The sequence below is a fragment of the Myxococcus virescens genome, assembly GCF_900101905.1.
Taxonomy (GTDB): domain Bacteria; phylum Myxococcota; class Myxococcia; order Myxococcales; family Myxococcaceae; genus Myxococcus; species Myxococcus virescens.
Map to the genome: position 1 here is coordinate 1 of NZ_FNAJ01000022.1, position 57,671 is coordinate 57,671.

Annotated in this window: 45 protein-coding genes (1 of these 45 running past the window's edge); 24 read left to right on the forward strand and 21 right to left on the reverse strand. The window is 70.1% G+C overall.

Features of this window, described 5'->3' with window-relative positions; translation table 11 throughout:
- Together BLU09_RS34445 and BLU09_RS34450 are read right to left on the reverse strand one after the other, a co-directional pair.
- Positions 1 to 271 (reverse strand): transposase (locus BLU09_RS34445; RefSeq protein ID WP_167371221.1); only part of this gene is annotated, 271 nt, incomplete at its 3' end.
- Between the two features lie 77 nt (positions 272 to 348).
- Positions 349 to 813, reverse strand: a complete 465-nt coding sequence (locus BLU09_RS34450; protein ID WP_090495242.1) for a DUF2267 domain-containing protein — start codon at positions 811 to 813, stop codon at positions 349 to 351.
- A 680-nt stretch (positions 814 to 1,493) separates the two neighbouring features.
- On the opposite strand from BLU09_RS34450, the gene BLU09_RS34455 reads away from it, so the two are divergent.
- Complete coding sequence (locus BLU09_RS34455; RefSeq protein WP_090495245.1) at positions 1,494 to 1,679, forward strand: hypothetical protein; 186 nt, start codon at positions 1,494 to 1,496, stop codon at positions 1,677 to 1,679.
- A gap of 74 nt (positions 1,680 to 1,753) precedes the next feature.
- On the opposite strand, the gene BLU09_RS34460 is transcribed toward BLU09_RS34455, so the two are convergent.
- From BLU09_RS34460 to BLU09_RS34470, 3 genes are read right to left on the reverse strand one after another with little or no spacing between them, the layout of a single operon-like run.
- A complete protein-coding gene (locus BLU09_RS34460; RefSeq protein WP_090495248.1) occupies positions 1,754 to 4,879 on the reverse strand; it encodes an efflux RND transporter permease subunit in 3,126 nt (1,041 codons plus the stop codon).
- Positions 4,876 to 6,063, reverse strand: a complete 1,188-nt coding sequence (locus BLU09_RS34465; protein WP_090495439.1) for an efflux RND transporter periplasmic adaptor subunit — start codon at positions 6,061 to 6,063, stop codon at positions 4,876 to 4,878. Before BLU09_RS34465 ends, BLU09_RS34460 begins: the two co-directional genes overlap by 4 nt.
- A gap of 5 nt (positions 6,064 to 6,068) precedes the next feature.
- Entirely contained in the window at positions 6,069 to 7,490 is a 1,422-nt protein-coding gene (locus BLU09_RS34470) for a TolC family protein (protein WP_090495250.1), read from the reverse strand.
- A gap of 392 nt (positions 7,491 to 7,882) precedes the next feature.
- Here BLU09_RS34470 and BLU09_RS34475 point away from each other — a divergent pair, with 392 nt between their 5' ends.
- From BLU09_RS34475 to BLU09_RS34505, 7 genes are all read left to right on the forward strand, one after another.
- Positions 7,883 to 9,649: a putative metal-binding motif-containing protein gene (locus BLU09_RS34475; protein ID WP_244172282.1), complete on the forward strand. Its 1,767-nt coding sequence runs from the start codon at positions 7,883 to 7,885 to the stop codon at positions 9,647 to 9,649.
- 21 nt (positions 9,650 to 9,670) lie between these two features.
- Positions 9,671 to 10,369, forward strand: coding sequence for an ABC transporter ATP-binding protein (locus BLU09_RS34480; protein WP_090495255.1), 699 nt, complete (start codon positions 9,671 to 9,673; stop codon positions 10,367 to 10,369).
- A gap of 100 nt (positions 10,370 to 10,469) precedes the next feature.
- On the forward strand, positions 10,470 to 11,243 hold the full coding sequence (locus BLU09_RS34485; protein WP_011553919.1) for an MlaE family ABC transporter permease: 774 nt from the start codon (positions 10,470 to 10,472) through the stop codon (positions 11,241 to 11,243).
- Positions 11,240 to 11,986 (forward strand): MlaE family ABC transporter permease, encoded by a 747-nt coding sequence (locus BLU09_RS34490; protein ID WP_090495258.1) that lies wholly within the window; start codon positions 11,240 to 11,242, stop codon positions 11,984 to 11,986. Before BLU09_RS34485 ends, BLU09_RS34490 begins: the two co-directional genes overlap by 4 nt.
- A 13-nt stretch (positions 11,987 to 11,999) precedes the next feature.
- The gene (locus BLU09_RS34495) at positions 12,000 to 12,749 is read left to right on the forward strand and encodes an ABC transporter ATP-binding protein (protein WP_090495261.1); all 750 of its coding nucleotides are present in this window, start codon (positions 12,000 to 12,002) and stop codon (positions 12,747 to 12,749) included.
- Positions 12,742 to 13,752 (forward strand): MlaD family protein, encoded by a 1,011-nt coding sequence (locus BLU09_RS34500; protein ID WP_090495264.1) that lies wholly within the window; start codon positions 12,742 to 12,744, stop codon positions 13,750 to 13,752. The genes BLU09_RS34495 and BLU09_RS34500 overlap by 8 nt, the downstream gene beginning before the upstream one ends.
- A gap of 129 nt (positions 13,753 to 13,881) precedes the next feature.
- Positions 13,882 to 15,594 carry a DEAD/DEAH box helicase gene (locus BLU09_RS34505; RefSeq protein ID WP_225887708.1) on the forward strand — a complete coding sequence of 571 codons (1,713 nt, stop codon included), beginning with the start codon at positions 13,882 to 13,884 and terminating at the stop codon, positions 15,592 to 15,594.
- A gap of 86 nt (positions 15,595 to 15,680) precedes the next feature.
- Here the strand turns inward: BLU09_RS34505 and BLU09_RS34510 are convergent, their stop codons facing one another.
- From BLU09_RS34510 to BLU09_RS34520, 3 genes are all read right to left on the reverse strand, one after another.
- Positions 15,681 to 16,946, reverse strand: a complete 1,266-nt coding sequence (locus BLU09_RS34510; protein ID WP_090495270.1) for a PepSY-associated TM helix domain-containing protein — start codon at positions 16,944 to 16,946, stop codon at positions 15,681 to 15,683.
- Between the two features lie 73 nt (positions 16,947 to 17,019).
- The gene (locus tag BLU09_RS34515; protein WP_244172283.1) at positions 17,020 to 17,913 is read right to left on the reverse strand and encodes a TonB family protein; all 894 of its coding nucleotides are present in this window, start codon (positions 17,911 to 17,913) and stop codon (positions 17,020 to 17,022) included.
- A 137-nt stretch (positions 17,914 to 18,050) separates the two neighbouring features.
- Positions 18,051 to 18,539, reverse strand: a complete 489-nt coding sequence (locus tag BLU09_RS34520; protein WP_090495441.1) for an NUDIX hydrolase — start codon at positions 18,537 to 18,539, stop codon at positions 18,051 to 18,053.
- 236 nt (positions 18,540 to 18,775) lie between these two features.
- Between BLU09_RS34520 and gltB the strand changes: the two genes are divergently transcribed.
- The 3 genes from gltB (at position 18,776) to rnk (ending at position 25,332) form a co-directional block, all read left to right on the forward strand.
- Positions 18,776 to 23,341 carry a glutamate synthase large subunit gene (gene gltB / locus BLU09_RS34525; protein WP_090495275.1) on the forward strand — a complete coding sequence of 1,522 codons (4,566 nt, stop codon included), beginning with the start codon at positions 18,776 to 18,778 and terminating at the stop codon, positions 23,339 to 23,341.
- Between the two features lie 3 nt (positions 23,342 to 23,344).
- The gene (locus tag BLU09_RS34530) at positions 23,345 to 24,805 is read left to right on the forward strand and encodes a glutamate synthase subunit beta (RefSeq protein ID WP_090495278.1); all 1,461 of its coding nucleotides are present in this window, start codon (positions 23,345 to 23,347) and stop codon (positions 24,803 to 24,805) included.
- Positions 24,806 to 24,915: 110 nt separating this feature from the next.
- Positions 24,916 to 25,332 (forward strand): nucleoside diphosphate kinase regulator, encoded by a 417-nt coding sequence (rnk, locus tag BLU09_RS34535; protein ID WP_090495281.1) that lies wholly within the window; start codon positions 24,916 to 24,918, stop codon positions 25,330 to 25,332.
- Between the two features lie 58 nt (positions 25,333 to 25,390).
- Here the strand turns inward: rnk and BLU09_RS34540 are convergent, their stop codons facing one another.
- From BLU09_RS34540 to BLU09_RS34560, 5 genes are all read right to left on the reverse strand, one after another.
- A complete protein-coding gene (locus BLU09_RS34540) occupies positions 25,391 to 26,152 on the reverse strand; it encodes a ParA family protein (protein WP_090495283.1) in 762 nt (253 codons plus the stop codon).
- 64 nt (positions 26,153 to 26,216) lie between these two features.
- Positions 26,217 to 27,299, reverse strand: coding sequence for a leucine-rich repeat domain-containing protein (locus BLU09_RS39105; protein ID WP_186817929.1), 1,083 nt, complete (start codon positions 27,297 to 27,299; stop codon positions 26,217 to 26,219).
- A gap of 51 nt (positions 27,300 to 27,350) precedes the next feature.
- Positions 27,351 to 27,659, reverse strand: coding sequence for a c-type cytochrome (locus BLU09_RS34550; protein ID WP_090495286.1), 309 nt, complete (start codon positions 27,657 to 27,659; stop codon positions 27,351 to 27,353).
- A gap of 78 nt (positions 27,660 to 27,737) precedes the next feature.
- Positions 27,738 to 28,901 carry an efflux RND transporter periplasmic adaptor subunit gene (locus BLU09_RS34555; protein ID WP_090495288.1) on the reverse strand — a complete coding sequence of 388 codons (1,164 nt, stop codon included), beginning with the start codon at positions 28,899 to 28,901 and terminating at the stop codon, positions 27,738 to 27,740.
- Positions 28,898 to 32,086: an efflux RND transporter permease subunit gene (locus BLU09_RS34560; protein ID WP_244172284.1), complete on the reverse strand. Its 3,189-nt coding sequence runs from the start codon at positions 32,084 to 32,086 to the stop codon at positions 28,898 to 28,900. Before BLU09_RS34560 ends, BLU09_RS34555 begins: the two co-directional genes overlap by 4 nt.
- Positions 32,087 to 32,174: 88 nt before the next feature.
- Between BLU09_RS34560 and BLU09_RS34565 the strand changes: the two genes are divergently transcribed.
- Positions 32,175 to 32,729 carry a hypothetical protein gene (locus BLU09_RS34565; protein ID WP_244172285.1) on the forward strand — a complete coding sequence of 185 codons (555 nt, stop codon included), beginning with the start codon at positions 32,175 to 32,177 and terminating at the stop codon, positions 32,727 to 32,729.
- A gap of 31 nt (positions 32,730 to 32,760) precedes the next feature.
- A complete protein-coding gene (locus BLU09_RS34570) occupies positions 32,761 to 34,332 on the forward strand; it encodes a GMC family oxidoreductase N-terminal domain-containing protein (protein WP_090495293.1) in 1,572 nt (523 codons plus the stop codon).
- On the opposite strand, the gene BLU09_RS34575 is transcribed toward BLU09_RS34570, so the two are convergent.
- The 4 genes from BLU09_RS34575 to BLU09_RS34590 form a co-directional block, all read right to left on the reverse strand.
- Entirely contained in the window at positions 34,316 to 35,200 is an 885-nt protein-coding gene (locus BLU09_RS34575; RefSeq protein WP_090495296.1) for a hypothetical protein, read from the reverse strand. The genes BLU09_RS34570 and BLU09_RS34575 overlap by 17 nt on opposite strands.
- A complete protein-coding gene (locus tag BLU09_RS34580) occupies positions 35,176 to 35,694 on the reverse strand; it encodes an NUDIX hydrolase (RefSeq protein ID WP_090495299.1) in 519 nt (172 codons plus the stop codon). Before BLU09_RS34580 ends, BLU09_RS34575 begins: the two co-directional genes overlap by 25 nt.
- Before the next feature lie 12 nt (positions 35,695 to 35,706).
- Positions 35,707 to 36,705: a radical SAM protein gene (locus BLU09_RS34585; protein ID WP_090495302.1), complete on the reverse strand. Its 999-nt coding sequence runs from the start codon at positions 36,703 to 36,705 to the stop codon at positions 35,707 to 35,709.
- Positions 36,706 to 37,218: 513 nt separating this feature from the next.
- Positions 37,219 to 37,800, reverse strand: a complete 582-nt coding sequence (locus tag BLU09_RS34590; RefSeq protein ID WP_090495304.1) for a tRNA-uridine aminocarboxypropyltransferase — start codon at positions 37,798 to 37,800, stop codon at positions 37,219 to 37,221.
- A gap of 116 nt (positions 37,801 to 37,916) precedes the next feature.
- Between BLU09_RS34590 and BLU09_RS34595 the strand changes: the two genes are divergently transcribed.
- The 5 genes from BLU09_RS34595 to BLU09_RS34615 all read left to right on the forward strand — a co-directional run bounded on the left by BLU09_RS34595 (position 37,917) and on the right by BLU09_RS34615 (position 44,440).
- Positions 37,917 to 38,588: a hypothetical protein gene (locus BLU09_RS34595; RefSeq protein ID WP_090495307.1), complete on the forward strand. Its 672-nt coding sequence runs from the start codon at positions 37,917 to 37,919 to the stop codon at positions 38,586 to 38,588.
- Positions 38,589 to 38,686: 98 nt separating this feature from the next.
- On the forward strand, positions 38,687 to 39,214 hold the full coding sequence (gene lspA / locus BLU09_RS34600; RefSeq protein ID WP_090495310.1) for a signal peptidase II: 528 nt from the start codon (positions 38,687 to 38,689) through the stop codon (positions 39,212 to 39,214).
- Positions 39,215 to 39,479: 265 nt separating this feature from the next.
- Positions 39,480 to 40,313, forward strand: coding sequence for an MBL fold metallo-hydrolase (locus BLU09_RS34605; protein WP_090495313.1), 834 nt, complete (start codon positions 39,480 to 39,482; stop codon positions 40,311 to 40,313).
- A gap of 13 nt (positions 40,314 to 40,326) precedes the next feature.
- Complete coding sequence (locus BLU09_RS34610) at positions 40,327 to 41,916, forward strand: sigma-54-dependent Fis family transcriptional regulator (RefSeq protein WP_090495316.1); 1,590 nt, start codon at positions 40,327 to 40,329, stop codon at positions 41,914 to 41,916.
- Positions 41,917 to 42,073: 157 nt separating this feature from the next.
- The gene (locus BLU09_RS34615; protein WP_244172286.1) at positions 42,074 to 44,440 is read left to right on the forward strand and encodes a hypothetical protein; all 2,367 of its coding nucleotides are present in this window, start codon (positions 42,074 to 42,076) and stop codon (positions 44,438 to 44,440) included.
- A 94-nt stretch (positions 44,441 to 44,534) separates the two neighbouring features.
- On the opposite strand, the gene BLU09_RS34620 is transcribed toward BLU09_RS34615, so the two are convergent.
- The 4 genes from BLU09_RS34620 to BLU09_RS34635 form a co-directional block, all read right to left on the reverse strand.
- The gene (locus BLU09_RS34620; RefSeq protein WP_090495322.1) at positions 44,535 to 45,428 is read right to left on the reverse strand and encodes a hypothetical protein; all 894 of its coding nucleotides are present in this window, start codon (positions 45,426 to 45,428) and stop codon (positions 44,535 to 44,537) included.
- 104 nt (positions 45,429 to 45,532) lie between these two features.
- Positions 45,533 to 47,782, reverse strand: coding sequence for a serine/threonine-protein kinase (locus BLU09_RS34625; protein WP_090495324.1), 2,250 nt, complete (start codon positions 47,780 to 47,782; stop codon positions 45,533 to 45,535).
- Positions 47,779 to 49,443 carry an adenylate/guanylate cyclase domain-containing protein gene (locus BLU09_RS34630; protein WP_186817928.1) on the reverse strand — a complete coding sequence of 555 codons (1,665 nt, stop codon included), beginning with the start codon at positions 49,441 to 49,443 and terminating at the stop codon, positions 47,779 to 47,781. Before BLU09_RS34630 ends, BLU09_RS34625 begins: the two co-directional genes overlap by 4 nt.
- Before the next feature lie 107 nt (positions 49,444 to 49,550).
- Entirely contained in the window at positions 49,551 to 50,462 is a 912-nt protein-coding gene (locus BLU09_RS34635; protein WP_090495330.1) for a hypothetical protein, read from the reverse strand.
- A 70-nt stretch (positions 50,463 to 50,532) separates the two neighbouring features.
- Here BLU09_RS34635 and truD point away from each other — a divergent pair, with 70 nt between their 5' ends.
- The 6 genes from truD to BLU09_RS34665 all read left to right on the forward strand — a co-directional run.
- Positions 50,533 to 52,170, forward strand: coding sequence for a tRNA pseudouridine(13) synthase TruD (gene truD / locus BLU09_RS34640; RefSeq protein ID WP_090495333.1), 1,638 nt, complete (start codon positions 50,533 to 50,535; stop codon positions 52,168 to 52,170).
- 111 nt (positions 52,171 to 52,281) lie between these two features.
- Complete coding sequence (locus tag BLU09_RS34645; protein ID WP_225889004.1) at positions 52,282 to 52,851, forward strand: RNA polymerase sigma factor; 570 nt, start codon at positions 52,282 to 52,284, stop codon at positions 52,849 to 52,851.
- Positions 52,848 to 53,351, forward strand: coding sequence for a hypothetical protein (locus BLU09_RS34650; protein WP_090495339.1), 504 nt, complete (start codon positions 52,848 to 52,850; stop codon positions 53,349 to 53,351). Before BLU09_RS34645 ends, BLU09_RS34650 begins: the two co-directional genes overlap by 4 nt.
- 7 nt (positions 53,352 to 53,358) lie before the next feature.
- Complete coding sequence (locus BLU09_RS34655; RefSeq protein ID WP_186817927.1) at positions 53,359 to 54,813, forward strand: DUF8173 domain-containing protein; 1,455 nt, start codon at positions 53,359 to 53,361, stop codon at positions 54,811 to 54,813.
- A 232-nt stretch (positions 54,814 to 55,045) separates the two neighbouring features.
- Positions 55,046 to 56,392: a 2Fe-2S iron-sulfur cluster-binding protein gene (locus BLU09_RS34660; protein WP_167371222.1), complete on the forward strand. Its 1,347-nt coding sequence runs from the start codon at positions 55,046 to 55,048 to the stop codon at positions 56,390 to 56,392.
- Positions 56,389 to 57,671, forward strand: partial view of an FAD-dependent oxidoreductase gene (locus BLU09_RS34665; protein ID WP_090495347.1) — the 5' portion only. It continues 235 nt past the right edge of the window; only the first 1,283 of its 1,518 coding nucleotides appear in the window; its start codon is at positions 56,389 to 56,391; its stop codon lies beyond the right edge, outside the window. Before BLU09_RS34660 ends, BLU09_RS34665 begins: the two co-directional genes overlap by 4 nt.

The window sequence follows — 57,671 nt, forward strand, 5'->3', positions numbered from 1 at the left end:
GGAAGAGGAGGTTGTAGTCGAGTTGCTCGCAGAAGAGCCGCTCGCTTCTCACCGAGTAGAACGCCATCAGGAGACAGGACTTCAGCAAATGCTCCGGCGGAATGCTCGGCCGCCCGGTGCCGCTGTACATCTCATCGAACGTCGGCGAGAGCGCCGCCAGCGCGGCGTCCGCCATGTCCTTCACCCTGCGCAGCGGATGGCCTGCGGGCACCCGGTCTCCCGGCGTCCGCAGGCTGAACAGCGTCGTCTGTTGCTTGGGCCGTCCGCGCATCACTGCCTCCGATGAGCGGAGGACACCACGTCACGCGGCGGGGTGTCGATCCCTCGGAGGGGTTTCTCAACAGCCTGCTAGACGGGCCGGCGCCACAGGTCGGCGAGGTCCGCCGGGAGCTGCGAGGCCACGGCCGCCACCTCGTCGTCTGGAATCCGGTCCCGGATGGCGGTGAACACCACCGACAGGACGCGCAGCGCCTGGTCCCCGGGGATGCGCAGGTGGTCCGCCACGTCGGTGATGAACTCCGCGCGGCCCATGCGCTTCGCGTGGGACGGGCCCCGGTGGATGTTGCACGTCCCGAGGATGGTGCCAATGCCGCCCTTCCCCAGTGACCAGAGCAGCTTGAGGTCCTCGCCATCGGACAGGCGCCGCGCGAGCGTGCAGAACACCGCCTCCGCGCCCTTCCGGGCGTCCACGCCATTCACCTGGAACTCGCGGCTGTTGCCGAGCTCGTCCAGGAAGCCTTGGAGGTCCTGGGGTTCGTCGCGCTCCTTGACCGGCGTGGCGTTGTCGATAGGGGGTTCGGTGTACTCAGCCATGGGGTTGCCTCCTTGAATGCCAGTGCGGCCCGGCCGTGCCGCGCGCCTGTCATGGTGGCCACGGTGGGTGCACGCTTCAGCCGGAGCACGCCGCGCGCCCTGGCCCGTCTCCCCAGGGGCGGGGGCCCGAAAGGGTGCTCCCCGCGCCGCCCGCCTGGGTGAAGAAGCCAGCCAAACCCACGAGCAAGCCAAACTGCACGCCAAGGCGAAGAACACCGTGAGTCACGCCTGAGTCATCGCGCGGGCGGCACGTCCCACAAATGGAGCCGCGGAGAGCAAGGACGGCCAATCGCTGTGGCAGATGGCGCTGCTCGAACTCGGGCGCGCCGCATCATGGCTCCGTTCCTTCCAGCGCCATCGCCGGCCGAACAGCCATGCCCCGGCAGCCTTTGCTCCCTGGCAGGAGGGGCTGCAGGCTATTTCCCGCCCCCGGCATGAGTCTTCCGTGGATGGACAATGCCATCTCCGGGGGAATCAACATGAGGAAGCTTGGATATGGACTACTCGTTTCCACGGGGCTCCTTATCGGCACGCTTGCTGGAGCTCAGGGGACGCCCCAGCCACCGTCCGTGGGACGCCAAGCGGACGACTCGACACGGCCACAGCCGGGCTGCGCCTGTGGGATGACAGGCAGCGGCATGATGGGCCACGGAATGGGCGGTGCGGGAATGAACTGTCCCATGCGCGGAATGGCGGACGTGCAGATGGAGCAGACGCAAGAAGGGGCCACTCTGCACTTCACCGCGAAGAACCCCAGCCAGGTCGAGGACGTTCAGCGCATGGTGGAAGGGATGCAGCGCTGCATGAGCGGAAGCGGCGCCTCGCAGCAGGGTCACCCGGCCTCGCCTCGTCAGCAACAACGCTGAGCCTGGGGGAGGCCACCGCGGCGTCACGAAGACGTCCGCGATGGCCTTGTCACCCAAGCGGTCAGACGCCCCGCTCACCCATGTGCCGCCGGGCGCGGCGCATCGCCATGCTCCGGATGCTGCGGCGGCTCGTGGGTCTCATCGTCCTTCTTGCCGAACCGCTCGCCCAGCCGCGTCTTCATGCGGTCCGCCACGACATAGAAGGCGGGCACCACCAGCAGGCTGAGCACCGTGGACACGGACAGTCCACCGAGCACGGCGATGGACATGGGCGCGCGCGTCTCCGAGCCCGCCCCCAGCGCCAGCGCCGCCGGCACCGCCGCCATCATGGTCGCGGTGGACGTCATGAGGATGGGCCGCAGCCGCACCGGCCCCGCGCGCAGCATGGCCTGCAGCGCGTCCGCACCACGCTCCCGCTCTTGCAGCGCGTAGTCCACCAGGATGATGGAGTTCTTCTTCACGATGCCCATCAGCAGCAACAGGCCAATCATGCTGAAGATGTTCAGCGTGGTGCCCGTGGCGAACAGGGCGAAGGCCGCGCCCGCCACCGACAGCGGCAGAATCGTGAGCACCGTCACCGGGTGCAGGAACGAATTGAACTGCGCGCCCAGCACCATGTACGCCACGCCAATCCCGAGGAAGAGCGCGAAGAACAGGCTGCTCATCGAGTCGCGGAAGGCCACGCTGGCGCCACCCGCCACCACGCGCACACCGCCAGGCAGCTCCTTCGCCAGCCGCTCCACCGTCGCCAGGGCTTCTTCCTGGTTCGAGCTCGGCGCCACGTTCGCGTAGACGCTGATGGCGCGCTCACGGTCCCGCCGGGTGATGGCCTGCAGCGCGGGCCGCTCCTCCTGCGTCACCAGCGACGACAACGGCACCAGCGCGCCGCTGGCCGTCCGGACCTTCAGCGTGGACAGGTCCTCCGGCCTGGAGCGCTGGTCCGCCAGGAGCCGCATGCGCACGTCGATGCGCCGGCCGCCCGTGCTGTACTTGCCTACGCGCACGCCGCCCACCAGCGCGTTGATGGTGGTAGCCACCGACTGGATGGGCACGCCCAGGTCCGCCGCGCGGCCCCGGTCCGGGGTGATGCGCAGCTCCGGCATGCCCAACTGGTAGTCCGTGTCCACGTCCACCACCTTGCCGCTGGCCTGGAGCTTCTCCCGCATCTCCTGGCTGGCCTCCACCAGCTGCTCCCACTCCGAGCCGCGCACGCTGAACTCCACCGGGAAGCCGCGCTGCGCCGTGAAGCCGCTCTGGGACTGGTCCTGCACCACCGCGCGCAGGCCCGGGTAGCTGTTGAACTCCTTGCGGAGGATCTGCTGGAACTCCGCCTGCGGCATGCGCTCGTCGGGCGGCTTCAAGCTGACGAACATCATGCCGGTGTTGACCGCGCCGCTGCCGAAACCGCCGACGACGGAGAAGACGCGCGTCACCTCGGGCCGGCTGCTGGCGAACTCCTCCGCGCGCAGGAACAGGCGGTTCGTCTCTTCGATGTTGCTGCCCACCGCCGTCTGCATGCGCACCAGCAGGCGGCTCTGGTCCTGGGACGGCACGAACTCACCCGGCAGCGCACGGAAGACGAAGACGCTGGAGGCCGTCAGCACCACCGCCGCGCCCAGCACCCACCACGGCCGCTTCAGGCCCCAGGCCAGGGTGCGCGCGTAGACGCGCTCCAGCTTCTCGAAGCCCCGGTCCACCCAGACGCCAATCCGGCTGCGGCCCTCACGCGACGTCTTGAGCAACTGGGCGCAGCGCGCGGGGGCCAGGGTGATGGCCTCCACGTAGGACAGCAGCACCGCCACGCACAGCGTCACGCCGAACTGGAGGAAGTACTTGCCGATGACGCCGCTCATGAAGACGACGGGCAGGAAGATGGCCACCACCGCCGCCGTCGCCGCCAGCGCGGCGAAGGTGATCTCCGCGGTGCCCTCGCGCGCGGCGCGCACCCGGTCCTTCCCCTCTTCGGAGTGCCGGTAGATGTTCTCCAGCACCATGATGGCGTCGTCCACGACGATGCCCACCGCCAGCGCCAGGCCCAGCAACGTGAAGGTGTTGAGCGTGAAGCCCAGGAAGTAGATGACCGCCACCGTCCCCAGCAGCGACATGGGGATGGCCAGCACCACGTTCATCGTGCTGGAGAGCGAGCCCAGGAACACCCAGCACACGAAGGCGGTGAGGATGCACGCGAGCATCAGCTCGAACTCGATTTCGTGGACGCTCTCCTCGATGAACTGCGTCGAGTCGAAGTTGATGCCCAGCTGCATCCCCTCCGGCAGGTCCTTCTGCATCTTGTCCAGCTCGGCCCGGATGCCCTGGGCCACCGCCACGGCGTTGGCGCCGCGCTGCTTCTTGATGCCCAGGCCCTGCGCTGGCTCGCCGTTGATGCGCGCCATGCGGCGCACGTCCTCGAAGCCGTCCTCCACCAGCGCCACGTCCTTCAGGTAGACGGGGAAGCCGCCCTGCTCGCGCACGATGATGCGCCGCAGCGTCTCCAGGTCCAGCGCCTCGCCCATGACGCGGACGTTGACCTCACGGCCCTGCGTCTCGATGCGGCCGGCGGGCAGTTCCACGTGCTCGCGCTGGAGCGCCGCGGACACGTCCGTCACCGTGAGGCCCAGCGCGTCCAGCTTCTGCGCGTCCACCCAGATGCGGACGTTGCGCTCCAGCATGCCGCCCAGCTGAACCTCGCCCACGCCCGGAATCGTCTGGAGCTTCTCCTTCACGCGATAGCGGGCGTAGTCACTCACCACCTGCTGGCTGAAGGGCCCGGACACGCCGACCCAGAGGATGGGTTGGTCCTCCGGGTTGGACTTGGAGATGATGGGCGGATCGATGTCCAGCGGCAGCCGGCGCTGCACCTGGCTCACCTTGGTCTGCACGTCCTGGAGCGCCAGGTCCACGTTGCGCGACAGGTCCAGCTCGACGGTGATGTTGCCGCCGCCCTGGCGCGCGGTGGAGTTGATGGCCGTGACGCCCTCCACCTGCGTCACCGCTTCCTCGATGAACTCGAGGACGTCGCTCTCCACCGCCTCCGGGTTGGCGCCTTCCCACGTGACGGAGATGTTGATGGTGGGGAAGTCGACGTCCGGGAACTGGCTGATGCCAATACGCTGCGCGGCCACCAGTCCGAAGACGATGGTGGCCGCCATGATCATCCACGCCAGGACGGGCTTCTTGATGCACGCCTCGGTGATGTTCATGGCCGGGCGCCTCCGCCGCCGCTGGCGGCCTCCGGCTCCAGCCGGGGCTCACCCGTGAAGGTGGGCTTGGGTCCCTCCGCCACGCGCACGCTGGCCCCGTCGCGCAGGGCCTCACCGCCGCGAATCACCAGCAGCTCACCGGGCTTCACGCCGTCACGGACCTCCACGCGGCCATCCGCGGTGCGCAGGCCCAGCTCCAGCACGCGCTCACGCGCCTTGTTGTCCTCCACCACGTAGGCCAGGAAGCCGCGCTCGCTGGCGCGCACCGCCGTCTGCGGAATCACCGGACTGCCGCCGCGCGTGTCCACGGGCACCGCCACCGTGGCGAAGGCGCCCGGCCGGAGCCGCTCGGCGTCCTCACCGGTGACTTCCGCCGTCACCGGCACCATGCGGCTGGCATCATCCGCGGCGGCGGCCACGTGTGTGATCTTCGCCGTGAAAGCGCCACCCTCCGCGGCCCGGACGGAGAAGCGCGCCGTCATGCCGGGCTGGATGCGGGACACGTCCGCCGCCGGAACCGTGAAGCGCAGCAGCAACGGCTCGCGCCGCAGCAGCGTGGCCAACACGACGCCGGGCTGCACATACTGCCCCGTCTGCACGGTGCGCGTCTGGAGCACGCCGTCCATGGGCGCGCGCACATAGGCGTCACGCTGGTTGAGTTGCGCCTGGTCCAGCAGCGCCTTCGCCGCCGCCACGTCCGCCTCCGCCGTGCGCGCGCGCGCCTCGAAGGTCTCCAACTGCTCGGCGGGCAGAAGACCGGGGCTGGCCTGGTTCACCGCGGTGCGGCGCTTCGCACCGGCCTCCGCCTCCACCAGCGTGGCGCGGGCTCGCGCCAGCGCGGCCTCCGCGGACCGCACGGCGATGGCGTAGCGGGCGGGCTCGATCTCCGCAAGCACCGCGCCCTTCTTCACCGACTGCCCTTCCGCGAAGAGCACCCGCTCCACGGCCCCCGGCACGCGGGCGGTGATCTGCACCCGCTCGAAGGCCTCCACGGAGCCCACCGCGTCCACCACGTACTCCACGTCCCGCGACTCCACCGGAGCCACCTCGACGGGGAACTGGATGGCGGCTCGGCCGCGACCCGCCGGCGCTGCTCCGCCTGGGGTGCTTTGCGCGTCCTTCTTGCAGCCAGCCCCCAGGGCCAGCGCGGCCACGGCCAGACCCAACGTTCCTGCGCGTCGCATTTCCTTCACGGTTCCTTCCCCAATGGGTCGAGTCCGACTGCCGCCCGCAGCCCCAGCAGCGCCACGCCCAGCGCGAACCGGCTCTGGGCATACGCCACCTCCGCCTCGAACTGCCGCAGCGAGGCGTCCGCCACCGTCAGCGCCGTGGACAAGCCCTGACGGTAGAGAATCCCCTGCTCCTCCGCGTTCTGCCGGGCCGTGCGGACCGCCAGGTCGCTCTGTGCCAGGGCGGCCTGGGCATTCTCCAGCGCCACCCTCGCCTGCTCGATGTCCACGTCCACCCGGCGCGTGGTGGCCTGGACCTGGAGCTCCGCCGCCCTCGCCAGGGCCACGCGCTCCCGGCGTTCGGCATAGCGCTCGCCGCCGTCGAAGAAGTTCCAGATGAGGTTGACGCCCAGGAAGCCGTCACCCGTGCGGCCCGCGAGTCCGGCCTCGTTCGTGAGGCGGTAGGTGGCGGATGCGCCCAGCGTGGGCAGCAGCCGGGCGAGCGGCTCCTTGGCGCTCTCCTCCAGCGCGTCCACCCGCAGCCGCGCGGCCAGGATGTCCGGCCGGCGGTCCAGGGCCCCATCCGCCAGGGAGGCGTGGGCCTGTAGCGGCCGGCTGGCGTCCGACAGCAGCGCGTCCGGTGAGGCCAGGGTGCCCTTGACCGAAGACACCAGCAGGAAGCCCAGCTCCAGGCGCGTGGTCTGCGCGGCGTTGCGCGCGTTGGACATCTGCACCTCGGCGCTGGCCGCCTCTAGCTCCGCGCGCGTCACATCGTTGCTGCTGGCCAGACCCGCCTTGGCGCGGGCCGACGCGTCCTGAAGTGACTGGCGTGCGAACGCGAGGCGCTGCTCGGCGGCGCGGTACACCTGCTCCTGGGCCAGGGTCGCGAGGAAGGCGTTGGCGGCCTCGAAGCCAATCTGCCGGCGCGCCTCCACGGCCTCCAGTTCCGCCGCGTCGCCGTCCCTCCGCGCCGCGCGGTACAGGAAGATGCCGCGCGCGTCGAACAGCGGCAGGGAGGCGACGAAGTTGGCGTTGAAGGCGTTGTTGCGCTGGATGACCACCGTCTGGCCACCCACTTCGCGCGTCACCTCGTTCAGACGCCGGGTGTAGGTGCCCGTTCCCGTCAGCTCTGGAAAGAAGAAGGCCCGGGCCCGAGCCAGCCGGGCCCGGGCGGCCTCCGACTGCTGCTCGGCGGCCAGCGCCACCTCGTTACGCTTCGCGGCAAGTTGCACCGCCTGTTCCAGCGTCAGCGGACCACCTTCCGTGGACAGGGCTTCCGCGGGCGGAGGCTGGGACGAAGGACTTGCGGGGGCACCCTTCGTGGATTCGGAGGCGACAGGTGCGCCCTCCTCGGTCGCGGGCTGCTGCCCCGAAGCACTGGACGCGGTCAGGGCGAGCCAGGCGCAGAGGGGCACGGTGATGGCGTGACGGGGTCTATGCATGAACGGGCGGGGAAGGCTCGGGCGTCGGGGGGCGGGCCGGCGCGCCATCTAAACGGAGGTGGAGAGAAGGGGCCATGACGATTCGGCGTCTGGACGCTGGCCTGTGCGACGGATTATGGGTGGCGTTGGGTTCTCCTGGGTTCCGTAGCTCAATGTAGAAAGATTGCGGGCGCCACCAAGCGCCTGGGAATGCTCGGCCGATGCGTTTATTCCTGATGGGTTGTGTTCTTGCGGTGGTGGTCCCCTTTTCCGGTTGCCGGAAGCAGGAAGACCCACCCAATGCCGGGGCCATCCGCGTAAGCGTCTCGTATGCGACGTTTCGTCCGGGCTGTCTCACGCTGACCGTCACGGACGTGGACGAACCCAGCCGCACCGAGACCGCCAACGTCCGGATGGATCCTTCTGCCCGCAGCGACACGCGGACGGTGGCCATCCTGGGCCGGGAGGGCTGGAGCCGGAACCTGCGGCTCACCGCGACCGCCAACGAGCGCTCCTGCAACGGCCCCGTGGTGGCACAGCACGAGGTCACCGCGCAGGTGCCCACCGTGGGCACCACGACCGTGGCTCTCGACCTGCGCGCCCTGGACCTGGATGACGATGACTACGTCACCAGCGAGGGCGCCTTCCCTGGCTCGGATTGCGACGACGACGACCCGGACATCCACCCCGGCGCGACGGAGCTGTGCGACGGCGTGGACAACAACTGCGTCAACGGCGAAGCGGATGCCCCCGGCGGCGCGACCTACTACCGCGACGCGGACGGTGATGGTTTCGGCGACCCGCACGCCCTGCCCAACCTCTCCTGCACGCCTCCCGCGGGCTATGTCCTGGAGGCCGGTGACTGCAACGATCAGGACCCCAACATCCGCCCTAGACAGGTCGAGCTGGTCTGCGACGGCAAGGACGACAACTGCGATGGGAAAATCGACAACGACCCGTTCGATGTGAGCGCGCCGTGCCTGACCGAGCAGAACTGCGCCGGCGCCATGCAGTGCGCGAGCACCTCGCTGACGACCTGCGTCAGCAGCGAGACGCCGCGGGAGTGGTTCGTGGACGAGGACGGTGACGGCCAGGCGGGAACCTCCGTGGGGCTCTGGTGCGCCAACCCACCGCAGGACGCCGTGGAGCACAACACGGACTGTGATGACAGCTCGCGCTTCGTGTCGAACACGGCCACCGAGGTGTGCGACCGGCTGGACAACGACTGCGACGGACAGGTGGACGAAGACCTGGCGGGCTGCGACGCCGTGGCCTGGACGACGACGAACGCGACGCCCTCCTCGATTGTCTGGGAGACGGTGGCTGCGTACCCCGGCAACAAGGGCTGGCTCGCGGGACGCGACGACCGCGTCGCCCACGTCGATGGCGGGACGATCACCCCCGTGGCGAACTGCCCGGGCCAGTGGAAGTCCTCCTGGGTGACGAACAGCGGCCGCGTGTTCCTGGGCAACAGCGCGGGCAAGTTCACCACCCGGCTGCCGACCGACACTGGCGCGTGTGTCAACGTGAATGGCCCCGGGAACGCCAGCATCAACGGGATGGTGGGCTTCGAAAGCGGCAACCGCGTGGCGCTGTACGCGGTGGACAGCCAGGGCCGCATCCTCCTCTGGAACTACGAGGAGGGCGCCCCCACCCAGACGGCCCCCGAGGAGCTCACGCGGCTCAACGACAACCTCAAGTCCATTGACGGTACCAGCCCGCGGACGCTGTTCGCCGCGGGCGCCGAGGCCCAGGGCGGCACCAACCGCCCCGTGGTCTGGCGCGGCCCCACGGAGGACGGCGGCACGTGGCAGAAGGAAGCCCTGGGCAACGTCGGGGCGACCGAATTCCTCTTCGGCATCCAGGTGCTCTCACCGAACCATGTCTACGCCGTGGGTGACAAAGGCCTCTTCCTGGAGCGCGCGGGCACGACGTGGAGCGTGAAGCCCGCCATCACCCTGCCAACCTCGGCCCCGGCGGACATCCGCGGACTGGTGGCCTTCGGCAGCAAGGCCATCTACGCCGTGAGCTCCGGAACGAACAACGTCCACTTCTTCAACGGCACGACCTGGAGCACCGCCTTCACGCCGTCCAGCCCCATGAACGCGCTGAGCGGAACCGGCCCGGCCGACATCTGGGTGGCGGGCCACAGCGGCGCGCTCGCGCGCTGGCGGCCCTGAGGCGGCGGGCGGGCGGACACCATGGACCTGCGCGCGGACGGCCTCACGGTGCGGTACGGAGCGAGGCAGGTCCTGTCCGGCGTGAGCTGCGCGCTGCCGCCCGGGACGCAGGCACTGGTCCTGGGGCGCTCGGGCGCGGGGAAGACGACGCTGGTGAAGGCCCTGGCCGGCCTGGTGCGGCCCACGGAGGGCCGCGTGCTGTGGAATGGGCAGGATGCGGCGCGTCTGACGGCCGCCGAGCGGCGCGAGCAGCAGGCGTCGTTCGGCATGGTGTTCCAGACGGACGCACTGTTCGACTCGATGACGGTGCTGGAGAACGTCATGGCGCCACTCACCCGGCGCCACGTCCCGGAGGCCGAGGCCCGGGCCCGCGCCAGTGACGTGCTGCGGGCGGTAGGGCTTTCGGACGCGGCGGATACGCTGCCAGAGCGCCTGTCTGGCGGCATGAAGAAGCGCGCGGGAATCGCGCGGGCCCTGGCGGCGCGTCCGTCGGTGGTGCTGGCGGATGACCCGTTCGCGGGGTTGGATCCGGGCACGGCGCGGCAGGTGGCCCGGGTGCTGCTGGACGTATCCCAGGGAGGCACGCTGCTGGTCGTGGCGACGGAGGCCCCGATGGACCTGCCCCTGCCCCGCTGGCTGTACCTGCGGAGTGGCCGGCTGGTTCATGACGGGCTCCCCGCGCCCGAGTGGGAGGATGCACCGGACGAGGTGCCGGCATGACGCGAAGTGCGCGAGCACATCCAGGCGCCATGTCGCGCCACCCGGAAGGCGCGGCCACAGCCGCGCCGCCGCCGAGTCTGCCCCGGGATGAGATGCCGCCATGGCGCTCCTGACGAGGCTCGGACGAACGGCGCTGGACGCGCTCCGCGGAACCGGCGCGCTGGGCCTGGTCGTGGGCCGCACGGTGCTGGCGCTGCCGAAACTGGAGCGCCGCGAGCTGGGCCGTGCGCTGGTGCAATTCGGCTACGGCTCGCTGCCGCTCGCCCTGGCCACGGCGGCGCTGGCCGGCATCATCGTGGTGCTGCAGTCGGGCATCTACGTCCAGCGCTTCGGCGCGAGGGCCTTCCTCGGCTGGGCGGCGGGTTATGGCGTGCTGTGGGAGTTCGGCCCGCTGCTGCTGGGCCTCATCATGTCGGCGCGGCTCGGCGCGAGAAACGCGGCGGAGCTGGCGCTGATGCAGGTGGGCGGACAGATTGAAGGGCTGAGGGGCATCGGCCTGGACCCCTTCGCCATCCTCGTCGCGCCTCGCGTGGTGGCCATGGAGGTCAGCATGCTGGCGCTCAGCGGCGTCACCTTCGCGGTGGCCATCCTCTTCGAGTCCGTGGCCGCCCTGCTCGCCCTGGGCCTTCCGGTGCGCGTCTTCTTCGGCACCTTCTCCCAGCTTCTGGGTCCGCTCGACCTCCTAGGCGGCGTGGTGAAGACGGGCATCTTCGGACTGGCCATCGCCCTGCTGTCCACCACCGTGGGCCTGTCCGCTCGAGGCGGCGCACACGCCGTGGGCCAGGCGGCGGCCAACGCGGTGGTGCGCAGCTGCGCGGCCATCTTCGTCCTCGACTTCGCCCTCACGTCCTTGCTCGCGGGGTGGATGGGATGAGCGGCGTGCGGTCCTTCTTCGGAGCGCCGGTGGTGATGCTGGCCCGCACGGTGCGGGCCTCCACCCGGGACGGCGTGCCCTGGCGCGAGTCCCTGGCGCAGCTCCACGAGCTGGGCGGGCGCAGCGTGTGGCTGGTGATGTCCGGCATGGCCTTCTTCGGCGCGGTGCTTGTCACCATCGCCAACAGCCAGGCACGGCGCTTCGTGGGCAACGTGGCGGTGCTGGGGCCCGCGTACTTCGAGCTGCTCATTCGAGAGCTGGGCCCGGCGGTGTCCGCGCTGCTCACAGCCTCACGCGCGGGCGCTGCTCACGCGGCCGAGCTGTCCACCATGAGCGTCAACGAACAGGTGGAGGCCCTGGAGATGTCCGCGGGCGACCCCTACGCGGACCTCGTCGCGCCCCGGGTGTTCGCGGGCGTGGTGGGCGTGCCCCTGCTGTGTACTCTGGGCACCATCGCGGCCACGCTGTCCGCGGCGGCGGTGGCGCAGTTCGCCTTCGGCGTGGACGGGCGGGCCTTCATGGACCCGCGCTACGTGGACGGATGGGACTTGCTGGCCGCGTTCCTGAAGGCCGCGGGCTGCGGGCTTTACATTCCGCTGGCGGCGGCGGTGGCGGGCCTCAAGGCGCGCGGCGGCGCCGAGGCCGTGGGCGAGGCCACCACCGACGGCGTGGTGGCGGCGAGCCTGGGGTGCCTGCTCATTGACCTCGCCGTGTCGCTGGCCTTCCAGCTGCTGCGCCTGTGAGCGAGCCCCGCGCATGACGCCCCTTCCCGACAGCGAGGCCCTGCGATTCCGGGACGTGCACGTCGCGTTCGACGAGGGACGCCGGCGCGTGCTCGCGGGGCTCACGGCGGAGGTGTCCACGAAGGAGCTGACGTTCATCGCGGGCGCCAGTGGCACCGGGAAGAGCGTGCTGTGCCGGCTGGCGGTGGGACTGCTGCGCCCGGACGCGGGCGAAGTGGTGCTGTGGGGGGAGCGCGTGGACTCCAGACCCGAGCGCGAGCTGGTGCCACTGCGCCGACAGGCGCCCTACCTGGTGCAGGGCCCGGCGCTGTTGGACTGGCGCACGCTCCGGCAGAACGTATGGCTGGCGGACCCGGCGGCGTCCGTGGACGACGTGGACGCCGCGCTGGCGCAGGTGGGGCTGCTGGATTGGGCGGACCGGCTGCCACCGGAGCTGGGGCCCGGAGCGAAGAAACGGACGGCCATCGCCCGGGCGTTGGTGCTCAAGCCGCGCTATCTCCTCTTCGACGAGCCGACGACGGGCCTGGACCGGAAGGCGGCGGGCCAGGTGGAGGAGGTGCTCGCGTCGCTGAAGGCGCGGGGCCTTGGGGGGATGGTGGTGTCCCACGATTATCGGCAGCTGAAGGCGCTGGCGGACCGGGTGCTGGTGGTGGCGAACAAGCAATGTGCCTACCTGGGCACGCCGAAGGGCTTCCTGGAGTCCTCCGCGCCCGAGCTGCGAGTACTGACAGCGCCATTCATGGAGGGCGCGACGGATGGATGAGCGACGGCTGGAGCTGAAGGTGGGCGCCCTGGTGCTGGCCGCCATCGTGGGCGTGCTGGTGTTGCTGTGGCTGATGGGCGAATTGAAGCTGGGCTCGGAGACGGGGCTGGCGGTGGACTTCGGCCACACGGGGAACGTGGTGGAGGGCGCCCCCGTGAAGCTGGGCGGCGTGCAGGTGGGCCGCGTGCAGGACATCCAGCTCCAGCCCGAGCGGCGGGACGCCCAGGGACGCCCGCTGCCCGTGCGGATGGAGCTCGCGGTGGCGCCGGAGGCCGTGGGCGCGCTGCGCCAGGACGCGCGCGTGACGGTGGCCACGGTGGGCATCCTGGGAGAGCCCTATCTGGAGCTGAACCCGGGCTCGGCGCCGGAGCGGCTGCCCGCGGGCACGGCCGTGCGGGGAACGGACGCGCCCCGGCTGGACGTCCTTGCCGAGCAGCTCACCCGCTTCGTGGACCTGCTGTCCCAGATGCTGGAGGAGGACCCGGAGGCCATCCGCGGCCTCGCGGCGAACGTCTCCCGGCTGGCGCGGACGCTGGACCAGTTGCTGACGGAGAACCGGGGCGACGTGAAGGTGCTGGCGTCCGAGCTGGCGGCGGCCTCGAAGGACTTGCGCCAGCTCGCGGGCCTGGCGCGCGAGGCCTTCCAGCCTGGAGGCAAGGGCGCGCGGTTGTTGGACGATGCCTCGGCGGCGGCGGCCATCGTTCGTCGCGACCTGCCGGGGCTGACGAAGTCCGCCGGGACGACGTTGGACGGACTGGCGGCCGTGACGGGCCCGCTGGGGCCCGAGGACGGCGCGCGGGTCAAGGTCGCGCTGGAGCGCCTCACCTCGGCCTCGGGCCAACTGGAGAGCATCGCGGCCCGAGCGGACCGGGTGCTGGCGAAGCTCGAGGCCGGCGAGGGCACCGTGGGCGCGGCGCTCCAGGACGGCACGCTCTACGAGGAGCTGCGCATGCTGGTGACAGACCTCCGCAAGCACCCGTGGAAGGTGCTTTGGAAGGACTGAGGCCCGGGCGTCGGGCACCTATCAGGACGCAGCGTGAAGGCCTGCAAACACGGGCCCAACTGTTCAGGGTGTGGCCTCCCCCCATTCTGGGAGCGCACCAAACCATTGCTGGTGGTACAAGCCCGGGCCGTGAAAGCCCCCCAGCCCCCCGCCCCCGTTGAGGCCACCTTCGATTCCCTGGGCTTGAAGCCCGCGCTCGTCGAGGCGCTCAGTGCGCTCGGCTACGAGGAGCCCACCCCCATCCAGGCCGCCGCCCTCCCGCCACTGCTCGCGGGGAAGGACCTGCTCGGCATCGCCGCCACCGGCACCGGAAAGACGGCCGCCTTCGCCCTGCCCCTGCTCAACCACGTGGAGCCCGGCGCGTGCCGGCCCAACACCACGTCCGCGTTGGTGCTGGTCCCCACGCGAGAGCTGGCCATGCAGGTCTCCGAGGCCATCCACCGCTACGGCCAGAAGCTCGGCATCTCCGTGCTGCCCCTGTACGGCGGCCAGGTCATTGGCCAGCAGCTCCGCGTCCTCAAGCGCGGCGTGGACGTCGTCGTCGCCACGCCGGGCCGCGCGCTGGACCACCTCCGCCGTGGCACGTTGCAGCTCGATGACGTGCGCGTCGTCGTGCTCGACGAGGCCGACGAGATGCTCGACATGGGCTTCGCCGAGGACCTGGAGGCCATCCTCTCCGGCACGCCCGAGGACCGGCAGACGGCCCTCTTCTCCGCCACGCTCCCTCCGCGCATCGCCAGCATCGCCGAGCGTCACCTGCACGAGCCCGTGCGCGTGAAGATTGCCCGCGAGAAGGTGGAACAGGGGGAGATTCCCCGCGTCCGGCAGACGGCCTACGTCGTGCCGCGCGCCTTCAAGATCGCCACCCTGGGCCGCCTGCTCGACGTGGAGTCGCCCACCGCGGCCATCATCTTCTGCCGCACGCGCACGGAGGTGGACGACCTCACCGTCTCCCTCAACGGCCGTGGCTGGCGTGCCCACGCCCTGCATGGCGGCATGACGCAGGAGCAGCGAGACCGCGTCATCAAGCAGCTCAAGTCCCAGGGCACCGACCTGCTGGTGGCCACCGACGTCGCGGCGCGCGGCCTGGACATCCCCCGCCTGTCCCACGTGGTGAACTTCGACGTCCCCAACGCGCCCGAGGCCTACGTGCACCGCATCGGCCGCACGGGCCGCGCCGGCCGCGAGGGCGTGGCCATCACCCTGGTGGAGCCCCGCGAGCACCGGCTGCTGCGCAACATCGAGCGCGTCACCGGCCAGCGCATCGAAGTGGCCACCGTGCCCACCGTCGCGGACATGCGCGAGAAGCGGCAGGAGATGCTGCGCGCATCCCTGCGCGAGACGCTGGTGACCGGTGAGTACGACTCCCTCCGCAACGTGGTGGAGAGCCTGGCCAGCGAGTTCGACGCCATGGACATCGCCGCCGCCGCCGTGAAGCTCCTCCATGAGGCCCAGGACGAGGGCCGCGACACGGAGGAGACGGAGATCCCCGTCGTCGCGCCGCCGCAGGAGCGCCGTGAGCGCACGGGCAAGTTCGGAGCGCCCTCGGGGCGTCCAGGCCGTCCGGAGCGCGGCCCGAAGGCCCGCGGTGGCCCGCCGACGTGGGACGTCACCCGCCTGTGGATTGGCGCCGGCCGTCACGCCGGCGTGCGCCCCGCCGACCTGGTGGGCGCCATCGCCGGGGAAGCGGGCGTCGAGTCCTCCAAGATTGGCGCCATCCAGATTGGCGACGCCTTCTCCCTGGTGGAGGTGCCGGAGTCCGAGGCCAACCGCATCATCGCCGCGCTGAAGAACGCCACCCTGCGCGGCAAGAAGGTGCTCGTCCGCAAGGACCGGAGCTGACCTTCCGACTCAAAGGGAAGTGCCCGCCTCGTGAGTGGGAGGATGACGAGCAAACCCGTCACGCTCACGAGGAGGGCTGAAATCCGTCAGGCCACCGGCTCGACCTGCGCGGCGGCTTCTTCCCGAGGCTCGGTGTTCGTCCGGCGCCGGGAGAAGAACCGGCGCCACGACAGCGCGAAGCCCGTGTAGACGAGGAACACGCCGCCCAGCGACGCGATGGCGGCGACCAACTGGCCCAGGAGCCCCAGCGCCTCGCCGGTGTGCAGGAAGCGCAGCCAGGTGCGCAGCTTCCGGCCGCTGTTGTAGTCCGCGTACGTCTCCTGCTTCGCCACCTCGCCCGAAAAGGGGTTGAGGGACACCTGCTTGGAGGAGAACGGCGGCCACGCATCCGCCTCGCGGAGGCTGACTGTCACCGCGTCCACGCCGTCCGCGCCCCCCTTCCCGCCCCGCTCGCCCTTCGCCTCCGGACCACGGCCACCCTGCGCGGGAGCCCCGCCCGGACGCGCTCCGCCGCCCAGGCGCACCGTGGCGGACGACCAGGTGGGCGACGTCTTCTGCGCTTCGGCGATGAGGGCATCCATCGGCTTGCGCGGCGTCTCCACGTCGGGCGCGGGCACCTTCACCGACGCCGAGCCCGGCGGCCCCTGCCTCGCCGGAGCCTCGTGGCCCATCGCGGTGTAGACGAGGTCGGAGGCCCACTTGTACGAGATGACCATGCCCGACGCCGTGAGCACGATGAGCACCGGCAGCGACCAGAAGCCGATGACGTTGTGCCAGTTCCAGTCGCGCGCCTTGCCCTTCAGCCCACGCCGGAACCACAGCGACGGCCGCATGGCGCGCAGCGTCCACTTGCGCGGCCACCACAGGTACAGGCCGGAGATGGCCAGGAAGAGGAACACCGCGTTGCTCGCGCCGGTGATCGCCTTGCCCACCGCGCGGTTGTCGCCGCCGGCGGCCAGCCACCGGTGGAGCTCCACGTTCCATTGGAGGAAGCCGCGCAGGCCCGTCGCGCCATTCCCCAGCACCTCGCCGGTGAAGGGGTTGACGTAGGTCACAGAGCCCCGGCCGACGCTCACGAGCACCGAGGACGTCGGCTCCGGATACACCGTCACGCCGGAGGGCTGTCCGTCCGTCCGCACAGCGCGGACGCGCTCGACCAACGCCTCCACGGGGAGCCGGGGCGCGTCTGGAGACGGCGGCTGCACCGTCCGGACATCCCGCTCCGCCCATTCGATGAGCTGCTTCTCGAAGGCGATGACCACGCCCGTGAAGGACATGATCGCAATCACCAGCCCGGTGGCGATTCCGGCGATGAGATGAATCCAGAAGATGATGTTTCGGAAGGTGCGCATGAAACGGCTCCAGCGCGGGCCGGAGCCCACGCGAGGAGAACTGGAGCGGACCCGGCGCGACACCGCGCCAGACTCACTTCAGGGAGAAGTTCACCGGAATGTCGATCATGACTCGCGCCAGCCGCCCCGAACGGCCCAGCGCGGGCGTGAAGTGCCACTGATTCACGGCGGCAATCGCCGCGGCGTCCAGGGCGGGCACGGAGCGCATCACCCGGGTGTGCGCCTGCTCCACCCGGCCGTCCGTGCCAACGATGACCCGCACCACCACCACGCCCTGGATGTTCCGCTGCTTCGCCAGCCGGGGGTAGTCCGGCCTGACCTGCTTGAGGACCGTGGGGGGCCGCATCACCTGCTTCAGCGTCAGCGCGTCGCCCGTGCCGCCAATGGCCGTCGACCCGACGATGCCGCCCTGCGTTCCACCCACGACGCCACCGACCACGCCACCCACCACCCCGCCCACCGCGGACGCCTCGCTGCTCGCGGACGCCGGCTCCGCCTTCGCCACCGTGGGTTCGGGAGCAGGCTCAGGCTCCACCACGGGCTCCGGCTCAGGGGGCGTCTCCGGCTTCACCTCCGCCACCGGCTCGGGCCGGGGAACGGGGGTCGGCATCACCCGCTGCGCCGGCTTGGGACGCGCCTGGCGCTGCACTTCCTTCTTCGCGGCCGGCTGCGCCCCGCCACCACCCGCGGGCGGCGGGGGCGGAGGCGCGGCGAACGCCAGCAACACCAGCTCCGGCTCCTCCCGCACCACCTGCTTCGGCGACGCCGGGGACACGGACAGTCCCGCCGCGACGACGACCGCGTGGAGCACGACCGCCACGACAACGGCCCCGCTCCAGCGGCTCCAGAAACCCTCCACCCCGGCGGCATCCCCCATGCGGAAGAGCGCCCCAGTGGGCTGTGCCAACACCGAGGATGCTGCATCCGCGGCGGGCTCCGGAAGTTCGAAATTGAGAATCGTTCTCACTCTCACTGCGGACGTGGATACCCCCCACGGCCCTCACCGTCAACGCTCGCTGAGTAAAACTTCTTACGCCCGGTGGAACGCCCGCCCGGTCGTCCACGGAGGGATGGCGCGCGGAAAAGCCCTTTCGCGGCAGCCCTTTACAGGCGGCTGAAGGACCAGCTCAGCGCGCGGCCACCGGAATACGGCATGACCCCATGGAACGGCCGGGGGTCGGCGTCGAACACCAGCGGCAGGAAGTGCCGGTCGCCGTCCCACAGGTTGAGGCCTTGGATGTCCGCCACGGGCACCCAGGAGAGGGAGCCCTCCGGGTTCCGCTCGAGCGGGGTGCCTTCGAAGCCGTCGATGCGAAACACGAAGCCCAGCCAGTCCTCCCCGTGCTTGCCGAAGCCGGGCCAGGAGATGGTGCCGCGCAGCACCATCCGCGTGCACTCGATGCCGGCCTCCTCGCGAATCTCCCGGCGCATGCAGGCGGCCACGTCCTCGTCGCGCTCCATCTTCCCGCCCAGGCCATTGAACTTCCCGTAGTGGGCGTCATCCGGGCGGGCGTTGCGGTGGACGAGCAGCACGCGCTGCCCGTCCGGTGACATCACGTAACCGAGCGTGCCGATGATCGGGGTGTACGGCATGGGAGCGACCTCGCGCGGTGCGGCATCCAGGCGTCGGAGCCCCTTGGCCACCACCGGAATGTGACAAAGCGCGGCACTGTAGTTCATGCCGGGCCAGCCAGGTCCCTCCTCACCCCGCCCTCCTCACACGGCGGGTCGGGGGCTTCCCTTTACGCCAGCCAACGCAGCGCGTTAACATCTAGCGACACTGCATTATTCTTGATGACAACCCGCGTCGTCGGGAGAGGGGACTCTTGATGTCGGCATTCCGCCCCGGCCGGTACGGCCTGTATGAGCCAGACACCGAGCATGACGCCTGCGGCGTGGGATTCGTCGCCCACCTGAGGGGTGAGCGCTCGCGAGGCATCGTCGAGGACGCCCTGGAGCTCCTCAACCGGCTCAGCCACCGGGCGGCCGCGGGCAGGGACCCACGAACCGGCGACGGCGCCGGCATCCTGGTGCAGCTCCCCCACCGCTTCTTCGAGCGGGAGTCCCCGAAGCTGCCCTTCGCCCTCCCGCCGCGCCGGCACTACGGCGTGGGCCAGGTGTTCCTCCCGCCCGAGCCCGAGGCCCGGGCCGCCTGTGAGGCCGCCTTCGAGGAGGTCGTCGTACAGGAGGGCCAGCGCGTGCTCGGCTGGCGCGACGTGCCCGTGAACCCGGAGCACCTGGGCCCCGTGGCGCGTGAGGCCGCCCCCGTCATCCGCCAGCTCTTCGTGGCGCGGCGGCGCATGGTCCCCAGCGCCTTCGAGCGGAAGCTGTACCGCATCCGCAAGCTGACGGAGAACCTCATCCAGGCGCGCGGCGTGGACCCCAAGGGCCGCTTCCACGTGGCGTCGCTGTCGTCGGAGACGCTCGTCTACAAGGGGCTGATGCTGCCGGTGGACCTGCCGCGCTTCTACTCCGATTTGCAGCAGCCGGACTTCGTGAGCGCGCTGGGCCTGGTCCACTCGCGCTTCTCCACCAACACGTTCCCGACGTGGGAGCTGGCGCAGCCGTTCCGCTTCATCGCGCACAACGGTGAAATCAACACCATGCGTGGCAACCGGAACTGGATGACCGCGCGGCGCGGCCTGCTCCAGACGGCGCGCCTGGGCGGCAGCCTGGAGGCGCTCCAGCCCATCATCGTCCCGGGCAAGAGCGACTCGGCGCAGTTCGACAACATGGTGGAGCTGCTCTACCTGGGCGGTCGCACCCTGCCCCACGCGCTGATGATGATGATTCCGGAGGCGTGGGAGGGCGACGCGCTGATGTCCGACGAGCGGCGCGCCTTCTATGAATACTCCTCCGCCCTGCTGGAGCCGTGGGACGGGCCGGCGGCCATCGCCTTCACGGACGGGCAGCTCATCGGAGCCACGTTGGATCGCAACGGCCTGCGGCCCGCGCGCTACCTCGTCACGGAGGACGACCGCATCATCCTCGCCTCGGAGATGGGCGTCATCGACGTGCCGCCCTCGCAGGTGCGCCGCAAGGGCCGCCTGACGCCGGGCCGCATGCTGCTGGTGGACACCACCGAGGGCCGCATCCTGGAGGACGAGGACGTCAAGCGCGACATCACCACGCGCTGGCCCTACCGCCGCTGGCTCCAGCGCAACGTCTACACCTTCGACAACCTCCCCGCCGTCACCGCCCCGGTGCGCCTGCGCGGCGAGGAGCTGTGGCGGGCCCAGCGCGCCTTCGGCTACACCGCCGAGGACGTGCGCTCGGTGCTCACGCCCATGGCGGAGACGGGCAAGGAGCCAGTGGGCTCCATGGGCACGGACACGCCGCTGGCGGTGCTCAGCGACCACGCCCCCAGCCTCTTCTCCTACTTCCACCAGCTCTTCGCGCAGGTGACCAACCCACCCATCGACCCGCTGCGCGAGTCGCTGGTGATGACGCTGGCCACCGCGCTGGGCCCGGAGAGCAACACCTTCGAAGAGACGCCGGAGCAGTGCCACCGGCTGTCCCTCCCCGGCCCCATCCTCACCAACGGGCAGCTCGCGCGGCTGGCGGCCATCAATGACGAGGGCCTGTTCGAGACGCGCCGCCTGTCGCTCCTCTACGCCCTGGACGGAGGCGAAGGCGCGCTCGAGGCGGCGGTGGAGAAGCTCTGCGACGAGGCCGTGGACGCGGTGGACGCGGGCGCCAGCATCCTGCTCTTGAGCGACCGCGGCGTGGACGCGGCGCACGCGGCCATTCCCGCGCTGCTGGCCATGTCCGCGGTGCACCAGCGGCTCGTCCGTGACGGCATCCGCATGTACACCGGCCTGCTGCTGGAGACGGCGGAGGCGCGCGAGGTGCACCACTTCGCCTGCCTGTTCGCCTACGGCGCCGCGGCGGTGAACCCGTACCTGGCGCTGGACACGCTCCGGGCCCTGGCGGACAGCGGCGAGCTGGCCGTGGACGCGGAGAAGGCGCAGGACCGCTTCATCCACGCCGTGGAGGAAGGCCTGCTCAAGGTGATGTCGAAGATGGGCATCTCCACCCTCCAGTCCTACCGCGGCGCGCAGCTCTTCGAGGCCGTGGGGCTCCAGCGCTCGCTGGTGGAGCGGCACTTCACCGACACGGCGTCGCGCGTGGAGGGGGTGGGCCTGCCGGAGCTGGGGCGCGAAGTGGCGGAGCGTCACGCCCGGGGCTTCGGCGCGGAAGCGGACGCGGAGGCCGGCATGCTGCCCGTGGGCGGCCAGTACCGCTGGCGCCGTCTGGGCGAGCGGCACAAGTGGAACCCGGCCACCATCGCCAGGCTCCAGGCGGCGGTGCGCGCGAACGACGCCGCCACCTTCGCGGAGTACTCGCGGCTCGCGGACGACGAGACGCGCGAGCACTCCAACCTGCGCGGCCTGCTCGAAATCGCCCACGAGGGCCGCACGCCCGTGCCGCTGGACGAGGTGGAGCCGGCGCTCTCCATTGCCCGGCGCTTCGTCACCGGCGCCATGTCCTTCGGCTCCATCAGCGCGGAGGCGCACGAGACGCTGGCCATCGCGATGAACCGGCTGGGCGGGCGCTCCAACAGCGGCGAGGGCGGCGAGGAGTCGCGGCGCTACACCCGGGACGAGAACGGAGACCTGCGCCGCAGCGCCATCAAGCAGGTGGCCAGCGCGCGCTTCGGCGTCACCACGGAGTACCTGGTCAACGCGGACGAGCTCCAAATCAAGGTGGCCCAGGGCGCCAAGCCCGGCGAGGGCGGCCAGCTGCCCGGCCACAAGGTGGATGAGCGGATTGCCCGCGTGCGCTGGTCCACGCCGGGCGTGACGCTCATCTCCCCGCCACCGCACCACGACATCTACTCCATCGAGGACCTGGCGCAGCTCATCTACGACCTCCAGTCGGTGAATCCGGCCGCGCGCGTCGGCGTGAAGCTGGTCAGCGAGGTGGGCGTGGGCACCATCGCCGCGGGCGTGGCCAAGGCCGGCGCCAGCTGCGTGGTCATCTCCGGCTACGAGGGCGGCACGGGCGCCTCGCCGCTGTCCAGCATCCAGCACGCGGGCCTGCCCTGGGAGCTGGGGCTGGCGGAGACGCAGCAGGTGCTGGTGCACAACGGGCTGCGCTCGCGCATCCGCGTTCAGGCGGACGGCGGCATGCGCACCGCACGGGACGTGCTGGTGGCCACGCTCCTGGGCGCCGAGGAGTTCGGCATGGCCACCGCCAGCCTGGTGGCCGTGGGCTGCGTCATGCTGCGCAAGTGTCACCTCAACACCTGTTCGGCGGGCATCGCCACGCAGGACGCGGGGCTGCGCGAGCGCTTCCAGGGCAAGCCCGAGGACGTGGTGAACTTCTTCCTCCTCATCGCGGAGGACCTGCGCCAGCGGATGGCCGCGCTGGGCGCGCGCTCCCTGCAGGAGCTGGTGGGCCGCGTGGACCTGCTGCGGCAGCGCCCGGCGGTGGACCACTGGAAGGCGAAGCGCGTGGACCTGTCCGGGCTGCTCGCCGCGCCGGCCGCGCCGGACAGCGAGCCGCGCCACTGCACCGAGCCGCGCATCAAGGACGTGTCCGACCACCTGGACCACGCGCTGCTGCGCGACGCCAGCGCGGTGCTGGACGGCGGACCGCCCATGCTGCTCAACGTGCCGGTGGCCAACACCCACCGCGCCGTGGGCGCCCTGTTGTCGGGGGAGATTGCCCGGCGTCACGGGGGCCAGGGGCTGCCGGATGGCCGGCTCCATGTGCGGATGAAGGGCTCCGCCGGCCAGAGCTTCGGCGCCTTCGTGGTGAAGGGCGTGACGCTGGAGCTGGAGGGTGACGCCAACGACTACGTGGGCAAGGGCCTGTCCGGTGGACGCATCATCGTCTACCCGCCGCAGGCCAGCCGCTTCACCGCCGAGGAGAACGTGCTGGTGGGCAACACCGCGCTCTATGGCGCCACGGCCGGCGAGGTCTACCTGCGGGGGCTCGCGGGTGAGCGCTTCGCGGTGCGAAACAGCGGCGCGCAGGCCGTCGTGGAGGGCGTGGGCGACCACGGCTGCGAATACATGACGGGCGGCGCGGTGGTGGTGCTGGGCCCCACCGGGCGCAACTTCGCGGCGGGCATGAGCGGCGGCATCGCCTACGTGCTCGACCGCGAGCAGTCCTTCCGGCAGCGCTGCAACCTGGAGATGGTGGAGCTGGAGTCCCTGGTGGACGAGTCCGAAATCTGGCTCGTGCACGGCATGGTGGAGCGGCACCTGCACCACACCGGCAGCGCGCTGGCGCGGCGGGTACTGGACAACTGGGAGCTGATGGTGCCGCGCTTCGTGAAGGTGATGCCCACGGACTACAAGCGGGTCCTCCAGGCACGGCGCGCGGCGCGCAGACCACCGGAGTCCACATCCGCGGCGTTGCCCCAGTCCGCGGCGGGGAGGGCCTGAGCCATGGGTAAGCCAACCGGATTCATCGAGTGGGAGCGCGTCCACGCGGTCAAGCGGGACAAGGCGGACCGGCTGGGCGACTGGCGCGAGTTCGCGCTGCCGCTGGCCCCCGACGAGGCCAAACGGCAGGCCGGCCGCTGCATGGACTGTGGCGTCCCCTTCTGCCACCAGGGCTGTCCCCTGGGGAACCTCATCCCCGACTTCAACGAGGCCGTGTACCGCGGGCGCTGGCGCGAGGCGTACGACCTGCTCAGCCGCACCAATGGCTTCCCGGAGATGACGGGCCGGCTGTGCCCGGCGCCGTGCGAGGCTGCGTGTGTGCTCGCCATCGACCGGGACCCGGTCACCATCGAGCAGATGGAGAAGGAAATCGTCGAACGGGCCTTCGAGGAGGGCTGGGTGAAGCCCCGGCCTCCGGCACGCCGCACCGGGAAGACGGTGGGCGTGGTGGGCTCCGGGCCCGCGGGACTGGCGGCGGCGGCGCAGCTCAACGCGGCCGGACACACCGTCACCGTGTACGAGCGGGCCGCCCGGGCCGGCGGCCTGCTGCGCTATGGCATCCCCGACTTCAAGCTGGAGAAGTCCGTGGTGGACCGGCGCCTGGCGCTGATGGAGGCGGAAGGCATCACCTTCGTCACCGGCGTGGACGTGGGCGGTGCCCTGAGCTACCGCGCGCTGCGCGCGAAGCACGACGCCCTGGTGCTGGCCATGGGCGCGCGCCGTCCGCGCGAGCTGGAAGTCCCCGGACGCGAGCTGTCCGGTGTCGTCCAGGCCATGGAGTACCTGGAGCACCAGAACCGGCTCGTCTCGGGCCAAGGCCAGAAGGACTCACGCCTGGACGCGGCCGGCCGGCACGTCGTGGTGCTGGGCGGCGGCGACACCGGCTCGGACTGCCTGGGTACCGCGCTGCGTCAGGGTGCGGCGAGCGTGCGGCAGGTGGAGCTCCTCCCCGCCCCGCCCGCGGTGCGCGCGGAGGGCAACCCCTGGCCGAGGTGGCCCGTCATCTTCCGCACCTCCACCAGCCAGGAGGAAGGCGGCGAGCGCCGCTTCGCGCTGATGACGAAGCGGCTGACGGGCAGCGACGGACGGCTCCAGACGCTGCACGCCGTGGAAATCGAGTTCCAGCCCGAACCTGGCGCCCTGCCCCGCCTCATTGAACGTCCCGGCACCGAGGTGACGTTCGAAACGGACCTGCTGGTGCTGGCCATGGGCTTCACGGGGCCCGAGGTGGGTAACCTCTCCGAGGAACTGGGGGTAAAGCTGTCTCCCCGCGGCACGGTACAGGTGGACGCGCGCTTCGCCACGTCCGCGGACGGGGTGTTCTGCGCCGGGGACGCGAGCCGGGGCGCCAGCCTCATCGTCTGGGCCCTGTCGGACGGTCGCGAAGCCGCCAAGGCCTGCGATGCGTATCTTTCCGGGGGGCGCTCCGCGCTTCCTACCCGGGGTGCGGACTGCGCCTTCTGAGCGGAATGAAACGCCCGGGTCGCCTTTTTGGGGCGAGTCGGGAATAAATAGCAGGCGAGGCAGTTAGAATGGGCTTAACCCATTACTCCCTCCCACAGGAGGCCCCTGACATGCGAAGCGAACAGACCCTCATCGTGACCGAAGCCGACTTGGAGCGCCTGCGCCAGGTGGTGGACCACAACGGAGGCGGCCGCACGGCCGAGTTCGCGGAAATGCTTGACGCGGAGCTGACCCGGGCCCGCGTCGTCGCGTCGGAAGAGGTGCCGCCCGACGTCGTGACGATGAACAGCAAGGTCGTCTTCGAGGACGAACAGACGGGAGAGCGCCGGGAGGTCACCCTTGTCTACCCGCGCGACGCCAGCAGCGACGAGGGGCGCATCTCCGTCCTGGCCCCCATCGGCAGCGCGCTCATCGGCCTGACCGTGGGGCAGACCATCACCTGGCCCCTGCCGGGCGGACGCTCCAAGCAGCTGCGCATCGTCGCGGTGCCCTACCAGCCCGAGGCCTCGGGCCACTACAACCTCTGATTCGGCTTCCCCCGGACGGCACCGTACGCCCTCGTGGCGGACGGTGCCGTTCTCCGTTTCAGCGCAGCCCCACGCGCTTCGCCAACTCCTGCGCCAGGGCCCGCAGCTCCTCCACGCCGGCCGCCTGCGGGCTCGTGTCGAACACCACCTCATAGCCCAGCCCCGCCTGGTTGATGGACTCCGAGCGCGGAATCCGAGCCCTCAACACGGGCACGGTGGACTCGCTCAGCGCGCCCTCCATGGCCTCGTTGGTCGCGGTGGTGCGGCGATCCCACAGATTCACCACCGCCACCAGCTCACCGCCCTGCTCGCGAACGTCACGCCAGGCGGTCTCGATTTCCCCCAGCCCCTGGAGCGCGAAGGCGCCGGTGGGCACGGGGGCCACGACCAGGTCCGCGGAGGCGAGCACGGCCTCGGTGTAGGCGCCGATGCTGGGCGGGGTGTCCGCGAGGATGATGTCCGGCGTCCACCCCAGCGTCTTGAGCGCGCGAGGAATCGCCTGGAGGCGGTGGCCCCACTGGAACAGCTCGCGCTCCTGCGCGGCCATGCGCGGCGCGGCGGGGGCGATGAACAAGCCGGGCCGCTTCGGTGAAGCCACCACCACCTGCGCCAGCGTGTGCCTGGGACGGGGCCCGAGCGCATCCCCCACGCAGGGGCCTTCCCGGCTCTCCAGCCCCAGCACCAGCGACGCATGGGCCTGGGGGTCCAGGTCCAGCAGCAGCACCTGGCGGCCGGCATCCGCGAGGGCCGCCGCCACATGCGAGCAGAGCGTCGTCTTGCCGACGCCGCCCTTGATGGTGGAGAACGCGATGAACGCCATGCCCCGGTCTATACCGGACGACCCACGGGGAGAGAAGCCACGGGCGGCGGCGCCTCCTCCATGCTCAGCTCACCCCCACCTTGCACTCGGGGAGCGCCTGGCGCAGCCGCTCGATTTCCCCTGGAGGCAGGGTCGTCCAGTACAGGTCCACCGTCCGCAACCAGGTCATCCGGAAGAGGACGGGCGGCAGCGTCGTCAGCGGCGTGGACTGGAGATCCAGGAACGTCAGGCGCTTGAGCCGCTCCAGCGCGTCGGGCAACGTCGTCAGCCCCGTGCGGTTCAGGTTGAGTGACTCGAGGGATTCCAGGTCACCCAGATCGGGCGGCAGCTCGGTCAACTCAGGGTTGAACGACAGATCCAGCTTCTTCAGCTTCGACAGGCGCCCCAACTCCGGGGGCACCGCCTTGATGCCCGTCGTCCGGACCCAGAGGGACTCCAGCTCGGTGAACTCGCCAATCAGCGCGGGCAGCTCGCCCAGCTTCCGGCCGTTGAACAGCAGCTCCTTCGAGTCCCGGGGGAACTTATCGAACAAGGCAGCCGGGCCCTTCGCCTTCGCGGGCGCCTTCGCCTTGATGGGAAGGGACGCGCCCGCCAGGTCCGCGGGCGCCACGGGCGAGGTGCCCTCCTTCACGTCCTTCAAGGCCACGGCCAGCGCCGCCAGCTCCTCCTCGAGCCACGAGGAGAACGTCCCCAGTTCCTCCACGGGGAGACTGTCCTCCACGCGCCAGACCACGCCGGACGCGCCTGCGGCGCCCCTGCCAAAAGCGAAGCCGTTGATGTCGTCAATGTCGTGGGCGGCGAACATCACGAACGAATAGGCATGGGTGCCCGCCTCGCGCTCCGCGCGGACCTCGTCCCATGGCCGGTCGGGCACGCCCACCTGCTGTGACAGCCCCACCTGCCAGCGCGGAGGCAGCAAGCCCAACGTGGACGACGCGCCCGACAGCCACCGGTAGCCCAGCACCTTGACGAGCGCCCCGTACTCCGGAGGCAAGAGCGGCGCGGGGTCGAACACGGTCGAGAACGGCACCACCCGCGGCTCCAGGGCCTCCGGATACTCGCCGGCCGAGCCCCGCCCCAAGGTCTGGACGGCCTGCTTCTCCACGCGCTTCCACTGCGCCGCCAGCGACACGTTCTTCTTCGGCATGCCCGCCCATTACCTGCAACGACATGCGAAGGAAATGGGCACCTCCGCGCGCTACTTCTGCGTCATGATCCACTTCACCAGCGCGCGCGCCTCGGCCTCCGACACCTGGGCGTTCGCCGGCATCGGAATGGCGCCCCAGACGCCGCTGCTGCCCTTGCGCACGCGCTGCGTCAGCTTGTCCTCCACGCCCTCCTGCTTCGCATAGCGGGCGGCAATCTCCTTGAATGAGGGACCGACCAGCCGCGCCGTCGCTGAATGGCACGTCGAGCAGTTCTTGGCCTTCGAGAGCTCCTCGCTCGCGGAGGCCACGTTGGACACCGACGCCACCGCGAGAACAGACAGCCACAGAAAACGCTTCATCGAAGTCTCCAGTCCACACTGCATATCAAGGCTGACCGACATGGCAGCCCTCTCTGATTTTGCTGAGCTCCACGCAAACTAGCGCGCGGCACGCCCTTCCGCGACGCGCACCACGCGCCCATCGCCCAGGGTGTCCGGTGGGCTCAGCACCACCCGGTCCTCGGCGGACAATCCGTCCATCACCTCGACATGAGCGCCCAGGTCACGCCCCAGCACGACCACGCGCTGCTGGACGGCATTCGCCTCCCCCACCACGAGGACCGTGGGCCCCTCGCTCCGCACGGCCAGCGCGCTGGCGGGGATGAGCATGGGCGGAGCCTCGCGCTCGATGAGCAACCGGACGCGCACGAATGACCCGGCGAACAGCGCCTCGGTGTTGGCGAGCTGCACCTCCGTCAGGAGCGTGCGGGTCCCCGGGTCCAACACCCCCGCGGTCCGCACCACGCGTCCCGGCAGCGCCCGCGCGGGCGCATCCAGCGTGGAGATCCGCGCCTCGAGCCCCGGCCGGATGTCATGGGCGAGGGACTGCGGCACGTCCACGTAGACCTTCAGCGTGTGCGTCTGCGCGAGTTCAAACAGGCTCGTCATGCCGCTGCCACTGCCCGCGGTGACCAGCGCGCCCCGGTCCACGTTGCGACGCACGATGACACCATCGAACGGCGCCACCACACGGCGATACGCGTACAACGCCTCGAGGCGCTCCACCTCCGCCTTCGCGCTCTTCAACGAGGCCTCCGCGGAGTTGGCCCGCGCCCGCGCCTCCTCCGCCACCTCATGGCTGACGTTGCCCTCTCCCGCGAGAATCTGCCCGCGCCGCGCGGACGCGCGAGCGAGCTCCAGGTTCCGCTCCATCTCATCCAAGCGCGCCCGGGCCCGGTGACACTCCGCCTGGAGCTCGGGCGCCTCGAGCTCCGCCAGCAACTGGCCCGCGCGAACCTGGTCGCCCAGGTCGACGTGGATGCGGCCCACGAAACCATTGATGCGGGCGTGCAGCGACGCGCGCTGACTGGGAAGGACCGTCCCTGGCAACGTGAGCTCCGCCTTCGGCTCGGACCGCGTCACGCGCGCGGTGGCCACGAGCGGCGGCAGACGGGCTTCCACTTCACGTCGGTCCAACGCGCGCGACCGCTCCAACCGTGGCGCCACGCCGAGCCCCAGCAGCACCAGGAGCAACGCGGCGAACCCCCAGGGCCAGCGCCCGCCTCGCGCCGTGACATCCACGCCAGGAGTCTGCTCCGTCACGCTGTCACCGAGGGCTCGAGTTCAGGGGCCGCCGCGCGGACAGCCCGCCGCGCCTGCATCAGACTGTAGACGACCGGAACGAAGAACAGGGTCGCCACCGTGGCGCCCACGAGGCCGCCAATGACGGCGCAGCCGAGCGCGGCGTTCTGCTCGCCGCCCTCGCCCAGGTTCAGGGACATGGGGAGCATGCCCAGGCCCATGGCCAGCGCCGTCATCAACACGGGGCGCACCCGCACCCGCCCCGCTTCGAGCGCCGCCTCCGCCGCGCTCGCGCCGAGCGCGAGCTGCTCGTTGGCGAAGGACACCACCAGCACGGAGTTCGCCGTGGCCACGCCCACGCTCATGATGGCGCCCATCAACGAGGGAATGCTGAACGGCGTCTGCGTGGCGAACAGCGAAACCACCATGCCCACCACCGCCCCGGGCAGCGCGGTGATGATGATGAAGGGGTCCAGCCAGGACTGGAAGTTGACCACCATCAGCGCATAGACGAGCACCGCCGCGAACAGCAGGCCCAACAGCAGCCGGTCGAAGCTGGTGCGCATGCTCTCCACCTGCCCACGCACCTGGATGCGCGAGCCCGGCGGCAGCTCCTCTCGGTAGCGGTCGACGATCCGCTCCAGCCGCGACGCCACGCTGCCCAGGTCCGTGTCCTGGACGTCCGCGCGGACGTTGAAGGTGGGCTGGATGTCCACGTGGGTGACGAAGACGGGCGTCCACTCACGCTGCACCCGGGTGAGGTCGCCCAGGAGCTGAGGCCCCTCCCGGGTGGGCAGCGCCATCCGCGTCAGGTCCTCCACCGAGGACACCCGCGTCTCCGGCACGCGCACCGACACCGGATAGCTGTTCCCTGTCTTCGGGTCGATCCAGAAGCTGGGGCTCACCTGCGAGCTGGATGACACGGTGAGCAGCACGTTGTTGGCCACGTCCCGCTGCGTGAGCCCCACCGCGCTGGAGCGGACCCGGTCCACCTCGAAGTGCAGCCGCGGCGCGTTCACCACCTGCGACAGGCGCACGTCCACCGCGCCGCGGACCTGCCCCAGCTCCGCCTCGAGCTTACGCGCGATGGCATAGGTGGCCTCGCGCTGGGAGCCCGACACCTGCACGTCAATGGGCGACGGCAGCCCGAAGTTGAGAATCTGCGTCACGATGTCCGCGGGCTGGAAGTAGAACGTGAGCTCCGGGAAGCGCCGCGGCAACTCCTCGCGCAGCAGCCGGACGTACGCGTCCGTCCGGACCCGGCGCTTCGGAGCCAGCGTCACGAGGACCTCCCCGTCCGCGCTGCTCACGTTGGAGGTGTCCGTCAGCGCGAGGTTGTAGCCGCCCGGCATGCCCATCATGTCAATCAGGCTCACCCGGTCCTCGGCGGGGATGAGCTCGCGCACGGCGTCCTCCACGAGCGACAGGTACCGCTCCGTCTCCTCGATGCGCGTCCCCGGCGGCGCCACGACGTGAAGGCGGAGCTGGCCCGCGTCCACGGTGGGAAAGAAGTCCCGGCCCACGAAGGGCATCAACCCCACTGCCGCCAACACCGCGAGCAGGAAGAAAACCAGCACGCGGCGCGGCCGGGCCAGGGCCCCCTGGAGCGCCCTCACGTACCGCGCCCGGAAGCGCTCGAAGCCCTCCTCGAACCGGTGGTGCAGTCGCGCCAGCCAGCCCCTCTGGGGCTGTCCGTGCCGCTGGACCTCCGCGCGCAGCAGGAACTGCACGAGCGTGGGCACCAGCGTGCGCGAGAGCAGATACGAGGCCATCACGGAGAGCCCCACCGCCAGGCCCATGGGCAGGAACAGGTACCGGGCCGGCCCCTCCAGGAAGAGCACCGAGACGAAGACGATGCCAATGGAGAGCGAGGCGACGAAGGCGGGCACGGCGATCTGCTCCGCGCCATCCAGGATGGCCTGGGTGAGCGGCTTCCCCATGGCCAGGTTGCGGTGGATGTTCTCTATCTCCACCGTGGCGTCATCCACGAGGATGCCCACCGCGAGCGCCAGCCCGCCCAGCGTCATCGAGTCGAGCGTGTACCCGAGGCCCCGCAACACCAGGATGGCCGCGAGCACCGACAAGGGAATGGAGATGGCGATGATGAGCGTGCTCCGCCAGCTCCCCAGGAACAGGAGGATCATCGTCGCCGTCAGCAGCGCGGCGATGACCCCTTCCACCAGGAGCCCGTGGATGGCGGTCGTCACGAAGGAGGACTGGTCCGCCAGCAACCGCACCGACAACCCCTCCGGCGCGGCGGCCTGGATGGTGGGCAGCAGCTCGCGCACGCGGCGGGCGACCTCCAACGTCGAGGCGTCCCCCGTCTTCATCACGGACAGGATGACGGAGCGCCGGCCCTCCTCCCGGGCGATGTTCGTCTGCACCGCGAAGCCGTCATGTACATGCGCCACGTCTCGGAGAAACACGACACGGCCATCGCTCCGGCGCACCGGGATGTCATTGAGCGCGGCGAGCGTCTCCGGACTGCTGTTGAGCGTCACGCGGTACTCGTGCGCGCCCATCTTGATGTTCCCCGTGGGCAGGACCAGGTTCTGCGCGGAGACCGCCGAGGCGACGTCGTGCGGCGCCAGCCCATGGGCCTCGAGGGCTTCCAGGTCCAGGTCCACGGTCATCTGACGGACCTTGCCGCCCATGAGCTGGGGAATGCGCGCGCCCCGGACCGTGCCGAGCAGGGGCCGGACGCGTTGATTCACATGGTCGTAGATTTGCGACTCGGTGAGCGTCTCGCTGCTGAACGACACCTGGAGGATGGGCACGCTGCTGGCCGAATACCGGAGGATGATGGGCGGCTGCGTCCCCGGAGGCATGCGCCGGGTGATGGATTGCGAGGACGCCGTCACCTGGGCCATGGCCTCGGCCACGTCAGCCCCGGGGTGTAGATACAACCGGGCGACCGATACACCGTCGAATGACTGGCTTTCCTGCCGGGCCAGGTTCGCCACGTTGTTCGCCAGGGAGTATTCACTGTATTGAGTAATCTGCCGCTCAATCTGCTGCGCGGGCAGCCCGTCATAGCTCCAGACGACGCTGATGACGGGGATGTCGACCTCGGGGAGGATGTCCGTGGGGGATTCGCGGATGACCTGCACACTCACGAAGACGAGCAGCAGCGCCGCCACCACGAAGGTATAGGGGCGTCGGAGCGCCAGCCGGACGATCCACATATCGCCTCCGCTCTTTGCCATGGAGCAGCAATCGAGGCAATGTCCGCAACCCTTGCTTCCGCTGGGAAGACTGGGGCAGCATGAGGGCTGAGCCGTCATGAACAACGCCGTGAAAACATCTCCCTCCGCTGGGACTGTGCTGACGCAAGCGCTGCTGAATCGCAGACAACTCCTGCAGTGGTTGGGAATCGGCGTGGTGGCCTCCAGCTGCGGCACGCTTCGTCCGCGGCTGATACCTCGCACGGAGGGAGCGGCGCCCCTCCAGCTCATCGCGCCCGACACCGCGGGGCCCCTTCCCGACGACGTGCGGGAGGTCCTGCTCGATACGGCCCGCCAGCTTTCACGCTTCGTGGGAATGGACGGTCAGCTCAACGAGGCGCTGCTGGAAGGCTATCTGCGTCTCAAATGCGAGGAGCGTCCCTCGTACCTGGCCACCTACACCCGCTTCGCGGCGGAGGTGAAGCGGCCCGAGACGCTCTCCGCGGAGTGGCTCGTGGAGCTGCCAGAGCTCCACCGCGTGAAGGTGGTGGGTGAGCTGGCCATCATGTCGCTGGTCGGCGGGGGCTTCCGGACGTTTGGCTTCGGAAACATGAACGGCCACATGGGCGGGCTCTGGCACGAGCCGCACGCGTCTGGCTCCTATCACGCCTCGGACGAACTGTAGTCAGCGCGGTCGCCGACAGGATTTGAAAACCATGAGGCTGTGTATCGTCGGAAGTGGTGTTGCCGCGGTCATCACCGCCCGCGCCGCGCTGGAGCGGGGCTACGAGGTGGTGATGCTCGAAGCCGGCCCTCGCACGCCCATGCGGGACTCGCGCCGCTGGCTGGACTTCGTCACCACGGGCGTTCGGCCCTACCACGCCTGTGAGGACTCGCAGGGTGACGCCAACTCCCGCCCCGGTGTCCAACCCGAGCGCGACCACTTCCTCATCAAGGGCAGCCGGCTCATGGCGGTGGGCGGGTCGACGCTGCACTGGAGCGGCTGGACGCCCCGCCTCCAGCCCGAGGACCTGGAGCTGCGCAAGCGCACCGGCAAGGGGAACGACTGGCCCTTCAGCTACACCCAGCTCGAGCCCTATTACAGCCAGGCCGAGTCCCTGCTGAACGTCACCGGCCCCAACGCGCCCGTGGACGGGCATCCCACGCCCTGGCGCTCACAGCCCTACAAGTGGAACAGCCCGCCGTATCCCATCGAGTCGGAGCCGGTGCGCCACGCATTGAAGGCGCTGGGCATCACCTATGACCACATTCCCATGTCGCGCAGAGGCCCCGGCGGCGAGGGTGTGGGCGGCCCGTGCATGACGTTTGGCACGTGCCGGTATTGCCCGATGGGCGCGCGCTTCGACCCCACCCTGCTGCTGGCGGACATGGAATCCCACCCGGGCTTCCGGTTGCTCGCGAGCAGCCCGGTGCTGGCCGTGCGCATGGCGGGAGCGGTGGCCCAGGGCGTCACCTACCGCACCGCCGAGGGTGAGACGGCCACGCTGGACGCGGACGCCGTGCTGGTGGCCGCGGGCGCCCTGGAGACGCCCAAGCTGCTGTGGCATTCCGGCTTCGATGAGCAGCGCCTGCCCGCGCTCGGGCGCTACCTGGTCACCCACCCGATGCTGAAGCTCGAGGGCAAGCTGGCGAAGCCCCCCCGGGAGTTCAACGGGCGCGAGGTCCCCATGCCCGCCCTCTTCTCGCGGCACTTCGACACGCCGGAGCAGCAGGCCGCCGGGAAGATGATCTTCTCCGAGTACCCGGAGGAGCCAGACCTGCAGTCATGGGTCCGCCAGGAGCAACTTGCGCCCGAGTACATCGCCTCCTTCGCCCGGGAGAGCCGGCTCAACCTCCATGGCTTCATCGAGGAGTTCCCCCAGGCGGAGAACCGCCTGCGCTTCACGGGCAAGCCGGGCGAGCGTCAGGTGGAGATTCACTACGCGGTGGACGCGGGGTTCTCCGCGCGCTGGCAGTGGATGACCGACACCTTGATGCAGGTGATGAAGACCGCGGGCTGCCGCGAGTCGGAGGTCTGGGTTTCGGGCGTGATTCGCCGGGCGGACCACTCGGTGGGCACGGCGCGCTTCGGCCTAGGACCGGACTCGGGCGTCGTGGACGGAAGGCACCTCGTCTTCGGGACGAAGAACCTGTTCGCCCTCACCAACGGCAACTTCCCGAACAACGGCGCCATCAACCCGACGCTGACGCTGACCGCCCTCTCGCTGCGCTTCGCGGACCAGGTGCTGCCGGACCTGGCGTCGACACGAACTACAGCGCGGCCTTGAGCACGGCCAACGCGACGATGGCCACGACGGCGAACACCTCGCGTCGCGCGGGCGCCTCCTGGATGAAGGCGTTGGCGAACACCAGGGAGAAGAGCGTCACCGAGTTGAGGATGGGCCAGGCGACGACGCGGTTTCCCGCCGCCAGCGCCATGACGAAGGCGACCTGATTGCCCACGGTGAAGAGGGCGCGCACCAGCAGGTTGGTGCGTGCGCGGCCGTCCACGACCAGCTCGCTCAACTGCGCCCCCAGCGTCCCCCGGGCGCCGAAGAGGAGCAGCAGCACCAGACAGGCCGCGCTCCTCCAGAACATCAAGGCGGTGCTCACCTCCAGGTTGGACGCCACGCCCGAAGGCTGGCCCTGGAAGAAGAGCTCCCCGCAGAGGCTCTGCACGAGGACGGCCACGGTGATGAAGAACGCCGGCAGCCACAGGGCGCGGCGGCTGTCCGAGCCACCTCCCGCGGCCAGCAACGAGCAGCCGGACACGGCGAGGGCGAACAGATACTCGGTCCAGTGCACCGCGCGGCCGGACAGCATGAGCGCCAGGGGGATGAGCACATCCCCAACGCGCGAGGCGATGTTCACCCGGGCGACCGTGAGGTGCCGGAAGCCGTAGGAGAAGGCGAAGGCCACCCCCTGGACGCTCACCGCGAACAGCGCGAGCCTCGCGTTGCCATAGAGCGCCCACCCCGCCCTGTCCGTCATCGGCAGCAGCGGCGTCAGCGCCGCCAGCAAGAGGAACGGGACGAAGTTGTTGGCGAAGTTGAGGACGAGGATGGACTGGCGGCGGAGCCCGTAGCTGAGCCGGTCGAAGACGCTGTTTCCCGACCGCAACAGGACGGACGTCAGCGAGTAGAGGACGGTTTCCATCGCGTCCGCGCGTCGGCGCTCGGCCCAGGGAAGAGGCGCTCCAGACAGGGCCACAACTGGGGATGACAGGGCTCGTCCAGCAGGCGGCCCAACTCCTCCGGCGCCAGGAACATGCCCCCGTCCACCTCCCGCTCGGAGAAGCGCAGCGGGCCTTCCATTCGGGCGCGGTAGAGGAAGATGCGCCGGTGGTGCCCATCGTCGAAGACGAACTCGGCCACCGGCACCAGCGGGCCCTCCAGACCCAGTTCCTCCAGGAGCTCCCGCTGGGCGGCCTCCAGGGGCGCCTCGCCCGCGCTCACGTGGCCACCCGCGGACGTGCACAGGTGGCCGGGCATGAAGGTCATGTGCCGGGAGCGCCGCTGCAGGAAGACCTTGCCGTCGTGCTCCACCATCACATGCACGATGCGATGGGGCAGCTTCTGGCCGTAGATCTGGTCGCGGGGCGCGCTCCCCACCACCTGCCCCTGGGTGTCGATGACGTCAATCAGCTCCATGCCACGGACATCCTATGCGACCAGGGGCTTCCGGCCTTCCGCGGGAATGACCTCGATGCGATCCCCCACCCACTTCCGGAAGTGTGCGTCCAGGTCGTAGTTCTCTTGCTTCCAACCGTCCTGGACGGAGCCCGTCACCAGCGAGCTGAAGAAGAGCTTCTTGCCGGTAACGATCTCCTCGGTGCCCATCATCCCGTCCGGCCAGATGAGGAAGTAGTAGCGGCTGTAGTTGACCGTGCGGTCCGACAGGCGAATCTGCATGTCGGGGTAGCGCTCCCGCAGCCGCTCCACGGCCGCGGTGACATGCGACGTCTCCTCCGGCATCAACTCGCCGTAGATGTGATAGGCGCGGCCGGCGGAGAGCGTCCAGGAGATGGCCCAGTCGCGGATGCCCCGCTCGTAGATGAACTGGGCCAGCTCCTCGACATGCTGGCTGTTGTGGCGGTTGAGACAGGTCAGGATTCGCGGCGCCACGCCATGGTCCACGCACAGGCCGATGGCCCGGAGCGTCTCCTGGTAGGTGTTACCCTTGGCGTTGCGGCTGGGGCGAATCTCGTTGTTGACCCGCTCGTCCATGGAATCGAGGCTGATTTCCACGCGCGTGCAGCGAGACACCGTCTTCATCATCTGCTGCGTCAGGAAGGTGCCGTTGGTGCCGAGGATGGTGGCGACACCATGGTCCGTGAGCTTGTCGATGACGTTCAGCGTGTCTCGGCGCATCAACGGCTCACCGCCGGAGAGAATCTGTCGCATGATTCCCGCGCGGATGACTTCGTCGGCCACCTTGAGCTGCTGGGGCGTGGAGAGCCGCTTCGACGGCAGGTCCTCGACGTTCCCGTAGCAGTGGATACACACGAGGTTGCACGGCGCGGTGACGAGCCATCCACAACCGATGGGACTCCGCGGCACAGGCACGCAGCCCTCGAACACCTTCGCCGAGAACTCATCGCGGAGGTTGTCGTAGATGATGGTGCCCCAGCTCTCCTGACGCTCTCTGATGCGTGCGGACATGGCGAGGAATTAAGAACAGCCCCGCAGCCGACAATGGGCCGCAGAGCCTTGGTTGATGAATCTGAGCCGCCCAATCGAAAGACACACCACGCCCAGGAGGACGCCCATGCCACCTTGGGCACGGGTACCGTCACATCCGCCCGGCAACGCCCCTGAACATCCCGGGGCTCCCCCCTCGTGACCTCTTGAAATAGAAGAGCCAGCCTACGCTGACGTCACAGAGATGTTACGTGGGTTTCATTTTATCCGCAAGAGCGAGTTTTTCTGTTTCTTCATGAGGTCCCCGGAGAAGGTTCATCTGCCGCGACATTCTCTTTAACGCACGCCACTGACATCGCGGTGTCGGGCGCCGCCGCGAGCCAGCGCCGGCTCCGCGCTCCGAAGGCATCGCTTCCAGGGTGAAGCAGGGCATGCCCCTGGCAGGGCAATCACAGACATCCCGAACCCATCAAGACCGGCTCAAGCGCGTGTCAGTTCACGAAGACACGGAGCCGCGCACGGATACCTGGGGACTCAATACAAGGTCCCGCACTCGGCGATCCGCTGGACTCGGAGCGCGGCGAGCCGCGCCAGGGGCATGGCCACTTCGGCCCCTTCCAGCGCCGCCACCGCTCGAGCCACGGCATCCAGGGTGGACATCCCGGAGGGGTGCGAGGGTTCGCGGAGCCGGAGCAGTCCTGGCTCCGGTGGCGGCAGCGCCAGGCGAGGCAGCGTCCGGAGCGCGGCGACCCGTTGTGTCATCCGCCGCGCCTGGGACCAGCTCGCGTCCAGCACCACCAGCTGCCGCGGTGGCGGCGCATCAGGCCGGGGTGGCGGCCCATCGGGATAGAGCAGCCACGTCCCGGGCTCGGAGAGCAGCTCCAGCTCCGCGCTCCCGCTGAGGGAGCCGTGGATGAGGCGCTTCGAGTTCACCAACGCCAGCGCGGCCACGCCGCCGGTGTTGCTCTTCTTCGCGATCTCCATCACGTGCTGCAGGAGGAGGATTCGCGTCCGCGTGTGGACCTGGGGAATCTCGTCACACAGACACAGATGAAGCGCCAGGTTGCAGCGGGAACAACGCGGGCGAATGGCGAGACGGGAAGACACTGCCCTCATCTTGGTCCGGCCGTTGGACGAACAGAAGCACTCGTTTCCCTCTGTCTCTCGTGCTGGGATGTTTCGCCATGGGTGATTGGGCGGTGACGACGCACTGGGCCTGGACACGGCCGCGAATGCCTGAAGCCAGGGACTTTCCGAGCGACCGCTGGGCTGCCCGCCTTGGCCGGGTGGGTCCGGGGCTCTGGCAGTTGGAAACACTCCAGAAATACGGCTACTACCGTGCCCCCGAAGGGACGGCCGCCGTGGGGGTCCAAGCTCCCGACGACTACCTGGTGGAATACGGAGGCGGCCCCTTCTCCGCGGCCTGGAACTATCTCGTCGCCACAGAGCCCTCCGGCGCAAGCCGCTTCGCGCGAGCCGCGGCGCTGCTGGGTGAAGACGCCTCCCTCCCGCACGCGGTTCAACACGCGGTGCTGTGTCTGCGCACCCCCATCCGCTTCGAGCGCCCTCTTGCCTCCTGGAGCCTGAGCGAGAGCCACCTGGACTCAGCCCCCGCCGCCCGCGTCGCCGAGGCGCTCATCGCCGGAGGCCCCCCGCCTCGCCGGGGGCGAATGGAGTGCGTGGTGGGACTCTTCACTTTCGAGTTCGGCTGGGTCCACACAGGTCTCCTGACACTGTTCATCGACAAGTCGATGGCGCAAAGCGGGGCCGAACTCGAAATGACAGGCCGGTTCAACGCACTCGCCGAGACAAGGGAGGTCGGCCCGTTCGCGCACTCCCTGTACATGGAGCGGCCCACACCGGTACCGGCGCCCCTCGTCGCCTGGCCCTTCCCCTCGCGGTAACTCGGTCTGCCATTGGCCCTGCGAGCACGATGAGCATCCGCTCGCCGACACTCCCGGTGGTTGTCCGGCCACCTCATTTATAGGAGGCTGCGCCGCAAATGACTCCGGAGCGTCGAAAGTACCTTGTCGTGGGTGGGCTGGCCACGCTGCTGCTCATCCTCGACCAATGGACGAAGGTCCTCGTCCGCGAGCACGTGAAGCCCCTGGGCTACGCCGGTATGAGCGTCATCGGCGACGTCATCCGCTTCCAGTACGTGGAGAACACCGGCATCACCTTCGGCATGTTCCGGTCGCTGCCCTACGCCCAGCTCATCCTCAGCGCGGTGGCCATCCCCGTCTTCCTGCTGGTCATCCACTTGGTCCGCCAGTCGCCCGCGGACCACTACAGGCTGCACGTCGCGCTCGGCCTCGTCGGCGCCGGCATTGGCAACCTGATTGACCGCGTCCGCCTGGGCAGCGTGACGGACTTCGTCGTCGCTGACTTCGGGTTCTGGCCGGTGAACCCCTGGTATGCCTTCAACGTCGCGGACGCCGCGCTCGTCGTCGGCGCCATCTTGATGGCCTTCGACTCCCGTCGTCCGCAGCCGGCCCCTGTGCCCGCTCCTGCTCCGAGCCAGGGCGACTAGCCAGGGTGTGGGCGCGAGAGCGGGCCACCGCTCACGCGCCCCCTGGGCGTTGGAAGCCGTGCCCGCCGCCCTTCCATGCGGCGGGCGACCTGTACCGGTTTGGATCGCCCGCACCATGCGAGCGCGATCCACTCTGGAGCACTGGTGGGCGCGCCCAAAACACGCACCCCTGATTCCGCGCACTTGGAAATGGCACACCCCATGCTCTGAGGCTCCTGGCATGAGGGCGTCCCACGTGGAGGCCCCCCATTCAAGGAGGCTCACGATGGAAGTCCGGTTTCATGGCGTTCGGGGGAGCATCGCGGTGTCGGGTTCGCGCATTGGTGGCAACACGGCCTGCGTGGAGGTGACCAGCCAGGGCCACCGCCTCATCCTGGATGCGGGGACAGGCATCCGCGCGCTGGGCGAAATCATGATGCGCGAGGGCGCGCCCCAGAAGGCCACGCTCTTCTTCTCGCATCTGCATTGGGACCACGTGCAGGGCTTCCCCTTCTTCACGCCGGCCTGGCTGCCCACGTCCGAGCTGACGCTCTACGGCCCGGGCGCGAATGGGGCCCAGGCGCTCCAGTCCGAGTTGGCCGCGCAGATGCAGCCGCCTCACTTCCCGGTGCCGCTGAGCACCATGCGCTCGCGGATGGACTTCCGCTCGGCGATGCATGCCCGGCCCGTGGAGGTGGGCCCCTTCCGCGTCACGCCCATCGACGTGCCGCACCCGCAGGGGTGCCTGGCGTACCGCGTGGAGGCGGATGGCCATTCGTTCGTCTACGCCACGGACGTGGAGGTGCGGGTGCAGGAGCTCGCGCCGGAGGTGGGCCGCCTCTTCGAGGGCGCGGACGTCCTGTGCCTGGACGCGCAGTACACGCCGGACGAATACGAGGGCCGCAAGGGCGTGGCGAAGAAGGGCTGGGGCCACTCCACCATGATGGACGCCGCGGGCGTGGCCGGGCTGGTGGGGGCGCGCCGGCTGTGCCTGTTCCACCATGACCCGGCGCACGGCGACGACATGCTCGAGGACATGGCGGAGCAGGCCCGCGCCCTCTTCCCCATCTGCGAGCCCGCACGCGAAGGCCAGCGGCTGGTGCTGGGCCGCGCGGCCTGAGAGGGGCGGTTCCATGCCCTCTGGATGTTATGGTGCGGCCTCCGCCTTCGTCCTGCCGCCGTTGCCCGCCATGCCCCAAGCCCCCTCGGACGTCTCCCAGGTCCTCCTCCCCTTCGGAGGGCTCGTCGGCAGGGAGGTGGACCTCGACGCGTTCCTCCAGACGCTGATGGACCGCATCGCCATCACCCTGCAAGCGGACCGCGGCACCCTCTGGCTGCTGGACCCGGCCCGCCGCGAGCTGTTCAGCCGCGCCGCGCACCTGCCCGAGGTGTCCCAGATTCGCGTCAAGCTGGGCCAGGGCGTCGCAGGCACCGTCGCCCAGGCGGGGCACGCCATCAACGTGCCGGACCCGCGCGGCGAGCAGCGCTTCTTCGCGGACATCGACCGGATGACGGGCTACCGCACCACCAGCCTGCTCGCCGTGCCACTGCGCGACGGGGACGGCGCCCTCTACGGCGTGCTCCAGGTCCTCAACCGCCGCGGCGCGGACCGCTTCACCGACGACGACACGCAGCGGCTCACCGCCATCGCCTCGCAGGTGAGCACCGCCCTCCAGAGCACCAGCCTCTACCAGGAGCTCCAGCGCGCGAAGGACCAGCCCCAGGTACCGGTGGGCTACTTCTTCAACCGCATCATCGGCGAGTCCCCGCAGCTCCAGGCCATCTACCGGCTGGTGCGCAAGGCCGCGCCCACCGACGCGACGGTGCTGCTGCGCGGCGAGAGTGGCAGCGGCAAGGAGCTGTTCGCCCGTGCTGTCCACGTGAATGGCCCTCGCAGGGACCAGCCCTTCATCAAGGTGGACTGCGCGGCGCTGCCCGCCACGCTCATCGAGAACGAGCTCTTCGGCCACGAACGCGGCGCCTTCACCGGCGCGGACCACCGCGTGCCCGGCAAGTTCGAGGCGGCCAGCGGCGGCACGGTGTTCATCGACGAGATTGGCGAGCTGCCCCTGCCGGTGCAGGGCAAGCTGCTGCGGGTCATCCAGGATCGCGAGTTCGAGCGCGTGGGTGGCACCCAGGCCGTGAAGGTGGACGTGCGCATCGTCGCGGCCACCCACCGGGACTTGGCCCGCATGGTGGCCGAGGGCCGCTTCCGCGAGGACCTCTACTACCGCATCAAGGTGGTCGAGGTGGTGCTGCCGCCGCTGCGGGAGCGCGGCGCGGAGGACATCGAGCGGCTCGCCCGCCACTTCGTCGCCGCCGTCGCCCGGAGGCACCGGCTGACGCCGCCCCGCCTCAGCGCCGCCGCGGTGGAGCGCCTCAAGCGCTACCGCTGGCCGGGAAACGTCCGGGAGCTGGAGAACTGCATCGAGAGCGCCGTGGTGCTCTGTGAAGGGGAGATTCTCGAAGAGCACCTGCCCCTGCCCGATGTGGACCGGAACGCCCTGCCGACTCCGGCTGCCGCTCAAGGTGTCAACGCGTCAGCCGCGCCCGCGCCCATGGATGCGCGCCTGCTGCCCCTGGCGGAGGTCGAACGCCGCCACATCCTGCGCGTGTTGGACGCCGTGAAGGGCAACCGCACCGCCGCGGCCCGCGTGCTGGAGATTGGCCGCAACACGCTCGCGCGGAAACTCAAGGAGTACGGACTGGGCGACGAGCCCTGACGCGCTGCGCGGGGGCGGCTTCCACCCCACCCTCCAGGGCATCTGTCCGCTGACCACCGGTCTTTTCCGGTATCCGCCTTGTTCCGAGCTGGGCAACGGCGTACGACGAAGAGACCTCCGGCCCACGTGCAGGAGGCTTCAGCCCAGGGGGACGCGCATGAAAGTGGTCAACAAGCTGCTGGAGAAGCTTCCCGACGTCGTGGCGGGCAAGGTGCCCGACGTGAAGCTGCAGGACCAGGACATCAAGGTGCCGCTGGCCCAGGGGACCTTCACGGAAGAGAAAATCCTTCCGCCCAAGCTGGCCATGCACGGCTTCACCCTCTCCTTCGAAGCCACCGGCGAAGCGTCCATCCGGAACTTCAACTCGCTGGGTGACGTGGACGAAAACGGCATCATCGGCGAGCCGAGCCCGGAGAGCGCCGAGCCAGGGCCCCGGCCCCAGCTGCTGCTGGGCAGTGACATCGGGTGGATGCGCTACCAGGTGTCCGCGCGCGTGAAGGCCGCTGTGAGCGCCAGCCTGTCCTTCCTCGCCTCCGAGAACCAGACGGAGCTGTCCGTCACGCTCAGCGACTACCGCGCGCATCCGCTGGGCCAGAACATGCGCGAGGCCGTGCGCTCCGACCTGTCCGAGCTGCGGCTGATGCAGGCCACCGACCTGGCCAAGCTGACCACGGGGGACGCGGTGGCGTGGCAGGTCCGCGGCGCGCTCCACACACGGCTGGAGCTCAACTGGGCGGACATCTTCCCCACCAACCTCAACCGGCTGGGCATCCTGCGCGGCAACGAGCTGCTCGCGTTGAAGACCAGCGCCAAGGCGGGCCTGTCCGCCCGGGTGTCCCTCACCGACGACTACCAGCTCAGCTTCTCCCGTCCTCGTGCCGGCCGCATCCAGGTCGCCGTGCGCAAGGTGAAGTCCCATGAGCAGGCGCACTCCGCCGGTCTGGGCATCACCGTGGAGCTGCTGGACCCGGCGGCGGTGAAGGCCCAGCTGGGCCAGCTGCTGGAAGCGCTGCTGGGGCCCGTCCTTCGCGACCTCGTCAAGAAGGGCACCACCGCGGTGGAAATCATGGACGGCCTGGTGGACAAGGCCAGCAAGGCGAAGCTGGACGACAACCAGAAGAAGGTGCTGGGACTGGTGCTGGAGCGCCTTGGCATCGACCCGCAGCTGGCGGACCCGGCCAACCTTCCGCAGGCCTGGGCCGACTTCAAGGCCCGCGTCGCGGAGGCGCTGGAGAACGCCGTCCGCACGCAGGTCGCCGAGGGCTTCGAGTACGAATACCTGCGCCTGTCGGAGACCTCCACGCTGCTGGAGGTCGTCGTGGAGGACGTCACCGCGATGCGCTTCCACGAGTCCCTGCTCAAGGGCAACCTGGTGGAGCTGCTGAAGTGGATGAAGAGCCTCCCCGCCCAGCAGAGCGAGTTCGAGCTGCGCAACTACCTCCACGCCACCACGCTCACGCGCCAGCAGGCCTACGGCTTCTCACTGGGGGTTGGCTCGTTCGAGCTGCTCAAGGCGAAGAACGTCAGCAAGCAGTCCTGGGTGACGCAGGAGAACTTCCAGGGCGCCCGGCGCATGGCGTTCCTCGGACGCCGGGGCTACGAGGACAAGCTGCTGGGCACCCGCGGCCAGTGGGTGGTGGACCTGAAGGCGGACATGACGCGCTTCTCCCCCACCCCCGTGGCCTCCGACTTCGGCTACGGCCTGCACCTGATGCTGTGGGGACGGCAGAAGAAGCTGTCGCGCAAGGACCTGCAACAGGCGGTGGATGACGCCGTCGTCTGGGGCGTGCTGGACGCGAAGGACGCGGCCACCGTCATCAGCGCCATGCAGGAGGACATGGGCAAACACCCCATCGAAACGCGGCTCGAGCTGAAGATGGCGGATGACTCGTTCCGCGCCCTGGTGCCCCGCCTCCAGACGCTGGAGCTGTCCCGCTTCTCACGCGCCCTGGCCCGCGCGCTGCCCTGGAGCGAGCAGCTTCCCCGCGCCTCCGCCGAGTTCCGGCGCGCGGTCTACGCCCCCATCTGGGAGGCCTACCTCCGCGAGGTGCAGGAGCAAGGCAGCCTCATGCTGAATGACTTGTCACCCAGCCGCGCCGCGCAGATCGCCAAGTGGTACTTCCAGAAGGACCCCACGGTGCGCGACCTGGGCAAGGACCTGCAGCTCATCGAAAGCGAGTGGCGCCCGGGTGGCGGCAACTTCAGCTTCGCGGAGGTCATCTCGAAGAACCCCAACACGCTCATGCGGTGCCGGAACTTCGTGAGCGGCATGGTGCGCCTGCGCCGCGCCATTGATGAACGCAAGGCCCCGGACGAGCTGCGCACCGTGTTCGGCGAGTTGGAGGGCATGTGGACCACCGGCTTCCACCTGCGCGCCGCGGGCTCCCTGCTCTCGGACCTGGCGCAGTCCACGCCGCTAGGCCTCGCGGGCGTGGAGCGGACCCTCACCGTGCGGGTGGCGGACAGCGAGGAACAGGTCGTGTTCTCCACCACGCGAGGCACCGGAAGCACCGGAGCCGCCTGAGCGCGGCCCGAGCGGCCCGGGTGTCCGTGCTCGGGCCGAGAGGCCTGGCGGCGCATCACGCTCCTGCGCGGCGGTACGGCCTCCGCCGCGCGTCTCACAGCACCCGCGACAGGACGACGGCTGCGGCCATGGACAACACCCCGGCCGCCGCGAAGTGCCGCCAGGCCTGGCGCGCCAGCGTCCCACGGGTGGCCGGCGCCTGGGGGCCCAGCACCAACATCGCGGGGCCTCCCTCCCGACCGACCAGGGCGTAGCTGCCCTCGACAGGGCCCCTCCGAAGCTCACCCACCACGAGGCAGGATTCGCCCACCGCGCCCACGCGCTCCCAGGACAGGGCCTCCGGATGCGCCGTCTGATACCAGGACACGGGCACCGCGCCTGGCAGGGCCTGGCACCGGCGGACCTCCACCGGGGCCATCAGCGACGCGGGCGAAAAGGACACCGAAGCACGGACGCGCTGGCCACGCAGCGCCAGCACGGGCGCATACGCGCGCTCATGGGACAACAGCGGCCCGCGCCGACCGTCCGCCGCCACCTCGCGCACCTCCGCGTCGAAGAAGACACACGGCACGCCACCGGGCGACGTCAACGTCGACTCCGCGTCCAAGATGCCGTGGTAGACGCCCCAGCCCGGGGACGCACCAGCACGCAGGGCCGCCACCGCTTCATCCAGCGGCACCGGCGCCGAACCCCGCAGCACGTTGGCCCGGGTCCGGGCCCAGGCGCCCCGCAGCGCCAGCCCCGCGGCCAGCACCAACAGGACAGAGCCCATGGCCTTCACGGCCGTCTCCGAGGCCAACACCGCCCCGGTTCCCTGGACGTACCGCAGCACGACGAGCGACACCCCCGCCAGCAGTCCGAACCACAACAGGGGCACGCGGTAGGGACGGGACGTCACGTCCTTGCGCCCGTAGGCGAAGGCCGCCACCAACAGTCCCAACAGGCACGCCGCGTAGACCGGCGCCAGTGCCATGCGCCACAGCTCCATCCCTTCCCCCTGAAGGCTCGGCATGGACGCCCGCGAGGCGGAACATGCCGAGAGCAAGGTGGGGATGGGGCGGCGTCCGCGCAAGCCTTCGCCTGCCGCGCGGGCTACTCGGGGCTGGCGGCGACGCGGCGGACGGGCCGGGGCATCAGGTGTCCCCGGACCTTCAAGTCATCGAACGAGCAGGACAGGTTGCGGCAGCCCAGGGCCACCTTGCCCACGCGGTCCTCCAGGCCCACCAGCAGCTTGCGGGCGAAGCGCTCGTTGTTGAGGAACGCCTCCACCAGCACGCCCGAGCTGTTCCGGCGCATCTGCAGTCGCACCTGGTAGGGGCCGTGGGCCGGCAGCGGCATCTCGTCCTCGACGAGCGCCTCCGTGTCCTGCGCGCTGTTCCCCACCACCTCGCGCCCGTCCGGCATGAAGTAGCGCCACGACAGCCGCATGCCCACTTCCGGAATGGCGAACGCGGAGACCTGCAAGTCCCTGATGCGGAACGCCAGCTCGCCATAGTGCTGCGCATCCGCTTCCAGCGCGTACTCCGGCCCCAGCTGCGTTACGTCCATCAGCACTTCGGCCGTGAAATCGTTGGACGAGAAGTAGCGCTGCGCGATGTACGCGCGCGGAATCAGCCGCCGCCCGTTGGTCTCCTTGCCCGCCTGCAAGGCCTGGAGCTCCCCATCCACCAGCCGCCATTGGCCACTGTGGACGTTGACCTCCTCGTTGCCCTCGTTGAAGCCCAGCTCCAGGCGCGAAGTGCCCCCGGCCTTGGCGGGCGCCGCGAAGGAGAGCGATGAGAAGACCTCGCCGTAGGTGTTCGGCGGCAGCACCCGGTTGCCAGGCTTCACCTGGATACCCTTCGTGCCGATGATGACGCGCCGGTCGTCGCCCAGGTGGAGGCTCACCGGCCCCACGAACCACCGGACCGCGAAGCCCAGCAGCGCCAGCCCACCCACCACCGACAGGCCACCGCGCACGCGCCGCCAGCCCGAACGGAGCTGACGCGACAGCCCGGTCTGCCGCCCCGGCCGTACCGACCGCGCGGCCGCGGGCACCATGCGCCCGTCCAGGTCGCTCTGCGGGATGCCCGGCGCGGAGCTGGTGGAAATCATCGCCTCCAGCGCGGCGCACAGCTCGCTGGCCTTCTCGTAGCGCGCGGCCGGGTCCTGCTCCAACAGGCGGTCCACCACCGGGTCCACGCGCGGGTCCAGGCCCGGCACCTTCGAGGAGGGCAGCTTGAAGCGGCCCAGCGGCAGCTCCCCGGTGAGCACCTCGTAGAGGATGACGCCCAGCGAGAAGAGGTCCGCGCGCCCGTCCACGTTCTTCGCGTCCCGGCGCTGCTCGGGAGCCATGTAGTTCAGCGTGCCCATGGCCACCGACGTCGCGGTGAGCTGCAGGCGCGAGTCCGGCGCGCGGATGCCCGCGAGGCCGAAGTCCGCCACCTTCACGTGCCCCCGCCCGTCCAGCAGGATGTTCTCCGGCTTCAGGTCGCGGTGGATGATGCCCTTGTCGTGCGCGCACTCGATGGCGCGCGCCACCGCCAGGAGGAGCTTGATGCCCTTCTCCGGCGCGAGCCCGGCCGACATCGCCTCGCGCAGCGAGCGGCCTTCCACATACTCCATGACGAAGTAGTAGTGCTCGCCCGCGACGCCCCGGTCGATGATCTGGATGATGTGCGGGTGGTTGAGCGCCGCCAGCGCCGTGGCTTCCTTCTCGAAGCGCGTGACGAACTCCGGGTCCTTCGCCAGCCGCGGCGGCAACAGCTTCACCGCCACCGTGCGCCCCAGCGACTGCTGCCGCGCGAGCCACACCTCGCCCATGCCGCCGCGCCCGAGCAGCTCCAGCAGCTCCAAGCCCGGCAGGTCCACCTTGCCCGTGCCCACGAAGGTGCTGTCCTCGTGCGCGTTCAGCGCCGAGTGCGCAGTGTCCGAGCCCGTCTTCGCGGACGAGCGCACCAAGGTCTGGTCCACTGACGCGTCCGAAGCGCCGTTGCTGGAAGGCAGGGCCACACCGCTGGTCCCTGGCGCCGCCACGCCTGGCAGCCCGTTCACGCCGCCGGGAGGCGCGGAGCGCACGGACTCCGGAGCACGCGAAAGGGAGATGTCGATGCCCGGCTCCGGCTCCGGCTCCGCGTGAGGAACCACGGTCACCACGCCGGAGGTCCCATGGGCCGGAGGGCGCTGCTCCTGGATGCCGCTGCCCGTGGGCACCATCGTGTTGCGCGCCACCTCGGCGGCCACGTCACCCCGGCGGGCCTCGAACCGGATGCCGCAGCGGCACTGGACACGCTGGCCGCTCACGTAGACGCGGATGTCGTGTGGATGGCCGCAGTTGGGGCAGGCCTGCGTCGTCGGGCTCATGCGCGGCGAGAGGTGGAAGCGGCGGTGGTGTATTCCAGCCCGTGGACGCGGTAGGTCGGCACGGCCTTCTCCTTGCCCTTCACCTGGAGGGCCGGCAGCCCCTCCACGTCGAAGCCGGCGCCCGCCCTGCGCACCGTGGACTCGGAGGCCAGCACCTCACCGCTCTTCGCCATGCCACACAGGCGCGAAGCCGTGTTCACCGTGTCGCCAATGGCGGTGAACTCGTGGCGCTCGGCGCTGCCCATGTAGCCGACAACGGCCTGCCCGGTGTTCACCCCGATGCCGACCTCGATGGGCTGCTTGCCCGCGGCCACGCGGCGGCGGTTCAGCTCATGCACGGCGTCCTGCATCTCCAAGGCGGCCCGAAGCGCGCGGGCGGCATCGTCCGGGTGCGACAGCGGCGGCCCCCAGACGGCCATGACACAGTCCCCAATGAACTTGTCCAGGTTCCCCTCGTGGCGGAACACCACCCCGGCCATGGCGGTGAAGAATGCGTTGAGCATGTCTACCACCTCTTGCGGAGAATCGTTCTCCGAGATGGTGGTGAACCCGCGGATGTCCGCGAAGAGGCAGCTCACCTCCGCCAGCCGGCTCTGCGCCAGGTCCTCCGTCTCACCGGCGATCACCGCGTCGGCGACGGCCTTGGACAGGAAGCGGCTGAGCTCCGCGCGCGTCACGGCCTCGGCGCGGATCTGCTCGGCCAGCACCGCGTTCTCCAGCGCGATGCTCGCCTGCGAGGCGATGCCGGAGAGGATGGTCAGGTCCTTCTCCGAGAAGGCGTTGATCTGCTGCCGGCTGTCCAGGAAGAGCACCGCCTGAATCTTCCCGTTCACCTTCAGCGGCACCGCCATGGCGGACCGGATGCCCTGCGCGACGATGCTCTCCGCCGCGGAGAAGCGCTCGTCGATGATGGCGTCCGCCGTCAGCACCGCCTTGCCCGTCTCCACCACGCGCTTGAGCACGGTGTCGGACAGCATGACGTTGACGGCCTTGTCGGAGCGGTGGTGCACCGCCGACGGGATGAACTCGCCGTCCGCGGCCACCTTCAGGATGACGCCGTGGTCCGCGGCCAGCAGTTGGAAGGCCACCTTGAGGATCTGCTCGAAGAGCCCCGTCTGGCTGCCCTGCAGGCTCACCTGGCGGTGGAACTCATGGGCGATGCGCAGCTTCTCGTAGTCGCGGCGCAGCGCCTCCACGTCCGACACCTGCTCGGCGGGCCGGAAGTTCTGCGGCACCTGGTCCATCTGGGCCAGGAACGCCGGCATGGAGATGGACTGCGCCACCACCGTCACGCCCGGCGCGGTGGGCGCGGTGGCCTGCGCCACCGGCTCGCCGCTGTGGAAGATGAGCCGCGAGGCGCCCAGGGAGATTTCATCCCCGTCGCGCAGCTTGAGCTCCTTCACCCGGCGGCCATTCACGAAGGTACCGTTGGACGAGCCCAGGTCCTTGAGGATGAAGTCCTTGCCCACGCGCTCGATGACCGCGTGTTCCTTGGAGACCTCCCGGTCCACCAGCCGCAATGTGTTGGACGGATGCCGGCCCAGGGACGTCGCCGGCCCCAGGGGAAACTCTCCGAGCGTGCCATCCGCGAAGCGCCCTGTCAGTCGGGGGCCGCGAATCTGCCCGGGTTTGGGAGCGAACGGGACGGGGGACTGGCTCACGCGGAAATCCTCACCGGCCCGGACACTACCAGAGGCCATCGGCACCGGGGAACGCTCGGAAATCACCACTGCACGGCCGAGCAGCGTCCGCCTGGCGGGACGGCTCCTCAGCGACCGGCTGCCGGCTTCCTGTCCGAACCGCCCGCCCGGATGGCCAGGCCCACCGAAGGCATCACCGTAACGCCCCCCAGGTTCCGCTCCATCCCGAAGAGCTGCGGCCTGCTCCGGAAGTAGCCCCCCGTCACCTCGGCGAAGAGGTGGACGTACCGGTAGCCCACGGCGATTCCCAGCGTGGAGCCCACGAAGTGGCTGCCCACCGTCGCGGGAAGCCTCGCGTCGAAGCCCGACACTGGCTTCCCCTGCTGGGAGTAGTCCACCAGCCGCGCGTCCAGCCGGGTGCGGCTGTAGATGTACTTGGGCGCCGCGTAGAGCTTGAAGACGTCCCCCCAGTCCGCGCTGAGGTACAGGGGCACCTCCACGTCGTAGCGGCTGAAGTCGTTCATCTCCACCACCTCCAGCACGTCCAGGGCCGGACTGCTGAAGAAGTGCTTGGACACCCCCACCCCCAGGGCCATGTCGAAGGAGCGCTGGCCCAGCTCCAGATAGCGGCCCACCTCATCTCCGCCGTGGGCCAGTTGGAACTTCAGGTCCCCGCGCAGGGAGATGCCGCTGTAGCGCAGGCCCACGTCCAGCCGGTCCACCACCCCCACCCGGACCATCAGCTCCGGGTTGACGCCCGGCGGGGCCACCATCAGCGCCACGCCCGCCGTCAGCAGCTCCTGCTGGTCCTCCTCGCTCAGCGAGTAGGGGCGGTCATTCACCACCGCGTCCCGGGCCGCCTCCCCCTGCTCGATGCCGGCGTCCACCACCCGGACCAGGGCCCCCACCGGGACGAAGGCCCCCATCCCGCCCGTCACCTGGACCTGCCCTGGCGCCAGCGTCCGGGCCGTCTGCTGCGTGGACAGCGTGGAGGCACACCCCGGAGTCAGGGCCAGGATCAACAGGGGAAGAATTCGCATGAAAAGTCACGTTATCCCCTTTCTGGCGCAGATGCTTCATTCCGGGGCGCCGCGCTGGTAAGGGGGCGCCGTGCGAATCAAACAAAAGCCCGAGGACTTCTCCGTCAAGGAGTCATACCGTTTCGACGAAGTCGACTCGGGACGTCACCGCGTCTACCTGATGGACAAGCAGAAGCTGTCCACCTTCGACGCCGTGACCCGGCTGCGGGATGCGTTCGGGCTCAAGCCCGGCGCCATCAGCTACTGCGGCCTCAAGGACAAGCAGGGCCGGACCGAGCAGATCATCGCGGTGGACGGCGCCGACGTGGACATGCAGGAGCCCGACCTGCGGCTGAAGTACCTGGGCCGCACGGACAAGCCGCTGTCCGCCGCCAACATCACCTCCAACCGCTTCTCCGTCACGGTGCGCGCGCTCCAGCCGGAGTCGCTGGGGCCCCTCAACGTGGCCGCCGCCGAGGTCAACCGCCTGGGCGTCATCAACTACTTCGACAGCCAGCGCTTCGGCTCGCTGAAGCACGGCCAGGGCTTCATCGCCAAGGACCTCATCCGGGGCGACTTCGAGGCCGCGCTGCACAACTACATGGCCAAGCCGTCCGAGCTGGACCGGACGGAGGACGCCAAGATCAAGGCCTTCTGGAAGGAGAACTGGGGCCGCTGGGACGCCCGCGTCCCCTACGAGGGCACGCGCAAGTACCACCGCGTCCTCAAGTCCCTGCGCGATCAGCCGGGTGACTACCTGCGCGCCTTCATGCAGATCGACGCGGACTACCGCGCGATGCTGATCTTCACCTACCAGAGCTTCCTCTGGAACGAGGGTGTGCGGCGCTACCTCCAGCTGATGCTGCCGCGCGAGCACCTCTTCCCCATGCGCTACCAGGCCGGCACGCTGCTGTTCCACCGCGAAGCCAGCCCGGAGGTGCTCCGCACGCTGCGTGACGCCTCCTTCCCCCTGCTCGCGCCGAACTCGACGTTCAGCGACCCGAAGGTGGAGGAGGCCGTGCGCTGGGTGCTGGGCCGCGAGAAGCTCCAGCTGTCGGACCTGCAGGTCCCCGGCGCCGAGCGCAGGCTCTACTTCAAGCACGAGGAGCGGCCCCTGCTGTCGTTCCCGCACAAGCTCGTCGTGGGCCGCACGCAGGCGGACGAGCTCAACCGCGACGACATCAAGGTCAACATCGCCTTCACCCTGCCGCCTGGCGCCTACGCCACCCTGGTCATCAAGCGGCTGTTCCACTTCGAGTACGCCGAGGACAGCGCGGAGACCATCCGCGCCTCGCAGCGGCCGAAGCTGGCGGAGGCCGAAGCCGCCGCCGCCGCGCACGAGCCCTCCAGCCGCCGGGGCCCGCCCCGCCGGGACGCGGACGGCGCGCGCGCCTCGAGCCGTGGCGCTCCGGGCACGGACACCCGCCGCCGTTCGTCCGGAGACCGCGACACGCGCGCGCCCGCCGGCAGCCGCGATGCCCGGGGCGCTGGCGCTCCGGGCCGCCGCCGCGCCGGTCCGCGTGAGGTGGAGCTCCTGGAGCCCGCCTCGGGCCGCGCCCGCACCCTGGCCGCCAAGGCCCCCGCGCCTGCCAAGGCCGCGGAGCCCGCCGCGCCGCTGGGCTTCCGTGAGCGGCAGCGCCAGCGCAAGGACGCCCGCTCGGCCGCGCGCGCGGAGACCGAGGCCAAACGTGCAGCCAAGGCCAAGCCCGCGAAATCACGGAAGAAATAGAGATGTATCTCCCGGATGCAATGGGCGGACGGGCGCGCCGTAGACCCAGGTGTGAACGCTCTTGCCCTCGACGACGCTCCCGGGACGCTCGCCCATGCCATCGGGATGCTGATGGCTGACGAAGCCCCTCCGCTTCCCTGGAAAGCGGACGTGCAGGCCGCCCGCCGGGGTGACCCGTCCGCTTTCGAGGCCTTGGTTCGCAGCGTGCAGCGCCCGGTCTACGGCCTGGCGCTGCGGCTGCTCCAGAGCGAGGCCGAGGCCGCGGAGGTGGCGCAGGAAGCGCTGCTTCGCGCCTACCAGAACCTCCACCGCTACGACGACGCGCGCCCGTTCGACCTGTGGGTGCTCGCCATCACCCGCAACCTCTGCCTGGACCTGCTCCGCCGCCGCACCAAGGTGCGCACCGAGGAGCTGGAGCCCATGAAGGAGGTGCTCCCCAGCGGCGAGGCGTCGCAGGAGGAAGGCGCCATCGCCCGCGAGGAGCGGCAGTCGCTGGAGGAGGCCATGGCCACCCTGTCCGTGGAGGACCGGGAGGTGCTCGCCCTCTATTACGTCCAGAAGCGCACGACGAAGGAGATCGCCCAGATCATGGGCTGTGCGCCTGGCACCATCATGGCCCGGCTCTTCCGGGCCCGTGAGAAGCTGCGCAAGAAGATGACGGCCGAGGAGGCTCCACGATGAATCCCCACCTGTGCCCGGACCTCGAAGTCCTCTTCACGGAGCTGGACGCCGGCGAAGGCCCCGCGCTGGACCACGCCGCCGAGTGCGCCGCCTGCGCCGCCGTCCTGGAAGAGCACCGGCTGATGGAGCAGGACCTGTACCGGCTGGCGGATCCCCTCCCCCCGCCCACCCTGGTGGCCAGCGTCATGGCGCGCGTGTCCGCCGAACCCGTGCCCCGGCGCCGCGAGGTCTGGTCCGGGCTGGCCATCCTGCTGACGTCGATGCTGGGCGGGCTGGGCTACCTGGTGATGAGCGACCAGGCGCTCGGCCGGCTGGGAACCGGGCTGGCCTCCGTCCTGGTGCAGGGGCGCCCCTTCATCGAAGGCGTCCTCAGTGGCGCCCACGCGCTGTGGTCCACCGCAGGCCTGACGGTGGCCTGCTCTCTCGCCTTCCTCCTGCTGACGTCTCTGTACGGTCTCAAGCGGCTTGTCGGCAACGGGCCCACTCCTTCCGAAGCGTGAGCGAACCATGAAGCTCCTTCCTCGAATCCTCTTCCCCGCGCTGCTGCTCGGCGCCCCCCTGGCGCTTGCCCAGGACACGGCGCCCCAGGCCGGCGTGACGGCGCCCGCCGCGAGCACCATCGACATCAGCTTCCGCGGCACCCTGCGCGACGCCCTCAAGACCATCGCCGACAAGGGGGGCCTCAACCTGGTCGTCACCGGCGACCTGGACTCGCCCGCCGAGGTCCACCTGCGCGGCGTCACGGCGAACCAGGCCCTGCGCACCGTGGCCCGGGCGTACTCCCTGCGCCTGGACCAGGACGGCACCATCTTCACGCTGCGGCCCATGACGGCGCAGGAGAAGCACGCCGCCGAATCGGGTGAGTCCGAAGCCCACGCCGACGCCGCATCGGTCGCGCCGCCCGTGGCCAGCGATCCTCCGGAGATGGCGATTCCTCCCATCCCGTCCATCCCTCCGATTCCCGACCTCCCGAACGCGTTCTCCGAGGAGACGCGGAGCGAGATGAAGCGCGCCCGGGAGGAGATGAAGCGGGCCCGCGACGAGGTGCGGCGCAACATGCGTCGCAACGGCAGCCGCAACGTGGTGGCGCGCGGACAGAACCTGGAGGTGAAGGACGGCCAGACGGTGGAGAGCGCCGTGGTGTACGGCGGCAACCTGGTGGTCCACGGCCACGTGAAGGATGACGCGGTCGCCTTCGGCGGCAACCTGGAGGTCCACGGCCGCGTGGATGGGGACGCGCATGCCTTCGGCGGCAACGTCATCCTGGGGCCGGATGCCCACGTGGAGGGCGACGTGTCTGCCTTTGGCGGCTCGGTGGAGCGCGACGACGACGCCCAGGTGGAAGGCAGCATCGAGTCCTTCGGCGGCGCGGGCATTGGCCGCATGGTGGCCAGTGAAATCAAGAAGGGCGTGAAGGAAGCCAAGGACCCCTCCGAGAGCCGGAGGGACCGCGACGATGACGGCGCGGGCCTGGCGGGCTTCATCCTCACCTTCGCGGTGCTCTTCGGGCTCGGCTTCCTGGGACAGATGTTCTTCCCCGCGCGCATGAAGCAGTTGGGCGAGGAAGTGCGCCGCAAGCCGGTGCAGGCGGGGCTCACCGGCTTCGTGGGACTGCTGGCGATGATTCCCCTCACGGTGGTGCTGTGCATCACCATCATCGGCATCCCGGTGGCGCTGGTGCTGTGGATGGCGGCCCCCGTGGCGGCGGCGCTCGGCTACGCGGCGGTGGCCAGCGAGCTGGGCACGCGGTTGCCCATCTTCCGCGGCCGGAAGACGCAGGCGGTGGTGCTGGCCCTGGGGCTGCTGGTGCTGATGGTGGTGGGCTCGCTCCCCATCGTCGGCCCTCTCATCACCACGCTGGTCGCTCTGATGGCCCTGGGCGCGGTGGTCCGCACCCGCTTCGGGCAGCGGCCGCAGGGCATGCCCGAGCCCGTCATCCCCTCGAACGAGCAGCCGGTCTGACAGGGATTGCCGGATGCTTTGCCCGGCGCGTCACGCACTGACGTAAGTCTTCAAGGGGACTGTCCCGGGCGCCACACGGCCCGAGACGGTCCCCTCTCGTTTTACGGTGTGCGCCTTAGCCAAGGTCGGGCGCGCCATCACCGCGCCTATCAGCCAGGCATGTTGGGCATGGCGCGTCATGCCGTCAGAGGCTTTGACCGCCCGGTCCGCGTGGGCCATTTTGGCACACCCTATGCGACGCCTTCCCGACGTACCGCCGCGCGGCCGGGCCATCACCGTGGACCTCGAGGGCGAGAGCCTCCCCGCCATCGAAGGTGAGCCGGTGGCGTGCTCGCTGATTGCCGCGGGTGAGCCCATGCTCGCCCGCTCCATCAAGTACCACCGGCCGCGAGGCCCCTACTGCTTCGCCGGGGCCTGCTCGCATTGCCTGATGCGGGTGGACGGCGTGCCCAATGTCTACGCGTGCCGCACGCCCGCGCGGGACGGCATGAAGCTGGAGCGGCAGAACGCCTACCCCTCCGCGAAGGTGGACATCTTCGAGAGCATCGACTGGTTCTTCCCCAAGGGCATGGACCACCACGAGATGTTCGCCGGCGTCCCGGTGGCCGAGCAGGTGATGGCCAAGGTGGCGCGGCAGCTCGCGGGGCTGGGCCTGCTGCCCAAGACACCCGCGCCCGTGACGGCGCCCGCGCGCACGGTGCGCACCCGCGTGGCCGTGGTGGGCGGCGGCGCGGCGGGACTGGCGGCGGCGCGCGTGCTCACCGAACGGGACGTGGGCTTCCTCCTCATCGAGCGGGACGACGCGCTCGGCGGCCGGCTCGCGAACGGCGCGCCGGAAGCCGGCGGCCCCAGCCTGGACGACATCCACCGCATCTCCCCCAGCAGCGTGCTCACGCGGGCCACCGCGCTGGGCCTGTATGACGACGATGCGGGGCGCTTCCTCGCGGTGGGCACCTGGGAGGCGGACGCGCCGCGCCTGGTGAAGGTGTACTCGGAGCGCTTCCTGCTCACGCCCGGCGGCCATCCGCCCACGCTCCCCTTCGAGAACAATGACTTGCCCGGCGTCTACGCGGGCCGCGCGGCCAGCCTGCTGCTGCGCCGCTACGACGTGGCGCCGGAGACCGCGGCCCTGGTGGGCTGGGGCGCGGAGCTGCACGCGCTGGCGAACCTGCTCCAGGAGCGCGGCACGAAGGTGGTGGCGGTGGTGGACCTGCGGGACACGCCGCCGGCGGGCGCCCATGCCACGGCGGTGCGAGGCAGCGAGCCCAAGGCCCATGGCCTGCGCGGCGTGAGCGCCTTCAGCTACACGCGCGAGGGCGGCGGACGCGAGAAGGTGTCGTGTGACGCGGTGCTGGTGTCCGTCCCCGTCAGCCCCAGCTTCGAGCTGGCGCGGCAGGGCGGCGCGAAGGTGCCTTTCGACGAGAAGCGCGGGCTCTTCGTGGTGGAGACGGACGCGGACGGGCGCACCCAGGCGCCGGACGTGTACGCCGCGGGTGACGTCACGGGCGGAGGCACCGCGAAGGACGCGGCGGCGGCCGGACGGCGCGCGGCCCAGGCGCTGGTGGGAGGGCTGTCATGAGCAAGGCGATGATCTGCTCCTGTGAGGACGTCACCGTCGACGACATCCGTCACGCGGTGTCCCGGGGCTTCTGCGACGTGGAGTCGGTGAAGCGCTACACCGGCTTCGGCACCGGCATCTGCCAGGGCAAGAGCTGCACGGCGGCGGTGGCCGCGCTGCTGGAGAAGGAGAAGGCGCTCAAGCCCGCGGCCGTGGTGCCCTTCACGCCGCGCCCGCCGCTCTACCCCACCGAGCTGCGGATGATGGCCTCCGCGCCCGTGGACGAGTCCCAGCCGCCCGTGGGCGGGCTGCCGCAGGAAGTGGACGCCTTCCCCGCCGCGCTGCGCCCGGAGGGCCCGGTGCCCGCGAAGGCGAAGGTGGTCATCATCGGCGGCGGCATCATGGGCCTGGCGCTGGCGTACAACCTGGCGCGCGCCGGTGAGACGGACGTGGTGGTGCTGGAGCGCGGCTACCTGTGCGCGGGCGCGTCTGGCCGCAACGGCGGTGGCGTGCGCATGCAGTGGGGCACGCCCTCGCTGGTGGAGCTGGCCAAGCGCTCCATCGAGCTGATGAAGGGCTTCGCGCGCGAGCTGGGCATCAACGTCTGGCTGCGCCAGGGGGGCTACATCTTCCTGGCGAAGACGAAGCCGGTGGCCCAGCGGCTGGAGCGCAACGTCTCGCTGCACAACCGCTTCGGCGTCCCCACCCGGCTCATCACCCCCGACGAGGCGCGCGGCATCGTCCCCGGGCTCACGATGAAGGACTGCCTCATCGCGTCCTACAATCCCGAGGACGGCGTCATCTTCCCCTGGCCCTTCCTGTGGGGCTACGCGCAGGGCTGCCAGAAGCGCGGCGTCCGCGTGGAGACGTACACGGACGTCACCGGCTTCGAGACCAGCGGCGGCCAGGTGCGCAAGGTGAAGACGACGCGCGGGGACATCGCCTGCGACACCGTGGTGCTGGCCGCCGGCGCCTGGAGTCCGCAGGTGGCGAAGCTGGTGGACGTGAAGCTGCCCAACGAGCCGCACCGCCACGAAATCCTCAGCACCGAGCCGCTGAAGCCCTTCCTGGGGCCGCTGGTGTCCGTGCTCGACAGCGGGCTGTACTTCAGCCAGTCCATGCGCGGCGAAATCGTGGGCGGCATGGGCGACGCCAAGGAGCCCGCGGGCCTCAACATGGGCAGCACCCTGCGCTTCGTGTCGCGCTTCGCGCAGGCGCTGATGGAGCAGCTGCCCGAGGTGGGCCACGTCAAGGTGCTGCGCCAGTGGGCCGGTTGCTACGACGTGACGCCGGACAACAA

Coding starts and splice junctions, on each gene's coding strand:
- BLU09_RS34475 (WP_244172282.1), top strand. CDS start 7,883: ATGGATCCTTCTGCCCGCAGCGACACGCGGACGGTGGCCATCCTGGGC.
- BLU09_RS34465 (WP_090495439.1), bottom strand. CDS start 6,063: ATGCGACGCGCAGGAACGTTGGGTCTGGCCGTGGCCGCGCTGGCCCTG.
- BLU09_RS34520 (WP_090495441.1), bottom strand. CDS start 18,539: ATGCCGTACACCCCGATCATCGGCACGCTCGGTTACGTGATGTCACCG.
- BLU09_RS34615 (WP_244172286.1), top strand. CDS start 42,074: ATGAAAGTGGTCAACAAGCTGCTGGAGAAGCTTCCCGACGTCGTGGCG.
- BLU09_RS34480 (WP_090495255.1), top strand. CDS start 9,671: ATGGACCTGCGCGCGGACGGCCTCACGGTGCGGTACGGAGCGAGGCAG.
- BLU09_RS34500 (WP_090495264.1), top strand. CDS start 12,742: ATGGATGAGCGACGGCTGGAGCTGAAGGTGGGCGCCCTGGTGCTGGCC.
- BLU09_RS34530 (WP_090495278.1), top strand. CDS start 23,345: ATGGGTAAGCCAACCGGATTCATCGAGTGGGAGCGCGTCCACGCGGTC.
- BLU09_RS34635 (WP_090495330.1), bottom strand. CDS start 50,462: ATGCGAATTCTTCCCCTGTTGATCCTGGCCCTGACTCCGGGGTGTGCC.
- BLU09_RS34570 (WP_090495293.1), top strand. CDS start 32,761: ATGAGGCTGTGTATCGTCGGAAGTGGTGTTGCCGCGGTCATCACCGCC.
- BLU09_RS34585 (WP_090495302.1), bottom strand. CDS start 36,705: ATGTCCGCACGCATCAGAGAGCGTCAGGAGAGCTGGGGCACCATCATC.
- BLU09_RS34470 (WP_090495250.1), bottom strand. CDS start 7,490: ATGCATAGACCCCGTCACGCCATCACCGTGCCCCTCTGCGCCTGGCTC.
- BLU09_RS34620 (WP_090495322.1), bottom strand. CDS start 45,428: ATGGAGCTGTGGCGCATGGCACTGGCGCCGGTCTACGCGGCGTGCCTG.
- BLU09_RS34655 (WP_186817927.1), top strand. CDS start 53,359: ATGAAGCTCCTTCCTCGAATCCTCTTCCCCGCGCTGCTGCTCGGCGCC.
- BLU09_RS34450 (WP_090495242.1), bottom strand. CDS start 813: ATGGCTGAGTACACCGAACCCCCTATCGACAACGCCACGCCGGTCAAG.
- BLU09_RS34455 (WP_090495245.1), top strand. CDS start 1,494: ATGCGCGGAATGGCGGACGTGCAGATGGAGCAGACGCAAGAAGGGGCC.
- gltB (WP_090495275.1), top strand. CDS start 18,776: ATGTCGGCATTCCGCCCCGGCCGGTACGGCCTGTATGAGCCAGACACC.
- BLU09_RS34645 (WP_225889004.1), top strand. CDS start 52,282: ATGGCTGACGAAGCCCCTCCGCTTCCCTGGAAAGCGGACGTGCAGGCC.
- BLU09_RS34550 (WP_090495286.1), bottom strand. CDS start 27,659: ATGAAGCGTTTTCTGTGGCTGTCTGTTCTCGCGGTGGCGTCGGTGTCC.
- BLU09_RS34625 (WP_090495324.1), bottom strand. CDS start 47,782: ATGAGCCCGACGACGCAGGCCTGCCCCAACTGCGGCCATCCACACGAC.
- BLU09_RS34660 (WP_167371222.1), top strand. CDS start 55,046: ATGCGACGCCTTCCCGACGTACCGCCGCGCGGCCGGGCCATCACCGTG.
- BLU09_RS34580 (WP_090495299.1), bottom strand. CDS start 35,694: ATGGAGCTGATTGACGTCATCGACACCCAGGGGCAGGTGGTGGGGAGC.
- lspA (WP_090495310.1), top strand. CDS start 38,687: ATGACTCCGGAGCGTCGAAAGTACCTTGTCGTGGGTGGGCTGGCCACG.
- BLU09_RS34560 (WP_244172284.1), bottom strand. CDS start 32,086: ATGGCAAAGAGCGGAGGCGATATGTGGATCGTCCGGCTGGCGCTCCGA.
- BLU09_RS34610 (WP_090495316.1), top strand. CDS start 40,327: ATGCCCTCTGGATGTTATGGTGCGGCCTCCGCCTTCGTCCTGCCGCCG.
- BLU09_RS34485 (WP_011553919.1), top strand. CDS start 10,470: ATGGCGCTCCTGACGAGGCTCGGACGAACGGCGCTGGACGCGCTCCGC.
- BLU09_RS34595 (WP_090495307.1), top strand. CDS start 37,917: ATGCCTGAAGCCAGGGACTTTCCGAGCGACCGCTGGGCTGCCCGCCTT.
- BLU09_RS34490 (WP_090495258.1), top strand. CDS start 11,240: ATGAGCGGCGTGCGGTCCTTCTTCGGAGCGCCGGTGGTGATGCTGGCC.
- BLU09_RS34495 (WP_090495261.1), top strand. CDS start 12,000: ATGACGCCCCTTCCCGACAGCGAGGCCCTGCGATTCCGGGACGTGCAC.
- BLU09_RS34575 (WP_090495296.1), bottom strand. CDS start 35,200: ATGGAAACCGTCCTCTACTCGCTGACGTCCGTCCTGTTGCGGTCGGGA.
- rnk (WP_090495281.1), top strand. CDS start 24,916: ATGCGAAGCGAACAGACCCTCATCGTGACCGAAGCCGACTTGGAGCGC.
- BLU09_RS39105 (WP_186817929.1), bottom strand. CDS start 27,299: ATGCCGAAGAAGAACGTGTCGCTGGCGGCGCAGTGGAAGCGCGTGGAG.
- BLU09_RS34605 (WP_090495313.1), top strand. CDS start 39,480: ATGGAAGTCCGGTTTCATGGCGTTCGGGGGAGCATCGCGGTGTCGGGT.
- BLU09_RS34590 (WP_090495304.1), bottom strand. CDS start 37,800: ATGAGGGCAGTGTCTTCCCGTCTCGCCATTCGCCCGCGTTGTTCCCGC.
- BLU09_RS34540 (WP_090495283.1), bottom strand. CDS start 26,152: ATGGCGTTCATCGCGTTCTCCACCATCAAGGGCGGCGTCGGCAAGACG.
- BLU09_RS34510 (WP_090495270.1), bottom strand. CDS start 16,946: ATGCGCACCTTCCGAAACATCATCTTCTGGATTCATCTCATCGCCGGA.
- BLU09_RS34460 (WP_090495248.1), bottom strand. CDS start 4,879: ATGAACATCACCGAGGCGTGCATCAAGAAGCCCGTCCTGGCGTGGATG.
- BLU09_RS34650 (WP_090495339.1), top strand. CDS start 52,848: ATGAATCCCCACCTGTGCCCGGACCTCGAAGTCCTCTTCACGGAGCTG.